This is a genomic window from Pseudomonadota bacterium, assembly GCA_018817425.1.
Taxonomy (GTDB): Bacteria; Desulfobacterota; Desulfobacteria; order Desulfobacterales; family RPRI01; genus RPRI01.
Genome location: JAHITX010000024.1, coordinates 57,672 through 114,840, shown reverse-complemented (window position 1 = coordinate 114,840; position 57,169 = coordinate 57,672). Strand labels below are relative to the sequence as shown.

Below are 57,169 nucleotides of genomic sequence, written 5' to 3'. Positions count from 1 at the left end.
GAGATGCAATATAAACAGAGAATAATAAAAAACATGAAAAACCGAGCTAAACAATTTGGCCTGAAACTGGTGGAAGCAGCTGATGTGGCTGGGACTGATATTGCTGTGCCATCAACAATTTAATTTAAAGTTTATTGGGAGGCTTTAATGCAAGCAAAGAATTTTACACTTGGAATTATTGTATCTGTATTAATTATGTTTATATCCTCCACCGCTGTAATCGGAGAAGAAAAGATCCCGGGAGTAAGAGAAATATCCAGCGCTAATGAGCATTATTCCGTTTATGAAAAAGACGGGAAAGAATTAAAGCATGGCCTTTATAAAAAAATGCACGTAAATGGCCAAAAACTTGCGGAAGGACTATATGATAACGGCAAAAAAGATGGTACATGGACTTATTGGGATAACAAGGGCAATACTATAAAAATAGAAAACTATAAAAAAGGGAATCGGCACGGAAAATGGGCCGAATGGTATTATAACGGGAAAAAACTTTTTGAGGCTGAATACAAAAACAACAAACCTGTCGGTACCAAACTCGAATGGCACATGGACGAAAATAAAAAAGCTGAAACAACTTATACACAAACAAAACAAGGTACACTGGCAGAAGCTACCGCCTGGTACAAAGACGGGCAGCAGCAATCAACAACTACTTATTTAAACGGAAAGCAGGATGGTTTGGAAACTCGTTGGTATTTAAATGGTAAGAAACAAAGCGAAATCAACTATTCAAATGGTCAGCGCAACGGCTTATGCGAAACATGGTATGATAACGGGAAGCCAAAATCTGCGGACACCTATGCAAATGGCCGCAAAACTGGAAAATCAACCGAATGGTATGATAATGGCCAGAAAAAAACAGAGGGTGTTTATGCAAACGGAAAAGACGGTCTCTGGTCTTTCTGGAAAAAAACCGGAGAAATACAAAAGCAGGTGAGTTATAAAAAGGGGCGTATGATAGAATAGAAAGAACGTATAAATCCTTAATATTTTGTAAACATAATAACAGGAGTTTATGATGGCAAATAAATTGATACGCTATATGCTTATTCTATCTGGCCTGACTCTGTGCGTTCTGTCTACTGCTCTGGCCCAGGATGTTGTTCCCTCCAAAATTAGATCCGTCACACTCTTTTCCAACCAGGCGCTTATAACAAGGGAAGCAAAAGTACCCGTTCAGAAGGGCCTAAATGAGATCTTTATTGGGGTAGAAGCTTTTAATGTGGATGCAGATTCAGTCTCTGCAAAAGTTTTTGGGAAAGGAGAACTTTACAGCGTTCAGCTAAAAACCATATATCTTGAAAAAGCACCTCAGGAAAACATTAAGGATCTTGAAAAAAAACTAAAAGATCTCAAAGCAGCCCATACAGCTATGACCGATGACATAAATGTTTTAAAAAACAAGGAACGTTTCTTAGAATCGGTCATGGATTTTTCAAAAACTCAGGTTCCTCAGGATATGAAAACCTCTTTTCCAAAAACCGAAGAACTTACAAAAACATTATCCTTTTTAGGGCAAAGCTTTGAAGCTATCCTTAAGAAAAGGCAGGATATTAATGAAAAAATTATTGATGTTGACGAAAAGATTCAAGTTGTTACGAAAGAACTGAACACTCTTGGGTCACGACGTTCAAAAGAAAAAAAGGTTATCGAGATCCTGTTTAATTCTCAAAACACACAAACAGCCAGCATTTCTGCAAGCTATCTTACATATAACGCTTTGTGGCAACCACTGTATAAGGCGTCTGTGCCAACCGATTTGAAATCCGTAAACCTTACTATGTTTGCAAAACTTAACCAGAAAACAGGTGAGGACTGGCAGGATATAAATCTTTCCATATCAAACGCTATCCCCTTAAGAGGGGCAGCTCTTCCGGATACGCCTTCCTGGGTTTTGGATATTTTAAAGCCGAGGCCTCGTGCTATGCGAAAGAGCATTAGTTTATATAGCGATGCTGCTGCGCCAGCAATGCAGGAAGCAAAAAACAAGGAGTCTGTAGACAAGTTTGATTCTGAATCGGTAGAAGCAGCCCAGGAAGCCGATTTTATAAGTGCTAAAACAAATGTAAGCCCGCTGTCATTCGAATATCAGATGCCGAGAGAGCTTACTGTCGAATCAAAAGATAAAACTACTCTTCTGCCGCTTTTCAGCAAAACAATAAAAGGCGAGTTTATGCATTATGCCGTTCCCAAAACATCTCCTTCCGCTTTTCTCATATGCAAAGCAACCACAGATAAAGAACTTTTAAGCGGTTTCATGAATGTTCATCTTGGTCCTCATTTTATTGGGAAAACCTTTCTTGACGCTAAAAACTCCGGGGAAACTTTTGATTTAAATCTTGGTGCTGACAGGGAAGTAAAAATACAGCATATAAAAATAACCGATAATAAAAAAGAAACTTACTTTGGTTCTTTTGAAAGAAACACTATTGTTCGGGAAATGGCATTTAAAATAAAAATTGAAAACTTGAAGGACAAAACGATCTCCGTAAATGTTTTAGATAGTATTCCTGTTTCAAAGACCGATAAAATAAAAATTGAAGATTTGAAGATTTCACCACAACCAACTGAAAATAACTATAAAGACAGACAAGGCGTATTAAGATGGCTTGTTAAGATAGAGCCTAAAGCAAAAAAAGAAATCAACATTTCTTTTGTAGTAAACTATCCTAAAAATACTCCTGTTTCGGGTTTATAAAAGCTATATGAAGGGTGGGTAGTTTTTATAACCCATCCTTCACAATGTTATTAAATATAGTGCGCAAATTCTCAACTCTTCTTGCATTGACCCTAAAATCCGAATATCCTCTTCTTGCTCCTGAGCGTATGTGAATAGTGCCTTCAGCAGAAACCATTCTGCACTCAAGATCATCTTCAAATTTAAATACCATAGAAGTAAATACAGCTCTAAGATAATCCTTACGTTCTTCCTGTATGTTTCCTCCCATACTTGCTATAGATTCTTGAAGAACTTTCCAGGCATTTTCGGCCGAACCCTGAAAGGTAAGCGGTTTTATACGCGAAAATTCGTCTCCTGTTTCGCTTGATACACAATTAGGGCTCTCTGGGCATGGCCTTAATTTTCCATCTGTCATTTGTATCCTTATCGATTTTGAAGCACATGATAAAAAAATTAAAAGCATACTCAATATACAAATTGTCGATATAATTATATATCTTTTATCATAGTTTTTCATTGGTGGAGACTCCTTAACTCATTGCTGTTTGAAACACAGTTATAATTTATGGGGAGCTTCAAGCCCTTTAGTTCTTTAATTATCATTTGTCAATTAGACAATACCCGGCATCCAGGGTAACTGCATTTAGAAATAATGGTTTTGTGCAAACACCCTAACCCGTCATGCCGGACTTGATAAGCCTGACCCGGCCCCACTAATCTTTCTCCAGGTTTTTACCTATAAGCTTATACCTGTAAAAAGCCATTTTAAAACAGGCGGATATTTTGGAAGAAGATTTTAACGACATCCTTCCAAGTAACTTAACTGTAACTATTTGAATTTATGTACTTGCTATTTTCTCTTGTTGTACGGAAATCTGAACGAGTTCAAACCCCAATTCCTGGGCCTTACGTTTCAAGTTTTGTATGACTCGTTTACGATAGCGTTCTTCATAGTAGTCTTGGCCAATATCAACGTAGTCAGTACCGTGCTTTAGCATTGCGTAAACCAGACGGGCCAGTTTATGCGCAGTTGCAGTTATCGCTTTAGGAGCACCCAGGCGGGATCACTGTCTTCGTAAATAGGCTCCAAGAGCACTTTTTGAGTTGAACAGGGTGAAGGCTGCTATGCGGAGAGTTGTGGCAGCACGATTGGCAACTTGTTTGCTTTTGCTGCTGAGTACCATGCTGCCGCTGACCTTGGTACCGGGACACAAACCCAGCCAAGAGGCAAAATGTTTAGCCGACTTCCAGCGGCTCATGCGCCGATTTCAGCAATGATCTTGAGTGCGCTGGGCATCGATTATGGATTCTGTGAGGATGATATCTTTATGAGATTTTGCCGCCTGCCGGTTGAACATGCCGCGTCTTTCTCCGGGCAGATATAAGTGGTCGGCTCCCTGGCTCATTCCCTCCACTCTGCGGCCGCATATGCCGGAAGGGTTGCCGTCAGAGTCATAAACCGGGAACGTAACGTAGCTGTAAAAGTGCTCCATACCCCGGTTATTCAATATCCCTATTTCTTTTAACTGCTCTTTTACTTCTTCGGGCAGAACATTTAACAGACTCCCGTTTGCAAAGCCGGTTTTGTAATCCGCAAACAAAGCATTATCCGTTATCCCTCTTTTGTTCAGATAATCCCTTGCTCTAAGGTCTATACTCAATTGAGTGTAGCAGATGATAGGCAAGAATCGATATGAATATATGCCCATCTACCTGACCTTCTATTTGATGAAAATTCGGACGTAAACCTAAATGAGATTTTAAATCCCTGAAGGCGTTTTCTACTCTTGTCAACGTCATATACAAATGTCATATTTCATCCTGATCCAAATCTAATCGATTGAGCCACTTTCAAAACGTTTCAGTTTGGTCAAGCTCAAGGCGGGCGAAAATTTCAACTACAGGAATACATTGAGTATTTCGAGGATAGCGCTAATGCTTCACTTCGTGCGAAATTTGAGCCCAACGCAGAGATCGGCCAAAATGGGGCGTTTTGAAACTGGCTCATTTGTTAAAACGGTCATTGATTAGCTCACCGATTAATTTAACAGCTCTTTTCACACTATCTTCTTTTTTAATTTCCTTCCCAATTTCATTTGCTTTTTCTTTCATGTGAGGTGAATTGAGAACGTATTTAACTTTATTTGCAAGTTTTTTAGGAGTTAATTTTTTGAAAGGTATTGCCTCAGGCGCTATCCCTATTCTCTTAAGCTCTGTCCCCCAAAAAGCCTGGTCTACCATAAAAGAAACAACTATAGACGGTACTCCTGAAAGTGTAGCTGACTGAGTTGTCCCTGCACCGCCGTGATGTACTATAGCTGAACAATATGGAAATACTTTTAGATGATTAACAGGAGGTGTATAATAAGTTTTACTATCTGATTTATATAAATCCTGCTCTGACTCGTCTATTTGTAAAATTATTCTGCAATTTGCCAGTTTTGCTGTTTCTTTAAACAGTTCATATATTATTTTCCGGTCTTCGCTTTTTAAAGGCATCATACTGCCAAAATTCATATATACAGGAGGTTCTCCGGTATTTAAAAATTGCTTTAAGCTGTAAGGTAATTTTTCATTATCAGAATTTTGGGGCAAATTTAAAAAACCGCAAACCTGATGATTTTGTCCCCAATCTTTCTGCTTTTTACAAAAAACCGGACTTACTCCTATTAAATTCATAAGCTTGGATGGCCATACATCCAGCATGATATCTTTTGCTTCCGGTAAAGCATTTTCCTTTCTTAAATTATTTACTCTTGGTAAATGTGATTTGTTCATAAAATAACGACCAAGTTTCCACAATAAAGGAGAGGCCCATTTACCAATATCAGGGGCGCAAGCCGGGGGATTATACTTAGAAGGAATAGTATTATGAGTCAGAGTAACAGATATATTCGGAACTTTAAATTTTTCTGCTGCAATATGTACCGGATAATGTCCAAAATGTCCGATTATTAAATCGTACTTTTTACATAGATCAATACCTGCGGAAAACATTTCATTTTGAACAGGGTAAAAAAATATTCCATAAGGATTGCGAATTGTTTTAACGGATCAGATGCTTTTATAGCTGAATTTACAATATTATTTGCTTCTTCCAAATCATTAACAACTGGTGAGGCAACATACTGCAACTCAAAATCGAATTTTTCGGCGATTTCGCTATATTTACTTACTTCAGAAAGTATTGTTGCAACAAGTTTGACTTTATGGCCTGCATTGCTCAATCCTACAGCTAAAGCCATAAATGGTCTGAAATCGCCTTCACTTCCCCATGTTTGTATCCCGATTTGCATTTTTGCCTCGCTATTTTGTAATATCCATTTTTATTGTAACTGCGTTGTCGGACGATTAGGTTGGACATTGGCTTATAGTCATTATGATCCTATGTTTCTTATTCTTTTCTTTTGCCAGATATGGCATTAATCCGATGAACGGCTATAGACAAATACTGGGTTTCAATATGCCTGATTATTTTGGAAAAGCTTTCCCGGATGCAAGTATAGATAGATAGATTATTGTTATTTTCAATCACCCGTTAGTATGATTTTTAGGGTGATTTTAAGCACAGTTAAGTGAGATTTCTGATTTGTAGCAATTATCATGAATCTGTTCCGATTGGTACAAACCACAATAATAATATTGTTCCGGCAATTGTTGTTGCAGACACGCAAAGGGAGAAATTGTATTGGCCTACAACATTATAGGCTGTTCTTGTTGAATTTTTTCGGGCAGTACAAACCGGTCTCTATGCATGACGACATTGGTTTTACTGCTTTCTATGTCGATTTTTAAACATTTCATTTACCGGCAGTTATCAATTCGCCATTTTTATAATTATAAACTTTGATAACCGTGCCGGTTTTACTATAGCGTTTGGTGGGGCCATCAAGAACATCATTTTTATAACTTTCTTCCAGCCAGAGATTGCCATAAACATCATATTGTTTCTTTATGCCGTTTATCATTCCATTTTCATAATATGTTTGAGTTTTCAGCCTTCCGTTTTTATAAAAAAATTTTTCATAGCCGTTTTTATGGCAATTTTTGTAATTGATTTCTTCTCTTAATTTCCCGTTTGGAAAATATAAACGTATCTCACCATCATATTCTCCTTGCCTGTAATTTTCCTGGGCTTTGATTGTGCCGTCTATATAATATGAAACCAATAGCCCTTCCTTTTTACCGTTTTTATAGGCTCCTTTTGCTTTTGTGGCTCCATCGTCAAAATAAGAAAGAAACGGCCCTTCTTCTTTCCCGTTTACATAGGTTATGGTATCTTTTATTCTTCCGTCTTTGAAATAAATTGTTTTTTCACCTTCTCTTTTTCCATTTTTATAAAAAAGTACTTCATCAATTTTTCCAGTGCATTCAAAATATTGCTCGGTCTTACCCTCTAACAATCCCATTATATAATTATACTTGCCTATTATATTGCCGTTTTCACAATAACGTGCTAATATTCCATTCAATATACCGTTTCTGTAATGCTGTTCTCTGGATAGCATACCATTTTCATAATAATCTTTAACAAGGCCATCCACTTTGTTCATATTGAAATTGCCCTCGGTCTTTAACCGGCCGCTTTCGTAGTAATACTTAAAATAACCATGCCGGTACTCTTTTGCTAAATTATAATACCAGCTCATCTCTTCCATGAGTATCTTCTCATCTCGGTCATAATACGTTTTAACGACCGAGGTACATGACAACAAGGACATTAATAGAACTAATGCAATAGCATGCTTTATCATGATGATGGCTCCTCCATACATATTTTGGCTTTTAGCGCCAGATATTTTTTCCTCAATTCATCGCTACCCAGATCGGGATGAAGTACCATTGTAATATTTAATACCTCGCAGGCTTTGGAGTGGTTACCCAGTTTGGCCAGGGCATATGCGGTTTTGTATCTGGACTCGAACCAGTGGTAAGTTCCGGATTTGACACCATCTGACAATTTTCGCCATATTTTAAGAGCTTTTTCCCATTGTTCTCTTTTTTCATATAGAAGCCCCAAATTATAGACAGCATCAGCTGACATTGAATTTCTTATAATGATGTCCTGATACATTGCTTCGGCTTTGTCCAGTTGGTTTTTGTCAGTATATATTCTTGCCATTCCAAGCTGAGCGGTATCACAATATTTTTGATGTTCCAATTTTTTACACGATATTTTATAAAGTGCTCCGTATACTATCAAAGCAAAATCCAAAGAATTAACGGCGCCGGTTTTTATTTCTTCTTGTATTCGGCCTTCATTATAAAAATTTTGTGCAAGATTGCTTAACAATTTATATGCATCAATATCTAAAACCTCTTTTGCGCTAAAATTATTCAGATCCTTTTGCCCGGCCTCAATCATACCAAGGCGTTGATACATATTCATCTTTAGTAAAAGAGCATTTAAAGACAGATTTTTATCTCTGGAAAACCTTTTCTCAAATTCTTTTAGCTTTTTCAAATTATTCTTAATATCTGTTTCAGTCCCATAAAGACTTAAGCCAGTTTGTAAAATAATCATATGGGGTTTTATTTTTTTATAATAATCGGAATGTTTTGCCTTATCTTCGGCTTTTTTGTATTCGGCAAGTAACTCTCTACCTTTTTTATATATCTTTTTTGCTTCATGTGAATTTTGCTGTCCTTTTTTTGCAAGTAAATCCAATTCATCAATATAATATTGTATCGCATAATAGCAGGCTGATGGATAGTTGGGTGAGTCTGGCTTGACCATAGAAAACATATCAGCAGCTTTTTTGTTTTTGCCTGTTTTTTGAAAGTGCTTTCCCATTTTAAATCGCGCTTCGCTCATTTCAGTACAATTGCTGCGACATTTTTTGATATATACTTCTAATGCATCTATATATAAGTTGTATGCCTCCTGGCTTTTTTCTTTACTGTAGTAATTAATTGCCGCAGCATAGTAAAGAGGTACACTTTGAGAAAGAAAAACAGAGCCAGGATATTTTTCATGAAACTGTTTGAGATAGAAAAGGGCATCACCGTATTGTTCTTTCTTGCAGTAAATAGTTGCTGTACGAAACCATACTTCGTCAATACGATGAGACATATATGATGGAGAGTCTTTAAAGATTGGAAGGTAGTATTTTAGTGCCTTGTTATAATCTTTTTTTTCAAACATCATATCTCCAAGAGCCATTGAAGCCACAGGCCCCATCTTTTCATATGATAGGCCTTCGATTTCAGGAGCGTGCATTTTGGCATATCTATAAAGCTCATCTGCGCCGGCAGGGGTATTTGCCACTTGCTTCAGTTTTTCAAAGATTGTGCTATTGGTTTCTTCCGTAATAGATTGTGCTTTTTCTTTTTTCCCCTCAAGAGCAACTAATATCCTGAAGTTAATGGTATCAAGTGCTTTTTTTATCTGTTCTGGGATTTTATCTTTGGCAAAATCTTCTTTAAACTCATCTATGCTTCTTGCCGCTATTTCATAATTTCCGGTTTCATATGCAATCCTGATTTCTTCATAAAGACAGCGAATGTAAAGGGGGTCATCCTTTCCGATCATCTTTTTAACTAATTTCAAGTCCTGTCCGGCTTTGCTATAAATTTTTAGTTTTCCATAGCACAGGGCTCGCCCCAAAAGGCTTCTTGCTATAACATCTTCTTCTTCAAAATCTAAAAAAGCTTTGGAAAAGCCTTTTATTGCATCATTTAATAAAGTGCCAAACATGGGGTCATCATCCTCAAACAAAATACTTATATGATACCCATTCCATCCAATCCAATAACTGGATAAAGAAATCAGAAACTGAGGTTGTTGCCATTTTGACGATTTTATGAATGTGGCCGGATCTTTGAGCGTATCCAAGGTGTTTTCCTGAAAATCCGAAACAATCTTCTCGTTTGAGGTTAGTATCTGCTTTATAATCTTTCTAAGATTTAAAAATACCTCTTTTTCTTGTTGTTTATTATCAACGTTGTTATCAGATGACTTTGTTTGAACGGCTACAAGAGCGCTCATGCATTCACCGGATTTGGTCAGAATATGTTTTTGAAAATCAAAAGACATCTTGTTTTCAGTAAGAGCTTCTTTTTGGTTTTGGGCAATCAACAAAACCGCTTTTTCAATTTCTTCAACGGATTGTAAACCAGACGGATTAATACTATTTAAAGTATCCATTGCATATGCCAAACTGCTATGGATGTAGTAATCACTAAAAAAAATAATAGATAGGAGAAGAAATGATACTTTTTTTAAAGTTGGTATTTTATAATTTTTAAGCATCTTAAGAAGAAACACTAAATACGATATTATTCTTTTTTGATTTAAGACATACATTGTAAACGCCTATTACATGCTTAAAGGGTACATTGTCGCTTGGTTCGAATATAATCAGAATATCTTCGGGAAGCTGATTAAGATAATGCAGCAGGTCGTTATAATTATACACGACCCTTTCCTGGAGATAAATTTTTAATAAATTCTTATCTTTTATCATTTTAACCCGTAATTTGACAGTTTCGTAATCATTAGGTGTTTCAGAGCTTGTTTTGCTGCTGGTCTGAGGAAGTTTGTTTTCCAGAACTCCTTCGGACTTATTAAAATTAATTGTCATTAAAAAAAAGATCATCAGAAGAAATATAACATCAATAAGAGGCGTTATGTTGATAGAATTTGATTTTTGATAATCCTTTTTATTGCCTTTAAGTCTCATGGTTCAATCCTCTTGAAGGGGGTCAGGGCTGTCTTGTAATGTAGTAAATTCTATCTTGTAGATATTGGCAAGAGACAGCTTATGCATGACATGTTTGATCACCTTGTATGGAATATTTTTATCGGCATTAATTACTATGGTAACATCTGGAGGAATATTATTTTTTATCTGATAAATCCGATCCAATTGTTCTATATTGATCTTTGTTCTATCCAGAAAAACTTGATCTTCGGATTTAATTATAAGAGGTATTTTATATCTGTTATCCACCTTACTTACATGGGCTTCATCGGCTTTTGGCAAATCTACATTTCGAATTTGCATTTCCGAAAAATTTATTATTATGATAAAAAAGATGATGATAAGAAATACCACGTCAATCAGTGGGGTTAAATTTACAGCCATTTCGGACCATGGGCGTTTACGATATGCACGCATGTCTTACTCCTTGTCCGGTTGCTTTGTTTTAAATGAAGAAACCATCTGTTCTGCAGCAAGAGCTGCTTCGCCGGTATATTCATCAATACGATTTTTAAAAACTGCATATCCGTAAAGAGACGGTATAGCTACAATCAGACCCATACAGGTAGTAATAAGCGCTTCAAAAATTCCACCCGCAAGTTGTTTGGGTTCAATTGCTCCCGCTACATGGGCTATTTCGTTAAAACAGCGAAGCATGCCGATAACCGTTCCGAGGAGTCCCATCATGGGAGAAATATTTCCGATTACATTCAGATGTTCTATCTTTCGGGCAATAGCACTGGTTAAGGATTCACCCATATCTTCCATTGCCTTTATCATGGATTGATATCCCATATCCGATTCCTTAAGACCTGCAACGGTTATCTTTGCAAAAAACGAAGCGCTTTGCTTATCAAATTTCTTTACTTCATCGAAATTGCGGTCACTGATAATTTTATCAAAAGCTTTAATATCACTGAGTGGCAATATTTTTGATTTTCGGATGGTAAAAAGATAATCTATTATAAGTCCTAAAGACAAGACAGACAGCAATATAATCAAGTAGCCGACGATTCCTCCTTTTTTAATAATATCCAAAAGGCTCATCACGGTAACATGAATATTGTTTCTTGTAGTATTATAATTTTTTGCCGACCTATCAGGTTTTGCCTTGTTCGTTTCTTTTGAGGATTTATTATCAACATTGCCGATTGGTGCCAGAAGGTCACCTATGGCTTCTATGCCTGGGACAGTTTTTTTAGCTTTAGTGTCTTCTGCTCCAGCCGAAAGAGGATTTAAAACAAATGATGTAAGAATAAATGTCATTAGCAAAAAAATGTAAAAGGCATCTTTAAATTTCATGTGAGTTTCTCCCTGTATTTATATTATAAATTACTCATAAATTCATTTAGGTATAATTCCCATCTTGTTCCGAAAATCAAAAGCAGCATATGCCGTATGACTTTTTCTTCATTAGTCAGCCTGGCGCTCTCACCGCCACCGACATGTGCAAAGGTTTCAAAATCATCCATTACTTTTTGTGTGCTGGTAAGATATTCAAAACTTTCTGTTCCAGGATCGGTCATGGACGGCATAATGTAATGTTCCCAATAGTATCTAGTTATTTCTTTCGGTTTCCTTATATCGATAACGGAAACTCTTCCGCCCATATTCTCCTTGAACCTTTTGATCATTTCAACTGCCCGTGACACATCTTCTTCATAAGGAGGCGCATCACCTATCAAAAGAATAAACTTTTTGGATTTTTTGTTCCAATTCATTTCATCTATAGCGACTCTTAGTCCTTCGGCCACAGCTTCTCTTATATCATAACCTCCGGAATTTTGAATTCCGTCCAGAAATTTTTGTTGAGGTTTAATACTGTAAGACAAAGGAAACTTTTCGGTAACATATTCATCTTTTCTGTCCTTGTAGGTTACAAGTCCGATTCTACAGGTGGGAACCAACTTTCTTAATGCTGCTGCAAGATTTCTGATTTTTAGTTTAACTTCATTTAAATAAGCCCACATGCTGTCAGTGGAATCAAAAACAAAGACTACATCAAGGCCTCCTTCACGCATGGACTGAATATGTTTTGCAAAAGATCCTGCCATCATATCATAGCCGGTATCTAAAGGCTTGCCACCTGTTACCGGATTTACCCATTTGTTTTTCATGGCTGCTGCCTGAACGCTGATTATGTCGAGTGCATCATTGGTTTTGGGATCAGGAAGTATTTCAACATTCGGTACGACCGGCTTGTATTCAATTTCAGGTACCGGGTCAAACATATTATCATCGGCATCAAGGTTATCCTCCAAATCCATACCCTGAAACTTAAGCCTGTCGTCTTTTTGGCCTTCACCTATTATTTCAACAGTAATGGGTTCTTCCACAGCAGATCCCTTGCCGAACCATGTCCACTTTACATAATTTGCGTAAATGAGTACTGACATATGAATCAAAAAGGAAATAAGGATTGGTGAAACTGCTATCAGGAAAATATGAAAAGTTGATATTTTTTTAAAAAAGGATTTTATGGATTCTAAAAGTTTCATGATATATCCTTTCTTATAATGTTAGGCTAAATCACACCGTTTTTTGATGTTGGCAGCGATTTGTTGGCATAGCGGGTAATCCCTCCTGGAGAGCAGTACAATTGCCGCCTCCATTTTGTCATAGCCAACCTTAAATGAAAGAAGGAGTCTACTTTCATATATTTGAGAGCTTTTGATATTGTACTACTTTAATATTTATTTCAATCACCCGTTGGTATGATTTTAATGTATTATTTGGAAATTTTTGAGGAAACGTATCTTTTTGAGACTTTTGATACTTAAAAAGCTTTAATATTTTAATTTAACAGCTTTGTATTTTGCGACTGAACAATGGCTTGAAGGCGGCTTTTAACGCCTAGTTTTTTATAAAGGTTCTGGGTATGTGTTTTTACAGTATTGATTGAAATAAAAGACATATCGGCAATCTCCCGGTTTTTATGACCATCCGCCAGCAATTTTAATATCTCAAGCTCTCTTTCAGTCAATCCGTATGTGGTTGTGTCCTTTTCACTAATGTTAGTTAAAGACCGGCTTTTTCCTATTCCTCCACAGGCTGTAAGCAGTGTATTAAAATAAACTGATTGATCGAATTCAGGGCTGTTTTTAGCTATGTCATTTAACACAGGCAGTATCATAATAGAGCAATTTACAAAGGGCCGGATATATCCCTGTGGTTCGGAAAACAAGAGCGCTTTTTTCATTATAGACGTTGCATCTTGTTTCTTACCGTGCATCCATAGCATTCCGGAAAGTATAATATCAATAACAAGGACTAATTCCATCATATCTCTTTTCGCACAACGAATGCGGAGGCTTTTCAGAATATCAATAGCCTGGGGTAGCTTTCCCTTAAATATGTGTGTAATAGCCACAGTCATGGCTTTGAAGAAAAAGTACATGGAAAACTGTTCATCCATATTAAGATTTTCCAGATTTTCCCATTTTAAGGTATAACCTACATCACCCTGAGCAATCGATAAAGATGCGGCCAAAGCGTCCGCAAATTTCGAAAGGTTGGGTTGAGTAATGTTTTTGGAAAAATTTCGCAACTTTTGATTATACTCCATAGCCTCTTTACGATTTTCTTTTGCCATGTAAATCTGTGACAAAAGAAAATATCCATGCATGATAAGTTCAAAGTTTCCCGACATTTCCGCATATCTCAGGCTTATCGAACCATATTCCAAAGCATTATCAAGGTCATTGCGGTTGTAGAAAATTACCGCCATTGGTAAATACAGAAGGTATTTCAAAGGAGTCTCGTATAATTTTTGCCGTTTTAAAAGAATAAAGGAGTCTTTCAGAATTTTTTCCGATTGGTTCAAACATCCCTTAGACCTTAATATAAATGCCGTGATCATTTTCCACATTATTTTGGCCATGTCGAATTCAGAAGGAAAGATATCAGGAAATGCTTTTTCCATCTGCTCTTCAGCAAATTTCAAGTTGCCAAGATAAATTTGATTAAGTGCAATCAGTATTCTGATATAACCGGCAAGGGGTCTGTTTTTTTGAGATATCATTCCAGCTCCCCCAGTCATTTTTTTAATATCGAGATTAAAAGCATCCTGATAATAATGTAAAACGGTTTTCGTATAGACGATCAAATCCTTACACAGAGATTTTTTTGGCTCTTTATAATTTTCTATGGCTTCATTCTGTCTTGTCTCAATATCCGACAAAATATTTTCGATATCTGCCGGCCGCATGTTGCTAATCATATTGGTACATTCAATCAGCCTTAATAAAGGCCTTCTTATAAATACTTCATGGGGCAACTTTGAAAGCCAGCGCATAGCAGGTGCAATTTCATACTTTTCTACAAGTACTTTCAGATAATCTTCCATTAGATCTGCTGTGAATTCAAAATCCCCCGAAGCTACCGCGTAATGAAAAGCATCTTCTATATAATTTTGTTGTGCAAACCACAAAGCAGCTTTTTGTTGTGCCTGTTTAAGTAAGTCGGGTGATGTAAGCCTTACCCATTCGATGATGGCTTCTGAAAATAAATGATGATAGCGATACCATTTTTGATCCTTATCAAGGGGCACAAGAAACATATTCATGCGGTTTAATTCATATAAAATCTTTGCGGCATCCGGCATACTGGTTACAAATTTACATATATCAGCATTAAATCTGTAAAGGACGACAGTATGATATAAAAACATTTTAACTTTTTCTGATTGGACACCTATAACTTCATTCATCATATAATCAATAGCTTCTCTACAAGCTATTTGGAGTGTTTTATCAAAAAATTGCAGGCTCTTTCCTTCTTTAAGCGACAAACCTAGAATATGAAATCCGGCAACCCAACCCCCGGCAAATTGTGTCAAATCCCGGATTTGATTTTCGGACAGATCAAGTGGAATAACCTGTTTGAAAAAATTATTTGCCTCAGTTTCTGAAAATTTCAGGTTATCAGGCGTTATCTCCAGAGTGTCATATTGAAATTTGAACCTGCTGAAAGATTGGGGAAGCTTATGGCGGCTTATTATGACCAGATGCATATTTCGCGGTAAATATTTAATTATATGGCCCAATGCGCGGTGAATCTCGTCATCATTAATCATGTGATAATCATCAAATATCAAATATATTTCATCGGCAAGATTATCAAGGGCATGTAAAATCGGGGGTATAATATCCTTTTCTGAAAACCGGGTCTGGTTATAGAGCAGCGGGCCCATGATCTCTTCAAGCCCGTTATTTGCTCCGATAAGAGTAGTAATGCAGTAACGGAAAAAAACATCAAGATCATTGTCCGTATCGTCTACGGAATACCAGGCGGCAGGTAATTTATCCCGTTTAATCCATTGCCCGGCCAACGAGGTTTTGCCGCATCCGGCAGGACCTGTAATAAGTATTAATTGAGAATTTTTGCCGGCGCAAAGGCGATCTATAAGATGCTTACGATTCAGCAAATTGGATTTAAGCAAGGGCAACTGGGTTTTTGTTGGTATGAGCATTAGACATCCCCTGCAAATTAGAGTGGGCACATCGAACAAACCATTGAACCGGTTACATTTATCAGAGAAAGACAGGCTATCTGGTTTAACCGGTTTATATGCTTAACATAAATCCATGTCAACCTTTTTATGTTTGGCAGGAACCGATAGCCTTAACATGTTATATACAGGCCATTGGCTCATTTGCCAGAAAACAAATGAGCCAGTTTCAAAACGCCCCATTTTGGCCGATCTTAAGCGTTGGGCTCAAATTTCGCACGAAGTGACACGTAGTGAAGCATAAGCGCTAACCTTTAGCGCTATCCTCGAAATACTCCATGTATTCCTGCGGTTGAAATTTTCTCCCGCCTTGAGCTTGACCAAACTGAAACGTTTTGAAAGTGGCTCAACAGTTTTATTATTTAACCAGTGTACCTATAAATTCAATAATATTGTTTGTACCTTTAATATCACCCATTGCCATTATATGGATACCGTCGGCATAATTTATTATCTGCTTGATAAAATCGCAGGTAATTTCAATACCGGATACGCCTTCATTTTCCATGCGGGAAATAACTTCTTCGGGAACATCAATGCCTTCCACATTTTTGTTCATGAACCTTGCCATTTTTACGCTTTTTAAAGGCATCACCCCGATTAATATCGGCTTATTCAGCTTTTTTGCTTTTTCAATAAAACTAATGGCCCGCTTGGCATCATATACGACCTGAGTTTGGAAGAAATCAGCGCCTGATTCAATTTTTTTCGACATTCTTTCTATTTCGCGATCCAAATCTCTGGATGTGGGCATAGCAGTACAAGCGACTTTAAAATCCGTATTGCCTCCGAATTCTTTATCATTAAAATCGACACCGCTGTTCAACTTTTTTATAAGCCCGATGAGCTCAAAAGTATTATAATCATAAACGGCCTTGGAAGGATAAGGCCCGTGTTTTGGCGGATCACCGGTTGTTACCAGAATATTTCGTATACCAAGAGAATGTGCACCAAGCAAATCTGCCTGTGTTCCCAAAAGACTGCGGTCTCTGCATGTAAAATGGGGAATTGCTTCCACACCAAGTTTTGCCTGGATTAAGCTGCCCATGGCAACAGAATTAATACGAAGATTACCCATAGGGCAATCGTGAATATTTATTCCGTCAAGGGCAAGATAATTTTGCGCTTTAGTCAATGAATCTTCTGTCATAACACCGGTGACGGGCCCTAACTCTGTAGTAATAACAAAACTTTTGCCTAATTTTTCAGATAAACTCATAAATACTCCCTTTTAAGATTTTCCTAATCTATAGCAAATTTCTACTGCTAAAGAAAAGATAATGTCTAAGGTTAAATGTTTGGTAATGTTTTTATCATACAATATCTTTACTTCAGAAGAAAATTCTTCATCTCCCTGCCAGTATAAAACAGCCACTGGAATGCGTGGTGTTATATCAAAGCGAAATGCCGCATCCGCCATATTAATCGGGGTGCCGGAAAGCTGCATACAGGTTTTTTTGAATTCTTCTATGTCATTATCGTATAATTCGGAAATTAAATTTGTAGGTATTTCATGAGGGCCGCGAAAAAAAGTAACCCCACCGGGAAGATCTTTTTCCGATATCCATTCATTACTAACTTCAATTTGTTTTGAATTTAAAAGATAGTATATAATAAAAAGATAAAAATATTCATGAGGTTTTTTAATTGTTGTACTTATACATTCAATTTTATATTCATGCGGATATAAGATATATTTATCCCCCCAAACCGATAAAGTATAATGCTTATTTACTTCATCGTATTTACAAAATGCCTTTTGGCAAATATCTTTCGGATTTTTACCGGCAAGCTTAGTAAAATAACTTTTATCGATCCCATTTAACATTTTAAAAAAGCTATCAATAATTAACAGCCTCTTCAATAAAGGAATGAGAATCTGAAGGAGCAAGGTTTACAGGTAAATCAATATGGATAAAAAGTGGGAAATGGTCAGAGGGGTAGCATTTTTCCCATCGCTGTTGAATAATTTTTGCGTCTAAGACCCTTACAGAAGATGGGGCAAAAATATAATCAAACCTGAAACGGAAAAAATGTTTGCGGAACCCATGAAATGTAGCAATATTTCGATTTTTTGGATATCGCACCCGGAAGGTGTCCACTAATGGTACGGGATTTATTGCAGCAACTTTGGTCTTGATTATTAATGGGCTTTTACCTTTTAAATATTGTACAGATGTACTCCTTTCTCTTGAATTAAAATCTCCTGTAAGCATAAACGGATCCGGAAAAGAACGCTCATGAATTCGCTTGACTAATAATATAACACTTTTTTTTCGTGAACGCTGGGAAAGGTGATCTAAATGGGTATTATAAACATAAAAAGCTTTTTGCGATTCTTTTTCAATCAACCGTATCCAAGTGCAGATACGAGGCATTATGTTTCCCCACCCTTTTGACCTCGGGATATCGGGTGTGTCTGACAGCCAAAAGGTACCTTCTTCAGATAGTGCAAATCGAGCATCATCATAAAAAATCGAGTTATGCAATCTTTTGGTGTTGCCTAAATTCCCGATACCGATATTCTCATATCCGGGAAGCATGTCACGGATTTCAGAAATTTGAAAATCTAAGGCTTCCTGTAGGCATAAAACATCAAGGCTATATTGATTCAAGATCTCATGCACAAGATTACGGCGATATTTCCAATGATTTCTGCCATCTCTCGCAGTCCCTCGCCGGATATTAAAGCTCATAACTTTCAAGTTCAAACCGGCATCCTGGGCTGGATCAGAAAAAGAATTTGTTTCCGGTTTGGTATTTTCTATCTGTGGATGCACTACAAAAGGCCAGGCAATTGGCCAGCGAGACTTATCGATTGCTTTTTTGACAAATTTAAATGTCATAATTTTATGTTTTTACCTTGAACAACATGTTTTAGGATTTTTAATCATTCCTGTATAAAACATTGTAGCAAATAATAAGCACTATACATAAAAAAACAAGCCTTATAGCGGTGTTCAAAATAATGTTAAGATTTAATTCGTATCTGGTACGCCCGGCTGGAATCGAACCAGCGATCTTCAGCTCCGGAGGCTGACGCCCTATCCACTGGGCTACGGGCGCATAATACTTAAGTAAAGCTAAATTATATATGCTCGAAAGTCAAGTTTGAAAGCATTGCCTTGGCTTCGCCTACTACATACAAAGATCCGGTTATGCATATTACATCTTCGGGTAAAGCTGTTGTGATAGCATAATCAATTGCATTCTTTACTTCGGAAATTATTTTAATATCTTTAACATAATTTTTGGAAACCGCAAGAAGTGTTTCCGGTTCCAATGCCCTGTCTATCTGAGGTTTGGTAAGAATAACCCTGTTTGCAACAGATAGTATGCTTTTTAATATGGACTTATACGGTTTATCATTCAGCATTCCTGTGATAACAGTTATATTCCTGCCTTTATATTCTTTGGATAAAAACTTTTTTAATGTTTGTGCGGCTCCTATATTATGGGCTCCATCAAGAATTACGCATGGAGAAGATGATATAATTTCAAGCCTTCCCGGCCAAATGGTTTGCTTAAGGCCTGCGCGAATGTGTTTTTCAGAAAGATCGATTTTATCTGCAAGCAGCTCACATGCTGCTAAAACAAGAGCGGCATTTTCGATCTGATGATCTCCATGCAGGCTTGTCTGCATATCCGGCCAGACATTTTTAATCCCAAAATATTCAAACGTCCCGTTTCCATTATTTTTGATTTTGAAATTATTCCCAAAAAGGTAGAAAGGAGCTCTTTTTTTAGAAGATATATTTTTTAGAACATTTATTGCGCTTTTTTGCTTTGCTCCTGTTATTACAGGTTTTCCTCTTTTAATTATGCCGCCTTTTTCGCCTGCAATTTGTTCAATTGTATTTCCAAGGTATGTTTTATGTTCAATAGAAATATTGGTGATAATAGTTATCTCGGGCTTTATAATATTTGTTGCATCAAGCCTTCCGCCCATTCCTGTTTCGATAACAGCCCAATCCACCTTTTCTTTACTGAATTCATATAAAGCCATAGCAGTAGAAAACTCAAAAAACGTTGGTTCGCGCAAACCCTTATGAACCTGATTTACCGCATTGTATGATTCAACAACATTTTTATTGGATATGAGCCGATTGTTTATTTTGATTCGTTCATTGAAACTTACAAGATGTGGCGAGGTAAACAGGCCGACTTTAAACCCGGCTTTTTGTAAAATAGCAGACAATGCAGATGCGACAGAGCCTTTCCCGTTTGTTCCTGCAACATGTATGCATGCATAATTGTTTTGGGGATTTTTCAATGCGCCAAGAATATTTTTTATTGTTCCAAGCCCAAGTTTAATCCCGAATCTTCTTAAACTATACATTTGGTTCAGGCAATCATTATAAGCCTTATTTCCCATAGATCTTTTCCCGGCACATTAGGGTTAATACAAAAAGCCCGGCAAAAACAGCTTTCTTGCCGGGCTTTTATTTTAAGATATCTTAACTTTATTTTCTGTATTTACTTCTGGAAATAGCTATTCTTTCTCTTCTTAAAGCTTCGCGCTGTTTGCGCCGCCTGAATTCGCTCGGTTTTTCATAACTCTTTTTTAATTTCAACCGCTTGAAAAGGCCGTCATTTTGAATCTTTTTTTTCAAAATTCGTATGGCTTTTTCAAGGTCGTTATCAAAAACCTTGACTTGGATTTCCTTCAAATTTTCTCGCCCCCTTCTTTACACCAGATGAATTTAGGCTTGTTAATCCTATTTCCGATGTTTTTTTACATATATATTTTGGCAAATTTTCTTTATATGTTCGTAAAAAATCAAATAACTATTTTCCATTTGGCGAGAAAGGGTTTTTCTCTACCGATGATTGAAACAAAACTTATGGATCTTTACGAGTCTTTCTTATTAACTTAATATTTATATCTAAGCAAGAAAAATTATCAACCCAAATGCAGCTTTTTGCAAATATATTTATAAGTCAAAACCATCATGAAAGTTTTGAAAGAAGATCTGCCTGCACCTCTTTTACGCCGGGGGTTCCGTCAAGTATGATGTATTTTAAAGAAGTTGCATTTTTGGCAAGATCTTTAAAATAATATGACGATGCAAGCGTGCCGTTGTTTGAGTCATAATATATATCATGGCGTTTGTTTATTGCAGCTTCATCCTGATCATCGGCTCTTGTCTTAAGACCGCCTCCGCATACACGGCATTTATCACCATTTGGTTTAATTGCATCTATGTATATGTTATTAGGATGATTGTTATCATTTTCGCAAAGCCTGCGACCCATAATCCTGTTTTTTGCTATTTCCCGATCAAGAGTTATTTCAACTACTATATCAAGATTGATACCAGCCTTTTTCAATTCCTCGTCAAGCTTTATTGCCTGGTTTTTATTTCTGGGGAAACCATCTAACAGCCAGCCATTATTACAATCCGGTTGTTTCATTCTGTCAAGTATCATAGGAATCGTAATTTCATCCGGCACCAAATCCCCTTTGTCTATATATGCCTTTGCTTTTGCACCAAGTTCTGTTCCTTTTGAAATATTGTCGCGGAATATAGCACCTGATTCAATATGAGGGGTATTATATTTATCCTTCAAAATGGCTCCCTGGGTTCCCTTACCGCTACCGTTTGGCCCGAAAAACAAAATGTTCATTTAAATTCTCCTTTTCTTATTTCCTGGTGATATTTACACATTTATTAATATGAATGATTTTTCATAAAATCAGAAGTTAAAACAGTCTAAACAGATATTTTGCTTTAAATATAGAAATGATATAATAATGTCAAGTGCAAGAAACGGCGAAAATCTTAATAAACCTTATATAGCCAATTCTGTTTATGTGTTAACATATAAGACAGGCTTATAATCTGTTGCATATTTTTATATCTGCCTGAAATCCGGAAGCAGTTATTTGTAAAATATTGCCTTGGTTATCAATCTATTATAAAATGTGAGACAAAATTATTATCAAATCAATTGCTCAAATAAAAAAGGAGGAAGCTGATGCCATTTAAACAAAATCTCATAAATAAGATCCGAATAGATAAGATGGCAAATAAAGTGCTTAGCTCCATTGGGCCTCCGGATAGCGGGCATAAACTTGATAAGGAAACAATGCGAAGCATTATTTCCATGGTTAATTATCAGAAAAGAAATGAAAGAGACCTGGAATTATTTGTAGAAAATACTGATAATGATATTAAAAAGATCCTCGTTCTTGACAATGCACTGCCCTTATACAATACGACAGTAGATGATGTTGTTTTGCGCAAAAGCCCGACTATTAAGGAAATGATTAGTTTTCGTAATGCCCGCAAAATATTAAACGACTCAGATGTGCTTTTATGTAAAAAAGAAGACAGTGTAATATTTTTTCAAAATGAATATATTGCATTACTTGATCTGTCATTTATCAAATCGGATATACAGGATATTGAAAATGATGGCCGCATTTCTCTTGAAAGAGCATACAGCGACGGAATTGTTGAAACTCTTGGGTTGTTTTCAGAGCTTCTTGGATTTTCCCCGCTGCCGCATAATTTTTTAATTGCTAATCATATTGTAATCGGAGCATCAACTAAAAAGCAAAACGGAGAAACCCGCTTTGGCCCGATAGTTATTTACAGCATGATTCATAATACAATTAAACTGATTGATGAAAAAATAGGAATTCATGAAAAAGAAAAAATCGAACTTATTCACAAAATAGCATCCGGCAAGGAAAAAGCCTCAGAAGAAGGACCGGAAGTGTTTAAATATCTGACAAATATGGTGCTGATAAATAATCAACAATCGCTTTGATTTATTGCTATTATGAAAAATTGATCGGCTTTTGTTTGCAGAAAGGAATTTTTTCTTTTATATGATTGGCTTTTATATAGAAACAACTTAAAACCTGGTTTAAAATCAATCCTGCTTTATGACATACCTATTAAATTACTTCTACCGGCTGGGCTTTTGCCCTTGTCTTTCTCTTTGGCGCCGCCACCTTTTCAGGCAATGATGCCAGAGGCAACTTTTCTTCCGTCTGGATGCCTTTATCCGCTATTTTTTTTAATTGGTTTGTAATAGATTCTAATGCCTTTGCTTTTTTTTCTTCAGCCTCGGCTCTTCTTTCAGCAGCTTCTGCCATCCTTTTTTGGCTGTCTGCAATGCCTTCCATTATCTTGTTAAATGAAGGCAGATGCTCTGATGAAATAGTTTTAATAAAATTGTTTACATCCAGAGTTTCTTTACTTCTTTGCTTATCCTGGCCTGAATATTTTCCATCGTACGGTTTGCGATTTCTGTCAAATCGCTTATTAGTTCTAAGATTATGTAGAAAATCATCTACCATTATTAACCTCCTGAAAAAAATTATTAAAAAACGGGTCTTTTTGTTTTCAATGCCAAATCTGGAAAAACCGCAGTGTGCTATCGAAAGAAAAAGGATTTGCTTATTATTTACGAAAAGCGGATTATGATATTTACATTATAAATACCAATAAATAAAAGTCAAGAACTGGTTTAAAATAATGCAAAAAAAAGCAATTATTCACAGCAATAAAAATCTCTTTGCCCTGGATAATTGTTTCTGCTATGAAACAAAACTTGAGTTAAATATATAAATACAGGAGGGAATGATTGCTATGACTGAAATTATTGACATTAAGGCAAGAGAGATTTTGGATTCCAGAGGAAATCCAACAGTAGAGGTAGATGTATTCGTTGCCTGTGGAGCTATGGGCCGAGCGGCAGTTCCTTCCGGGGCTTCGACCGGAACACGTGAAGCTCTAGAGCTTCGTGATACAAAAGCAAAAAGATTTGGTGGCAAGGGTGTTACAACTGCTGTTAAAAATGTACTTACCACAATTGCTCCTGCAATCCGAGGCATGGATGCAGCAGATCAGACGGCGCTTGATAAGCACATGATCAAACTTGATGGAACTCCCAATAAGTCAAAATTAGGAGCCAATGCAATCCTGGGCGTCTCTATGGCTGCATGCAGAGCTGCAGCCGCTGCTTTAGGCATGCCCCTCTACCGTTATATCGGAGGCGTTAATGCACGATATCTGCCCCTTCCCATGATGAATATAATAAACGGCGGTGCTCATGCCTCAAACAATCTTGATATACAGGAATTTATGATAATTCCCGTTGGTGCAAAAAACATAGCGGAAGCTATTCGCATGGGAGCTGAAACTTTTCACAGCTTAAAAAAAATACTTAAAGACAAAGGCTTAAATACAGGGGTAGGTGATGAAGGCGGGTTTGCGCCTGATCTTTCTTCAAATGAGGAAGCTATTAAAAACATAATGCTTGCAATAGAAGCTGCCGGATACAAGCCAGGTGATGATATTGGAATAGGGCTTGATGCTGCCGCAAGCGAATTCTATAAAAAAGGAAAGTACAATCTGAGCTCTGAAGGCAAACTTCTTTCAGCAAAGCAAATGATAGATTATTATGAAAATTTGATTCATAAATACCCTATCTTCTCGATTGAAGACGGACTTGCAGAACAGGACTGGAAAGGCTGGAGTGCTATGACAGAACGTCTTGAGGCAAGCGTACAGCTTGTTGGTGATGATATATTTGTCACAAATCCTGCTATATTTGCAAAAGGCATAGAACAAGGAATAGCAAATTCCATACTAATAAAGCTTAATCAAATAGGAACCGTAACGGAAACGCTCGATACTATTGAAATGGCCAAACAGGCAGGGTATACAACCGTAATATCCCACAGATCCGGCGAAACGGAAGATGCATTTATAGCTGATCTGGCTGTCGGAATAAACGGAGGCCAGATCAAAACAGGGTCAATGTCAAGAAGCGACAGGGTCGCAAAATACAACCAGCTTGCACGAATTGAAGAAGAGTTGGGAGAAGGAGCGCTTTTTTCCGAAGAAGTACTATAAACAATGATTGAGGATTCAAGTATCCGTACTTCTTGAACCCTCGAATCATTACCCCCTGGAAGCTTTTTAGTTAACAACAAATCAGATACAAGAGGCGCTGATATGGGAAATGATACAAAGTATATTTTTGTTACCGGTGGTGTTCTTTCTTCTCTCGGAAAAGGGCTTGCTTCTGCATCTATAGGAGCTCTTCTGGAAAGTCGAGGACTTTCTGTTACTATTCAAAAACTTGATCCATACATCAACGTTGACCCCGGTACAATGAATCCTTTTCAGCATGGAGAGGTTTTTGTTACTGACGATGGCTCCGAAACCGATCTTGACCTCGGACATTATGAACGCTTTACAACAATCAAGTTGGGGCAGGACAACAACTTTACTACGGGAAAGATTTATTATTCCGTGATATCAAAGGAAAGACGCGGAGATTATCTGGGTGGGACAGTTCAGGTTATACCGCATATAACAGATGAAATTAAAAATGACATAAAACTGGTATCGGATGGGGTAGATGTTGTTATCGTGGAAATAGGCGGCACTATCGGGGATATAGAAAGCCTCCCCTTTCTTGAAGCCATACGTCAATTTAAAGCTGATGTTGGGAAAGAAAACGTTATTTATATCCATCTTACTCTGGTTCCTTATATAGCAACAGCCGGTGAAGTCAAAACCAAGCCTACACAACACAGCGTAAAAGAATTGCGAAGCATTGGAATTCAGCCTGATATACTTCTTTGCAGAACAGACAGATTCCTGTCTAAAGAAATAAAGGCCAAGATAGCACTTTTTTGCAATGTTGGCGTTGATGCCGTAATTACAGCAAAGGATGTTGAATCTATTTATGAAGTTCCACTTATATTTCATAATGAAGGGCTTGATGATAAAATCATAGAACTTTTAAAGATCTGGACAAGGGCACCTCGGCTTGACGCATGGGAAGATCTTGTCAGAAGGGTCAATTCACTTAAACATTCTGTCAAAATTGCTGTTGTAGGAAAATATACCAATCTTACAGAATCTTATAAGAGTTTGAACGAAGCTCTTTACCACGGCGGTTTCTCCAATGATTCCAAAGTAGATCTTTGCTTTGTTGATTCTGAAAATATAAACGCGGACAATTGCAAAGAAGTACTTTCTGATGCGGACGGCATATTAGTTCCGGGCGGATTCGGCTCGCGCGGAATAGAAGGAAAAATCCTGGCGGCCCAATATGCCAGGGTAAATAAGATTCCTTTTTTCGGAATATGTCTTGGGATGCAGCTTGCGGTAGTAGAATTTGCCCGAAATGTTGCACAAATGACATTGGCCAATAGTTCGGAATTTGACGAAAAAACCCCGTTTCCTGTTATATACCTTATGCTCTCATGGTATGATGAAAAAACCAAAACAACACAAACAAGAGATATAACTTCTGAAAAAGGCGGTACAATGAGACTTGGTGCCTATCCGTGTATTTTAAAGGAAGGAACTCTCGCTCAAAAGGCTTATGGCATAGGCGAAATTTCCGAAAGGCATAGGCACAGATATGAATTCAACAATGAGCTTAAACAAAAGCTCGAAGAAAACGGTCTTATTATAAGCGGAACTTCACCAAGCAAAGACCTTGTAGAAATAGTCGAAATCCCGGAACATCCCTGGTTTCTTGGATGCCAGTTTCATCCTGAATTCAAGTCACGTCCCATGAATACTCACCCTCTATTCAAGTCATTTATTGAAGCAGCATTAAAAAAGAAGCTTGCAGCACAATAGGTGTTAAGTATGGCAATCTGCTGCTTTGCCAGGGACATGAATCACTTGAGTTTTGATACGATAAATTCAGCCGTCTTTTCAGCTGATACGCCAAAGAGATCATCTAATTTGATCCAGTTCAGATAATTGTCATCCCAAGGGACGCTGTTTTCCTGAACAATATTTTTTATATGGTCATATTTTCCGCCAAGGGCTTTAATCTTTACAGGAAGAAGCACATTTTCTTTAAACGAAATATTTAACAAAAGAAGGTGTTCTATAACATTGGATCTTTGAGGAGAAGATGATATAACAGGAATTACAATTATGCTGCGATTATCTTTTCTTCCTTTTCCTATATAAACATTGCCGCTTTGGACAATAGTTTTTTTGGAGCCCTTAAGACGAGTATCCGATTCCACCCTTGAGGGGATTGATTTTAAGACACCCTCTTTTTTTTCCACTTGAATAGATGTATCATCAGTCAGTTCTCCAAGCAGATCCAGCTTCCCTATCCTGTAAAGAATATATCCATTAATATTAGATACTATTTCCTGTAGATTTTTTAATACTAATATATTCTTGTTTATAAGCTGAGACGGGTTCAGGCCGTTGTCAGATAACACATCAAACAAAATACCGTAAAGTTTTTCGCTTATACGGCTTGTTCCTACAGTAACTGTTTTAGCCTGATGCTTTATTGCATCTATAGGCCTTATCATAAGGTTTATAGATTCGCCCAAGACTTTAAAAAGGGTATCAAGCATGTTTTTTGCAGTTCCTTTTATCCCGAAATCAATTTCAAAATCGGAAACCGGAAGCTTGCCCGAAAGATACTTGCATAGTAAAATAAGACTTAAAGCTGCATCAAACCCAAGGATTGAAGGAAGCTGCTTTTCAGCTCTTCTTCTCCTGAATTCAGTGTAAAAATAAGCTATTTTCTCTCTGAAGGATTTTTCAAGAATCAGTTCATAGATATCTGTACCCTTTTCAAGCTGCCCATCTATAGTACTCTGCAATTCTTCTCTGAACCTGTATATAAAACTTGAGCCATCGTTTATCGACAAGGCTGCATAATATCCCCAGATATGTCCTGCAAGTGTGTTTAATATAGGCGACAGGTGCTGGCCAACCGCAGGAACATAAAAAACATCTTCAGCATACTGCTCAAATCTTTCCTCTCCCTCATCCGCAATAACAACCGGAGCAGCTTTATGGGCTTTGAATATAGCAGTATCTTTTACTATATCTCCGATTACATTTCCTCTTGTGCCGGCACTGCATATAATAATTAATGGTTCTGATGAAAGGTCTATATGTTTTTTATCTTCCACATAATCTGATGAAATTGTTTTATAACACAATTCACTTAATTTGATTCTTATTTCATCAGCCGAAGCCTTGTTCGGACCGCTGCCGACTGTTGCCCAATAAGTTTTAGTAACAGCAAGCCTTCTTGCTGATTTTTCAATCACTTCTTTCATCGAAAGCACTTTTCTCATGTGCGAAGATATTTCGAGAAGACTTCTGACCTCATCCGATACAAAATTGCCGTTTCTCCTCCCATTAATTTGAGCTATAAAAAGACCAAGAACTGCGCCGGCAACAATTTGGCAGTAAAAAGCTTTTGTTGATGCCACCGACATTTCAATATCTCTGCCGCTGCTGGTATAGATAACACCATCAACTTTAAAAGCTATATCCGAATCTCTTCTGTTTACAATCGCAAGAGTTTTAGCGCCTCTTTTTTTTACCATTTCTACAGCTCGGTTAGTATCCGTTGTTGTTCCGGACTGGCTTATTGCTACAACAAGGGTATCCGACATGCTGTTTGATATCTCTTCGGAATCGAGCATAAATCCGCTAAGTTCCGAAGCTTTATGTGCCCCAATATGAATCTGTGGATCATTTAGGTAGTAATTAAGAATATCTGAACAAGCCAGTGCTGCAACACCGGCTGTTCCCTGGCCTGCAAAAAGAATTCGTCTTATTTTCTTTTCGCTAAAAGCCTTTTTAACAGATTCCGGAAATTCTTTTTCTGAAAGAAAAGCAGAATACTTCTTTCCGTCAGCACTTGTTTTCCAACGGTTTAAAAGAGTTTTTTCAACCGATAAAGGCGATTCCGATATCTCTTTTAAAAAGTAATGGGGATAATTCTGACGGTCTATATCTCTTGAAGTAATGCCGGTATGCTTTAAATCTTTTTCTTCGATACAAACTTGCATTTTATCATAATACATTGCTTTTATACCGGAAATACCGCCACAAGATTCCTGGGATAATATAAAAATTTGCCCTTGTGTGCTTCCGTTATTGCTTTGTACAACTTTATCGCCTTCCATCTTAATATAATTTTGAGTCTCTTCTACGAATCCGTAAACTTCGGATGCAGGCATGTAGCTATCTTTTCCGATTCCTATAAAAAATGCCTGACCGCTTCCCTTATGTGCAAGATAAATTCTTCCAGGGTCAAGATTAGTATGCATTGTTATGGCATGAGATCCCTCAAAATCGTTTACTGCAAGACGAAATGATTCTTCAATATCAAACCCTTTACTCAAATATTTTTCAATCTGATGCGGTATAATCTTGGTATCTGTGGTTATCTCGCTGCCAAAAGAATTGCCGCAACTTTCATATTCTTTTTTTAGTTCAAGATAATTATCGATATCACCGTTTAAGCACACATGAATTATGCCATGTTTCCATGAACCGAATCCGGCTTTGCTTCCATCAACCGGATGACAATTTGCTTCCGTAATAGCACCCACCGAAGCCCAGCGGGTATGAGATGAAACTGTGTGATATTTATTTTTAAAAGAAACGAGTATTTGCAAAATCCGGTCATCTTTAATCTGATTTCGCAAAAAATTTATATTGTCTCCAAGGCTTCCTATCTCTGCTGCTACTTTATAAACAAGAGCCACACTTACAAGAGATTCCCCTGTTTTTTCTTCTGTTTTGCTTTTTGATATCCCGCCATTTAGCAGGATATCGCAGCTTGAACGTTCTTTTAAGCTTTTTGCCAGCTTCTTTTTGGTGATTTCTTTTTCAAATTTATTATATTCCCCGGTATCTAAAACAAACATCAAGGAAATACCGGCTGAATCACGGCCTCTTACTTCAAGCCGGTCCATACTGTTAAACACCGCATTTATATTTTTATAGATGGTAACTGATGAAAAATTGAAATTATTATCCGCAGCGCCTATCAGATTATAGACCTTTGAAACATTGTGTCCGATTTCGTTTGAAAGAATCCAAGAAACATCTTTAAGGTCTTCAATTCGTTTTGATATTGTTTCAACTGCCGAAGGCTCAAGAACTCCCATTTTTGCTGCAAGGATTTTTGATTCCGAATCAATAAGTTTGTTTATTCGTTTTGAAAGCTCAAAAATCTTGTTCTGAATATTTTTGTTTTCAAATATTGCAAAAAAGGATTCATTACTTTTTAATTCCCGAACGTTTGCAAGCAGGGATTCGACCGTATCTTTGCCGCAGAAATAATTTTCATCTAAAGAAAAATTGTTTTTTGTGCAAAGTTCAAATGAACGGGACTCAATTTTTTCTATGCTATTTTCAAGGGAGGCAATATCAATGTTTGCGGTAGATTTTTCACTTTTATTAAAAGAAATAATACATGCAATTCCGCAACATAAAACATTTTTAGGGCATGGGAAAATAATAATAGAAAAATCAGGGGTCTTTGCCGGGTCTTTGCCAAAATAAACATCGGCTAAAAGCAAAGCCGTAATTATTCCAGATGCTTTTTTCATGAAGCCGGAAAACATATAGTAATATTTAGGTTTTATTATTTTATTCTTAAAATATTTAATAAGGTGCATAAATTTATAACTCCTATACACAAAATGATCTCAGAGCCAGTTTCAAAACGCCCCATTTTGGCCGATCTCTGCGTTGGGCTCAAATTTCAATCCTCGAAATACTCTATGTATTCCTTTGGTTGAAATTTTCTCCCGCCTTGAGCTTGACCAAACTGAAACGTTTTGAAAGTGGCTCCTTAGATTAAAAAAAAGCCATAATTATTCAGATACTTTTTTTATCAATAATTTTTAATATCTTATTTATATCTTCAGGTTTGTCCACACCTATGCTTTCATACCTGGTTAAAACAACATGCACAGGAATGTCATTTTCAAGCAGTCTTAGCTGCTCAAGCTTTTCAGCTGCTTCAAGATTACTTGGCCCCAGAGAAACAAATTTTACCAGAGTATTCATCCTGAATGCATATAATCCAATATGGCCATAAAACTCCCCATCCTTACCGTCACGATAACATGGAATTGCCATACGCGAAAAATACAAGGCGTTTCCTGTTTTTGAAAACACCACTTTTACCTGATTAATATTTCCGGCTTCATTATTTTGGATCTTTCTTGCAAGAGTTGAAACAAGTATTTTGGGGGATGCAAAAGGTTTTACTATTTGTGTAAGCATATCAGGGTTAAGAAGCGGCTCATCTCCTTGAATATTCACAATTATGGAATTATCGGGAAAATTTAATAATTGTGCGGCTTCCAAAACCCTGTCTGTTCCGCTGGGATGATCTTTTCTGGTTTCAACTACCGGAACATCAAGGGCTTTTGCAGCAGAAACTATGCGCTTGTCATCTGTTGCAAGAACAACCTTTGAAAGTTCCGGGCATTTTCTTGCGTTATTAAATACATGCCAGAACATAGGCTTTCCCGCAATATCGGCAAGAGGCTTTCCCGGAAATCGGGTTGATTCATAACGAGCCGGAATAATACCGTAACATTTATACTTTTTGTCCATTGATATTTTATTTATGAAATTTTATGCGAAAATAGGTTCATTGATTTGCTGTACCTTAACTTCCAATACGTTTGAGCTATCAAATTCATATCTTAAATTAATCAAATAAGCAAGAAAGCCGTCAAACTTTAACTATTGACGGCTTTCTTGCTTATTTTTTTGAATTTACCATGGAGGCACTAAATGTATGATAAACATTTCTCAAATTTTTAATAAATTATTTATCTCTGAAATCGATCAGATTATAGGAAGCAAAAAAAGATGCTTTTATAAAGCTTTATATATAATACATTTGACAGAGTTGTAAAAAGAGTTCTATACAAGAAACGAGAAAAAATTATATCAGTGAATTTATTTAAATAGAGAAAAATATATCCGATTTACAATGAAAGTCCTTTTAGTAAGACCACACGCATATCTGCCAACCTCACGGTGGCTTCAGTCCATGTTGTTGCTTGAACCCTACGCTCAGGAACTTATTGCCGGAGCTATACAGCCCCCACATGATGTAAAAATCTGTGATCTGGCAGTTGAAAAACACCCGATAAAAGCGTTTACACAAGTACTGAAAAAATACCATCCCGACTTTATTGGTTTCGGAGGCTTTTCCGGGCAGTATCAAATCAATCGGAAACTGGCGGGTATATCTAAAGAGATTATGCCTGATGCTTTGACTTGCCTTGGCGGTATCCATGCTTCCAGTTATCCTACAGATTGCAAGGCTCCGGAACTATTTGACCTCATTGTTAGGGGAGACGGAGTTTCAGCCATTAAGGTCATCTTAAAAGCAATGGAAAACGGAAAGCCTGTTCCTGAAAGTGAATGGATTATACCCACAAATTCTCCAAATTTTGACCACCTGGCTTCCCAGACACCGCCGCCGATTCATCCTGATGGTATTAACACCCGTCCTAGGCGTGATCTGATAGATATATCGAACTATTACTGCATCTGCTACGGCGAACCCAAGCAGAAGATGAAAACTCTTTTTCCTAAGATCGCATGTGTAAGAACAAGCGTGGGCTGCCCGAACCGTTGCAGTTTTTGTGTTGTTCACTTTCTTGCGAACGGCAAATACCTCCAGCGCAGCATAGAAGATGTAGTTGATGAGATTGCATCACTTCCTCAGGAATATATTTATTTTGTTGATGATGAAACTTTTATAAATGCCAAGCGAATGACACAGCTTGCCGAAATGCTTATAGAGAGAGGAGTAAAGAAAAAATATCTCTCATGGGCAAGAAGTGATACAATTTGCAGGCATCCGGATCTTTTTGCTTTATGGAAAAAAGCCGGCCTCGAACTTGTTTATGTTGGTTTCGAATCGCTGGAAGAAAAGAATTTGACGGGATACAACAAAAAAGCAACCCCCGATCAAAACAGAAAAGCAAGACAGATACTGCGGGATCTTAATTTAAACATTCATGCCGCATTGATGGTAAATCCTGATTTCGATAAAGAAGATTTTGAAATCCTTCATAAGACGATAGAAGAACTTGCACCTGCTGAATATGCTTTCACAGTTTTATCTCCTCCGCCGGGAACGAAAGCTTTCAATGATGCAAAAGATACTTTTATTTGTGAAGACCCTTGTCTTTATTACGATTGCCTTCACACCATTTTGCCCACTAAACTGCCATTAAAAACATTCTATCGCTATTTTTCAATCCTTTACGGAAAAGGCGCAGCCAGAATTCCACCACGCATAAACAAGGTCAAAGTGCCAATCAAAGATTTTGTAAAATTATTCTGGCAAGGAATCAAGTTTGCCCGTCATCTTCACGGAATGTATCGTGATTATGACAGGAAATACTGGTGATGTCATCTTCTTGATCGATCCAACTGCTAAATTCCTTATACTCGCTATCCAAAAATTTATTTAGATAATATTGAGCTTCCCACCGAACCGATTCCTGGCGTATTGTGGCTTTTAGCAATAATATTATTAAAATTATCAGACTTAATTACTAAATTATATGGGTTTGAAATTATCAATTGATTACCAGATGGGTTTTATTGATATTCATGAATCAATAGCTTGCAGCTTGGCGGCCAGCCACCTTATTATAGCTCTTTTTTTTGTGATATTTGTTGCTGATTACAGTCTCATCCAAACTTTTGATAAGAATCTATAGAAAAGCTTTTGGTTTATTGTTTATTATTGAGTAAAACCGAAAAGTAGGGTTTATTTAATTTTTTTACAAGTGTTTCAAACCTGACTTGTTTGTTTTTTTATCTTTCAGGCAGTTAAATGCTTCCATTGTTTTTTGCTTTGTAGCTTCAATGCTTCCGCTGTTATCAATTACTATTGTGGCATGTTGTTTTTTTTCTTCTATCGGCATCTGTGAATGAATCTTATGCATTGTATCAGTTTCGGAAATTGAGTCTCTTTCCATAAGTCTTTTTAACTGGATTTCTTCAGGTGTATAAACAAGGATCACATCTTCAAACCTTGTATATCAAAAAAATCGCAAATATCAGATTAGCCCGCGGATCAAAACCGCTATGATTAACAGAGCAGCGATTACTATGGCAATACGAGCAGGCTTCACCAGAAAAAGTTCGCGAAATTTAGTCTTAAGTGTCGTGCTGCCTTCGTTAAGGTGCGGGAAAGGTGTATCTTTCGGGATATCACAGTTCAGGAAAGCACATAATGGTTCCCATCCTTCCTTTACGCGAAATACAAGGAGACGATCACCTGATACCGTTTCTTGCACCTTAAGAATATGTCGTTCATAGCCTTCAATAAATGCTTTTCTGTCTCTGGCTGGAGATATAAACTTGTCGCAAAGACTATCCACCAATCGGATAAACCGCCCTAAAGTCGGAATTACATATCCTATGGGACGCAACGGTTTCATCGTTTTAAACAAAGTCATTATGCTTTCATACCAGCGATTCGGGTCCCTGACTGTCAGTACCACTTTGGCATCAGGAAACTCACGGAGAAGATCTGCATAATAAAAACATGCAGGCGCATCAACAGTAGCCTGATAGTCCCGAAAGAGCTTCTTCCAATCCATGGGGCCTTTTTCTTTGACCAGGTCAGTCCATGCTTGTGCGTGACCCTTTTCTCGCGATACATTTTGCATATGGTAACATTGATAGCCGAGCCTGGTAAGCGCAGCCTGCATCGACATAGTTCCAGTTCGTGGGAATCCCGCTCCAATAACTTTCATAGCTATATTTCTCCTATTACCTGAATTTTAAAATAATCTTTTTGTCATTGATAAGATGATTTAAGACTATAACCACATGCGTAATAGCGCGCCCTTTAGTTCTTTAGTTCCTTTCAATTCAAGTCTGACCCTTTTGTTTTTTTATCTTTAAGGCAGTTAAATACTTCTATTGCTTTTTGCTTTGTAACCTCAATACTTTTGCTGTTATCAATTACAGTGGTGGCATGATGTTTTTTCTTCTATCGGCATCTGTGAATAAATCTTATACATTGCACCTGCTTTGGAAATCAAGTCTCTTCCCATAAGCCTTTTTAGTTGGATATTCTCAAGGGTATAAACAAGAATCACATCTTCTAATTTATTATGCATTCCAGCGCGCATTTTGGGACTATGCAGTCTCTTGCTTTAGTCAGTGAAGTAATTTACGGAACTCCAAGCAGGTTTGATGATCCGGCCAGATTTGCTTTCGCACACGGCGGAAATGACGGCGCCCCTTTTTCTGTACCTTTGAAAGTTTATGATGAAAGTATTCGCTTTTTATCCGATGCGGTAAAGAAAGCAAAAATTGGCCAACCATCTGAAGAATTAACACAATTATCGCTATTTCATGAATCAGTTTAGTTTTAAATTTATTGCTTGAATTCAGATCAAGTTCTGCCGGGTGTGCCGGTGTTGCTATATTTTATCGCAAAACAAGCTTGTAAGATTTGACTATCATGGCTGGATGGTATGATTTTTTTACTTTTGCAAGGCCGGGAATGTTCATATCACTTTCTTTGTTAATAAACTTATAACCGTCAAAAAGAGTTTTTGCGCACAGATTATCAAAATACTGATAAAGCCCTTTTATGTTTGTGAAAGCCTTTTCAAAGTGAAGCACGCCCATCTCATTTGTCAGATATGTAGCAATCCCAAAAGCGCTTATTTCCCCGTCAACTTTAAGATATATGCCTTTTAGATCAAGAATATCAATGTGGTTAAGAGTATTTATTATAGCATTCTTTTCACAGGCCAGATCTTCATTGGGATCAGCATCGCAGTCTCTTTCTATGCACCATTTTTCCAGAAAATCAATGCATTCGGCAGATACCTCTGATTTTATTTCTCCTGTTTCAATGCGGTTGTTTGCGACATATTCTCTTTCAAACTGATGGATGAGGTTTCTTTTCTGAGAATAACGATTGCCTTTAAGCTCCGAAAGATCGGATTTAAGATATACGTAATCAGAATATTCTTTTTGCAAACTTATTTTAAAATAAGCCTCAACTTCTTTTTTACCATATGTATCAATGTAGTTGCCGGGCACAAACCAGTAATTATCAAAACCGCTTTCATTGGCTACCTTGTAGAGTTCTTTTGGAGAATATTCCTTTGAAGGTGATATGGGAAGTATAAGGTGGCGGTGTTCTTTCTCTTCCGTAAATTCAGCTCCTATTATCAAAGCGTCATTTTCGATAATTCCGTACGGCCTGTAATATTCATTACTCCATGCTATAAGCGAAGGAAGAGTATAAACGCAAAGCGTGTACCTTTGATTGATAAAATATTTATTTAATGACGCATAGTCCGTATATGTAATTTCTTTCATATTCATGTCAATATCATCAACATAGGTTGTGAATCAGGCATTTTATTAAATCCAAAGTTAGTATAAAAATTGTGTGAATTCCTTTCAGCAATAAGTGCTATCCATTTAATACCGTCATCTTTTAAACGGTCAACCAATTTTTTTAAAATCTCAGCGCCCACACCTTTCTTCCTGTAAGAATCGACAACAGTAAGATCCTGTATATATGCATCGCTTGCCTTATCGCTTATAGCTCTTCCCATACCAATGATTTCATCTTCTTTGCTTGCAATAACAAAGCAATGACTGCCTGCTATAACCTGCCGTACATGCGACGGATTATCCGGGATATCATCATCCCACCAATCTGTCAGGCGGTATATGACTGTTATTTGTCGTATCTGATCTGAAGACGGATCAACCAGGAAAGTATATTTATACATTTTTTTTATTTTAATCTTATGATATGAAAAGTATATTTATACATTTATATTACTAATTTAAAAGGATTGTCAATGATTGAATTAAATCAATCACTTCTTGTAGGAAAAGGATTGCATAGGGAATGCTATGTTCATCCCCACCAAAATGATCTGTGTGTTAAAATCCTTTTTACCAATGACGGACTTAAAGAGGTTGCCCGTGAACAGGCATATTACAAACTTCTTCAAAAACGCAATATTGCCTGGGATATATTGCCCAGATTTTACGGTAATATAGAAACAAATCTTGGGCCAGGTGCGGTTTTTGATTTGATTAAAGATTCTGATGGAAAAGCTTCAAAATCTCTTGAATATTACTTAACTTCTATTGAAGAGACTAAACTGAACTACTCCGGTTTGTCAGAAGCATTTCTTAATCTGAAAAACAGTTTGTTCCATAATAAAATCATTACAATGACGATAAAGGCAAAAAATATTGTTTACAAACGAGTTAACAGCGCAGACGGTGCTCTGATAATCATTGACAATATAGGAAATTCTGATTTTATTCCAATCTCAAATTACATTAATTTTCTTGCAGAAAAAAAGATTTTAAGAAAATGGAACCATTTCGAATCATCGTTGCTGGCACACTATCCTGATAATGATTTGCTAAAAAAGATTATAAACAGTCAAAATAGCTAAACAGATTTATCCTTTCGATTTTTTTTGTGCCGTTTAAGAATTTTTGAAATATGCGGGTTAACCTTTTTTTGAACCAGCTCTTTGCTTAAAACCCTTGCATTACAGTATACCATCAAAAAATTATCTATAAGCTTATCTGAAAGCCCGATTTCTATCATATCAACAATAAACCTTCCAAGGTCCTTTAGCATGGATCTGGCTAATTTTGATTTGGCGAAAGAGGCTCCGTCCAGGTCGATAAGCCAAAATTTTCCGCTGTTCTCATTTACAAGAATGTTCACCCATTTTGTGTCGCCATGACAAAATCCATTGCTATGAAGCTTAGACAATACTAGCGCGAAACGGGGTATAGTATTGTTATTTTCTATCCAGTTCGAAAAGTATTTCATATTTTGTGAAAGATCCATAAGACTTTTTGCTTCTGCAATATATTGGCTGTAAAAATAAGTTGTTCTATTCAACAAATCTTTTTTTTCAACTATATAACCAAGCGGCAAAGCAACCGGAATACCAAGCTCTTTAAAAAAGTGGGTCATATTCCACAAATTTAATGCCCGTTCTTTTTTCATCCACGTTTTTACATAAAATAAAAACCCGTTTGATACAAAACGCTTGGCAACAACATCTCCATCCGGTTCCGAAAGCAAATTAATTGTAATATTTTTATCTTGTTTTAGCGTTATACTGCTTGTCTTAAACCACTTATCCGGGTCGGCATCCTGCATAAACTGTTTTGCAACCGGGCTGTCTTTCAAATATTTGCCATAAAACATTTTATTTTTAAATGATTTGCAGTTAGGTGCAATATAAAATTTGATATTACTCCTTAATATACGAAGGGTTTTTCTTGCATAAACTGTTTGCAGTAATTTCTTCTCGTTATTAATAGAAAATTTCGGATAATTTGATTTATAGGCAGTGAAAAGCCGCATTAAATCTGTTCTGCTTAAAAGATTATGTGAGGCAATTGAAAACTGTGTAAGATTTTTTGCAATCTGAGAGTGCGGAATATATCGCCATTTGCGGTTTCTTTCATTGTCAATAAGGCTGAATCTAAAATTATTATTTTCTTTTTTGACCAACAGATTATTCTGCCTTAAATCGCCATGAACTATTCCAGCCTGATGAAGTTTTCCTATCAGTGATCCAGCGGCCTTGAGCAATAAACGTTTTTCCTTAACCTTTTCAGGAGAAAGAGGTGGAGAGAAATAATTTAATAGATACAGATAAAAACCTATACCATCAAAACCTTGGGTAATGATAAAAACACTTCTATTATTTTTTCCCCAGCAAAGGATTTTCGGGGTGGGCAAGCCGGCAGAAACCAGAATATCCGACTGTTTACGGGCACGTTTGCTTCGGCTTCCATTTAAAAATGCTTTGATTTCTTCAAAATTATTTCTTTGCAGAAACTCTTTGTAAAAAACTTTCTCATCACCTGTTTTTTCAGCAACCACAGAGTTTTTAGAGCTTGTAACCCATTGCCATCCGGCAGGTAAGCTCCTGTTAGCCAGTATCATCGCCTCATCCTGATAATGGTTCGCATATTCTCCGTGAATGAAAAAGTTTTTGGCTTTCATAACATCCGATCTTATACCATGATCTTTAATATTTATTTTTTTAGTCTTGTTTCAATATTAACAGGCACCGCAATAAGCTTTTGTTCAAGCATAATTTTCTCGGTCTCTTTCCATGCATCTACATCTATTTCGCCGAATACTGTTTTCTCGTTAGGTTTCATTAATTGTCTTGTTATATCAAGCTGCTGACGCATAATATCAGAAGATGTATCCCTGTCAAATTTATGAATAGTATCTATAGTTTTGTCTGAATTTGCAGGATCTAAAGCTTCATTCCAGGCTTTTGTTAAAGCCGAAAGAAATGCCTTAACCGTTTCAGGGCGCTGTTTTAGCATATTTTCCGTTGTTATTACAGAATTTGCGACAAAATGAATTCCGTAATCATCAGGATTAAAAAATGAAACCGGTTCTTTTGCTTTTAAAAGTTTATCCGCAACAATAATTCCTTCCGCATTTCTGTAAACAGGCCAAAGCGCAACCCTTCGTTCATAAAAAGGTGTGTAGTCATACCTTACACTGAATAAATTTACTTCTTCTTCTCTTATGTCATGTTTTGACAAAAGAGCTTTCATAATTGTTTCATCATTTCCGCCAAAAGTAATTCCTATTGTTTTGCCCTTTATATCTTCTATTTTGTCAATCCTATTTTCACCCGACCGGTATATCCATTGAAGCGGATTTAGCTGAAATAGCTGCGCAAGCACAACGATTGGAGATCCTTTTGAAACAGCTCTTATAACCTGATCCGCAGAAGCAACACCAAACTGGGCATGGCCTATTTCAAGTTCTTTTATTGCATCCCGTTCCGGCCCGCCTTCTTTTACTTCAACTTCAAGACCTTCTTTAGCAAAAAAACCGTGAGCATCGGCATAAATATCTCCGGCAACACTTGTGTTAAAGAGCCATTTAAGCCTGTAAGCGACTTTTGTCATATCCTTGTTTTTTTCGGTGCAACCCGAAGGCATGAAAATTGTAATAAGCGTCACCAATAAAACAATAATTCGTAAATTATTCTTCATATTTTGTAACGACTCAGGTTGTTAGGTTCACGGTTCACAGTTGATTGCCTTGAGATCATCATATTTTTTGAGATAGTTAATCCACGAACTACAGCATCTTGTATCTGCTTCTTCAGCCCATAGTCCGTAGCAAATCCAGGTTTCTTTGTCAGTCGATACACTTTACGAGTCAATTCACGTGCCAGTTGCCAAGCTTCAATGTCTTCAAAATGATCAATTTTCATCGCTCTCCAACCTTGAACTGTGAACCTGAGTGGTTACCATATGCCCCCCAGCTTCTTACCAGTATGTTGCCAAGCCATTCTAAAAAAGCCAGATAAAGCGAGGTGAATATTCCTATCAGAAAAAGCGCAATCAGAATTTTGGAAAGATCACTCTGGTATAAAGCTATACGAATACTGTAGCCTATTCCTGAACTTGCTCCGATAAACTCGGCAACTATGGTTCCGACCATTGCAAGGGTTGCACTTCCGGAAATTACTGTTATAAGCTTGTTCATGTTTTCAAAAGCTCTTATCTTTGTCTCAAGCTGCCATCTCATTTTGCCGGAATGCACATAAAAGTGTTCTATGTCTGTAACCGGTTCGGCAAGTACTCCTATAAATGATAGAAGCAAAGGGAAATAGCATATCATGGCTGCAATCAAAAGCCTTGAAGAAAGTCCGTCACCCAGCAGAATAAAAATTATCGGGGCAACAGCAACAATTGGATATGCCTGAATATTAAAAGCTGCGGTTTTAATAAATGACCCTGTCCAGTTAGATAATCTGCTTATTATTCCAACTATGGTTGCCATAATAATAGAAAGCACATGCCCGATTATAGCTACAGATAAAGTATTTAATACATCCGGAATATATCTTAAAAAAACTTTGTGTGCTGTCTCATAAATCTCTACAGGGCTGGGAATAACATAATCGGAAAGATTCAAAACTACTTTTATAAGAAATAAAAAAGCGAGCCCTAAAATATAAACAAGTATAAACTGATATAAGCGTTTATGAAGCACTTACAATCTCCAGCATTGTTTTTTCAAGTTCTTTTCTGTCAATAGATTTTCCCTTAGTATTATCCTGACCTGAAATGGTAGCTGCCTGGGGGCTTTTCTTAAAACTTCTTAACACTATAATGTTTTTGCAAAACATGGAAACTTCGGCAACGCTGTGAGAAATGTAAATAAAGGTTTTTGTAGGATACATATCCTTTATTTTAAAAATGATCTGCTCGCGTGTTGCTTCATCCACATTGGCAAGACTTTCATCCATTATTAAACAGTCAAAATCCTGCAATAGATATCTTGCAAGGTTTATTCTATTGCGCTGGCCGAGAGAAAGGCGTGAAAACCCGGATTCCATAAAAGCCGAAAGACCGAAGGACTCAATAATTTCATCGATTTTGCCTTTATTTTTTTCCGGCGTTATTTTTAAAATATGCTCACCAATGCTTGACCATCCGGGAAGTCTTTCAAGATTATAGGAATAAAATATTTTTTTTGCCCCATTATATTTAATTTTACCTTCAAATCCGCTTAACTGGCCTGCAATCATCCGCGCAAGAGTTGATTTGCCGACTCCGGACAGTCCGAATAATGAATGAAATCCCGATTCTTCGATTTTGCAATTCAAATCAATAAAAACCGGATATTGCGTACCGGGATATTTATAATTTATGTTTTTACATTCAAGCATGTTAAATATTCTTAATTACTTCAGCAAGATAATGTTCAACAGGTGCAAATTCGTCTTTTAATACAGGAATATCACAAGCTATTTTATCTTTCCAATAATGGGCAAGATATCTATTTAGCTCCGGGGCACTGCTTGTTAATGTACCGGCTTTGTCGGATTTAACTGCAATTATTATCAAATTTTGCAATTCTTCCGGCTGCATAGGATGCTGGACAGGAAAAACATAAACATGGGGAAAAACCGATTTAATTGTTACATACGCTGCACGGAAAAATTTGCCCTTATCACCGTTTATGGCTGAATATAGATTTGTGACCATTACGCCATTTTCATTAAGCAAAGCCGATGCTTCCTGCATTGCTTCTTTCGTTGTTAAATGAAAAGGCGGTGAAGCACTTGATTTAAATACATCTATAAAAATCACATCATATTTTGTTGTGGCACGCCTTAAATAAGTTCTTCCATCCTCATGGATGCTTCTTATCCTTGGATCATCTTTAAAATAAAAATATTTTTTTGCAAGTAAAGTAAAGTTCGGGTCTATTTCAATTACATCAATTATATTATCAGGATTTCGCCTTATATAATCTCTTGCAACCGTATATGCGCCACCTCCTATTAGAAGAGCTTTTTGATTTTGAGGGCAAAAGTGTTCTGCCAGGCGGTAAAATTTAAGATAGTCGAAAAAAAGTTCATCAGGTTCTCCAATCACAACGGCCGATTGCCCCCAACTTTTGTCAACACGCAAAAAACGTATTGTTTTGCCTGAATTGGAGTCCTTTATTTCCTCAATTATAACCCGGTTATATTTTGTATCAATATCGGCAACAATGTTTTCCGAACCTTTTGCCTGAAAAAAATATGCTGAAATTAATATGGCTGCAAAAATAATTGCAGGAATTTTTGCAGCCTTAAGCCTATATCCGGACAAAGCCAGCAGATAAACGGCAAAAAGTACTAAGGAAAGAAAAAACAAAATATCGCGGCTTCCGAGAAATGAAATTAAAAAAAATCCTGTAGCAAATGTCCCGATTATACTTCCCACAGTGGATATTGCATAGAGCTTTCCAACTGTTGCGCCCGAATGCTCAATATCTTCCAACCTGAGTCTTATGGCGTAAGGAGAAACTGTACCAAGCAGAATGCTTGCAGGTGCAAAAAGTATAGTCGAAGCTATAACAGCTCCAAGCCTGATATCCTGTACTGATCTGCCGATAATATCAAGAACCGGCGTTTTTATAATGGCTATGATTCCGACAAGTACTGCACACAAAAAAAGAAGAAGTGAAAAAGTCTTGTAGCCAAGCTTTTTATCGGCAAGTCGTCCGCCCCAGTAATAACCTATGCTCAAGCTTGCCAGTATAACTCCTATAAGACTTGTCCAGACATATATGGAAGTTCCGAGATAGGGGGCAACAATTCTCGATCCGACAAGCTCAAGCGCCATCACAACAGCGCCTGTAAGAAAAACAATTATTTCAAGCCGGTATTTATTCATTTGTTATTGCTTCTTCCTCCGGTTAGTTGGGAGAAAGGTGCCCGGGATTCAAGGGTTCAGTTGTTTAAAGCTCTTCTTACAGGATCAGTTTAAATTTACTTAATGTCCTGTTTAACATGGCATTCGCTGCACATTACCGGACCGGCTTTTTCCTGTTCATGGCATCCTTTGCAGCGTTGATGATATTTGTTCACAAGAGGTACGGGATCTTTATCAATAATATGACATTCGGAACACTTCATATCTTCCGATGTTTCATCTTCAACTTTTACTTTGTCTTTATAAAAATGATGGCATGTGCTGCAATCTTCAATATCAGCATTTTCGTTATGTTCATCATGGTTAAAAACCGGATCAGGCCTCATTTTTTTTGTAAATGCAGGGTCCTGAACATATTTTATATCTTCCTGTGAATAGGCAGCTGTATATATAAAGATAATTGACAAAATAATTATCGAAAACAGTCCCCAAAACTTCCTTCTCATAAGTAATACCTCATTATATATTGCGTATTATTCCGGCTTTTCCATAGTTTCATATATAATATCGCCAAGAAATTTCAAATCCATATCAAGCTTGTAGTGATGAATAATGTCTTCAAGTCCTCCGTGACAGTTATGGCATGGAGCGATAATCGTTTGAGCGCCTTTTGCCTTTGCTGCAGCCAATTGCTCTGCTTTAATTTTGTCTCCGTCTATTCGCGCCTTTTTATAAGGAGGGCCGCAGTTTATAACACCGCCGCCTGCACAGCAGCAGTAATTGTGCTCACGGTTCGGATGCATTTCAATCAGTGTTTCACAGGTTGCATTTGTAACAAAACGCCCCATCTCATGAAGGCCTCTTCCGCGAACTGTATTGCAAGGGTCATGGAATGTAACCGGTTTCTCATATTTTTTGATTATGTTAATCTTTTTGTCCCTTATAAGCTGGTAGTAGAATTCAATTGCATGAACTACTTCTATGGGTGACATTTTCCATGCAAGCGCCCTGTTGCCGACGTCATGGACCGAGCGGAAAGCATGGCCGCATTCACCCATTACAATTTTTTTAACTTTCAGTCTTGCAGCAGATTCAAAATGCACTTTTTTTAATCTTGCCATCATTTCAAAATCGCCGGTAAACATACACATGTCGCTGTTATCCCATCCAGGAGTAGCAGGCATCGTCCAGTTAACACCGGCAGCATGCATTATAACTGCCGCCTGATATATAAGCTGTGCGCGAAACTTGGGTTCCGGGCCGATAACGGAATAGAAGATATCGGCGCCCTCTTTATCAATCGGTATCCGCAAATCGGGTATTTCGGCGCGAGCTTCATCTTCCTGCCACATAAGACTGTCTATCCATTCATCGTCTTTAACCCACATCTGGTTTGCCGTAGCTGAATGGCTGTGTGCGGTATCCTGTATATACTGAGGAGTAATTCCCAGTTTGTGGCATATTCTTCTGACAGTTAAAAGCAAGTAGGCAATATCAATTCCAAAAGGGCAATACATTACACAACGTCGGCAGAGATTGCATTCGGTTGAAGCAATTTCAGATGCGCGTTTCATGAACTCGACATCAACCTTACCCTTTTTCTTTAATATTTCCCATACGGTCTGCTTTACCTTGCCAGCCGGGGAATATTTCGGATCTTTATCATGTGAAAGATAATAATGGCATGCCTCACTGCAAAGCCCGCAGTGAGCACAGATATCAACATATGTTTTAAGCCGGGCGCCTCCCTCGGCTTTTAATACACTGTTTATAACCTTTTCTATTTTTTCAGGAGTTAGTTTCGCCGCCCCCCCGACAATTCCTTCATCGGTTATTTCTTTGGCGGCATTAATTACGGTTTCAGACATTATATTGTCTCCTTGGGAAAGAGTCTTGTATAGTTTTACCAGTCTTTTGCATTACGTATTGCTCCAAATTCCGAACCCATATACCCTCTTGAAATCGGGAAAAAAAGCATATGGCTTAAACGGGTAAAAGGTATGGAAACCAGCATGATTTCTCCGGACAGGATGTGTAAGATTCCCATAATATTGTATCCTGCAAACTGGTGATAAGTCCAGAAGCCTGTAATAAAAGGTGCTGCAACCAAAGCAAGTATAATAAAATCGGAAGCAGACGTAAGGTATTTCACCTCCGGCCGGACAATTCTTCTTATGAGAAAATAAACACATGAAGCAATGACAATGACTGTCATAATATCAGCAGTAGTATCTGATATAAACCACCAGCTTATATTCCACGATTGTTTAATAAGAATTATATGAGCAAAAAGAAAAAGAGGAGCAAGAATTATGCAGATATGGAACGCAAACGCAACAGTAGTAAATACAGGTTGTTTTTTCATGCTCTCGCTTCCAAAAGGGGTTAACCAGTGAAAGACAGAACGAAGTGCATGATACGGGCTCATATAATTGTATATAAAAGGATCTTTTTTTCTGGCAAGTAAAGCCATGGAGATAAATCTATAAATACATCCTGCCGCAAATAAAATGAAAGAAGCCCAGACCATAGGGCCGCTGACAAAATTATAAATGTCATGCATAACTTACTTTCCTTTCAACCCTTAATATCGCTAACGGGGATAACACGTCTAAAATATTTATTTTCATTGCTCCCGGATTCTATTGCTCTGATTAAAATCTTTTTTGAGTCAGGACTAAATACCGGATTCCATACTGCTGCAAAATCTTCTTTTAAAGGTTTGCCGTTAACGACTATTGTATAACTGCCGTTTTTTTCAACCTTCGCAGCAACATTATTACTGTCAGGACTGAAAACAGGTTTCCAGGCCATGTCATATTCATCCCAAGTATTTCCATCAACAGCAACCGTCCATTTATTATTGTCTTTCCCAAGACATGCAACTTTTCTTCCATCAGGGCTGAAAACGGCATCCGTAACCATATCGGCAAAGGTTATATCCCAAGTATTTCCATCAACAGAAATAGTCCACCTGCCGAACTGAGGAGCAACAATCGCCGCAATTTTATTTCCATCTTTGCTGTAGATATGGTGCCAGAGTTGTTCGAATTGTTTATTCCATAAAATTTGCCCGTCTTTTGCCAGAAACCATTTTCCGGAAGAACGAACAGGAGCAGAAACGGAAGCATCTTTCGGGCTAAACACCGGTTCCCAAACAGAGGCAAAGCTTTTATCCCAGGCAATTCCATCTATGGCAATTGTGTAATCATAAAGGCTCGTCCTTATTCCTGCAGCAACCTTTTTGCCATCAGGACTAAAAACAACATCCCATACATTTACGAAATTTTTATTCCATACTACTCCGTCAACTACCGCCGCGTAACAACCTTCCTGGAATTTGAATATTTCAGCTTCTTTAAAGGCAACAGTCTGTGCCACAGCACCAACCCTTTTGCCATCATTGCTAACCGCAAGGCCGGTCAAATTTAAAAAAATATTTTCCCAGGGCACATCGTTTACTACGGCAAAATATTTTCCCTCTTTCTGCGCCATATAGATTATGTTTTTTCCATCATCGCCAAAACGGGTATCCCATGCGAAATCGTATTTATCTTCTACGGTTTCCCCGTTTACGGCAAGAGCCCATTCCATGGAATCCGAAACAAAAGCCGTTAGTCTGCCATCCGGCGAATATCTTGGATACCAGATTCTGTCGAAAGCATTTTCCCATGCAACGCCATTTTCGCACATGGTAAAAACCTCATCATCGGGAACCTGAATTACAGCTGCTATTTTTTCACCATCTGAACTTACATAAGGTTCTTCCACCCATTGATATGTATTTTTCCAGTCTGAGATATCAGCAATTAATTTCTTACCGATATCCCAGTCCCAACCGGAAATGTTGTCCATTATTATTTCTCCTTCTGCTACACCATTATAATTTTACATGATGGCTGATCTTTTATTGTATTCTATCAAATGATACAAATCTTTTTTCTAGCTCAAAACCATCCTTATGTAAAGCCCTTTCTAATAAACTGTATATTTTTAACATACACTAATATCAATAGAATCATATATATGTTGCCAATAGAATCTCAATTATGGTATTGATAACTCTACAATATTAGATGATAAAAGAAATTCGTTTAATCTATTGTCAGGTGTTGGTTTCAGGAATCACGTTAAAACATAAAATGGAATTAAACGCTTGAAATTAAATAGTTGCCTGCCTAAAAAAACAAAATGAATAATTAACAAGTTGGATAATATCAAAGAGAACTTTCAGTATAACTTAAATATGGATTTCATAGATTTCTCTCTTTCAAAATCAGGAGTTATGACAACTCGCTTCTGGGGTGCTTATTTTAAGTTGAAAAACGACATCAGAAGCATATTCCCCTATATAAACGCATCCCTGACCGATGCCAGGTTTCATGATCGTCCGGAATACATACAGTTTAATTTTAATGATATTAAATGTAGTCTTTATCCCAAAGAGCTGATAGCTGCATCTTTTTTAAACAAACAGGCAGCCCTTGATTTTTTTAAGCAGTTGATGGATTACATTGATGATCTATATCGCAAACGATATTTTATACAACCCGATTATCGAAGATACCGTCCACCTTCTGTTATCGACATTTTAAAGCTTCTGCCAAAAACTAATTGTAAAAAATGCGGATATGCCACATGTATGGCGTTTGCATCAGCCCTGCGTAATGGAGAAACCAAGCCCGATTATTGTATGGAGTTTGCTGCGCCCATCAACATAAGCAAGGTATATCCGGTTTTTGACGACAAAGGCGATCTTGCTTCTACTATTACAATCGATTTTGATGTGCCGGAAGAATCTTCTCCGGCTTTTCCTGCACACCACATTGAACAAACCGACTATGAAACAAATGGCATACCTGACACGGGAGATGCAATAATAGACGAGAATGGTATCAAAAACGATACCGGTAACAATAGTACCATTGCTGATTTTTTTGATACGGATGAAAAAACGGGCATCCCGCCGTTAAGCCTGCGTGAAATCCAGGTGCTTAAATATATAACCAATGGTTACACAAACCCTGAAATAGCAAAGATTCTGGGCATCAGCCCCCACACCGTAAAAAGTCATGTGGTCCACATTTTTAATAAGATTGGAGTAAATGACCGGACCCAGGCTGCCGTCTGGGCGACACGGTATAACATTATGGATGAAAATTGATAACTCCTCCTTATTCCCTACATTAAGCAAAAATCCCGGCAATTATTCATCCTGCTGTAGTGTCCCATGCCTTTTTTTAAAAAAAATTACACCAAATCCCCCATTTGGGTGATGTAAACAAAGCTTAATTGTGCTTTCATACATCAATGTTTAAATTCCCTTTTTGACCTCAGGCAAATAAATAAGCAGGTTTTGCACAGAATCACACGGCCAACCTGAATTTTTAAATAAAAGGAGATATCAAAAAATGAAACACCCTGAAAATACTATTGAAATATTAAAATTACTTGACAAATCCAACTGCCGGGCATGCGGTTTTGCTACCTGTCTGGTTTTTGCCATTGCAGTGTTTAAAGGTGAAAAAAACCTTGGAGACTGTCCAAAGGTCGATCCGGAAATTGCCAAAGAGTATTGCAGTACCACACCCCCAAAATCCGGTACCTCCACGGAAACTCAGGAAGACGGGATACTCCTGCTTCAAAAGCAAATCAGCGAAATTGATCTGGCTTCGGCTGCAGACCGCACCGGAGGCAGATATATCAAAGGCCAATTGATAATCAAGGTTTTGGGGAAAGACTTTTATGTGAATTCGCAGGGGCAGTTATCTTCAGATATCCATATCAACCAATGGGTTGCAGGTCCTGTGCTTAATTACGTACTAAAAGCACAGGGAGTCTCTCCGGGTGATACATGGGTTCCTTTGCGGGAACTTGAAAGAGGAAAAGAGTGGGATAGTTTTTTTGTAAAACGCTGCGAAGAGCCATTAAAAAAAATTGCAGACAATTATACTGAGTTTTTTAAAGATCTGGTCTATGTTTTCAACGGAAAGCAGGTTCAAAATCATTATCAATCTGATGTTTCGATAGTTTTGCATCCATTGCCCAAAGTCCCTCTTCTGATTTGCTACTGGAAAGCGGAAGAGGGTCTGCCGTCTACCCTGAACCTTTTTTTTGATGTTAACGTAGAAAAAAATCTTCCAATTGAATCAGTATATACTATCGGCACGGGTCTTGCCGTGATGTTCGGAAAGCTTGCTCAAAGGCATGGATAATGATTATTCAGGATGCAAGTATTGAAGACATACAAATTCTGGCAATCCATCACAGAAAAATGTTTGAAGAAATTTGGGAACAAAAAGGTCTCAAAATTGAAATTGCTAAAACCAAGGAACTTGAATCTGCATATGCTGATAAAATCATCAAACAAATTCCGGAAGGAGTTTGTAAGGCCTGGGTTATAAAAAACGATGATGAGATTATTGCCAGTGGAGCCATTACAGTCTTAAGTTTTGTTCCTGTTCCATCCGATTTAAGTCATAACATTGCATACTTGCATAGCATGTACACAGAAAAGAGCCATCGGCAGAATAAATGTGCGCAGATGATAGTTGATAGAGCAATTCAATATTGTAAAAAAAATGGAATCCGTCGGGTTATTCTCAATGCGAGTGATGCTGGTAAGCCAATTTATGAAAAAGCAGGTTTTATATCTTCACCGGAGACAATGAGGCTGTTTATTAAATAAAAAAGCCTCTACTTCTTTATTTGCCAATAGATATCAAGAAATCAAAGAACATAACATCATATAGAGATTGCCAATGTAATCTTAATTAATGTGACAAGGAAACAAGATTATCGTTGCCATCAAATTTAAACGGCTCCCAATCTGAAACCCTTTTTAAATCGGGGTTTGATTCAATTTCTTCTTCAAGAGCTTTTGAAACCTGTATCAGATCAAGGTGTTTGGTATCTCTTATTCTTACAATGCGGCAATCTTGCAATGATTCAAGGCCGAGTGTTTTTGCACAAACCTCAAGGCATTTGCGGTCTGTGCCGAAATGAATCGGGATAGCAGCTTTTTCCGGGGAAATGGCCGCTATGGCATTGGTGTATGTTTTATTCATATCAAGGCTGTTTACAAGGCGGGTAGTAGTTATATCGGCAAGTCCTATTCCATTACCGTTTCCATCAGAACCGGGAGAGAAATCTCTTACAAAAATTCGCTTTGCATGAGGAGAAGTATAAAAATCTCCGACAATATCTCTGTGCCTTCCTGTGATATTGGAATCCATGCCTATGCCGCTTATATCCTTTCCGAAAAAATCAATGATCAGAAGATCAAGAAAATCAAAGGCAATACTTCCCATCATATTTCTTGCCTGTATTAAAAGCTCTTTTTCGCGACTAATAATATTGTGGGGTTGTATCACCTCAATCTTTGAAAGGTTACCATAACCGTCTTCTATAAGAGCGATTCCAAACAAGATATTTAGTTTGTTAATAATATAATCGGCAGTTTCTTCAATAATACCAAAGCCGTGTTGTACAGCAAAATTGTGAAAAGCCGACGCACCTTTTTCTTTTCCAAGCCCTATGGCAAGCATTTTACAAAGCCCGCTTTCAATATCAGCCGTAAATTTTGTATGAGGTTTAATTCTGTTGATTATAACAATATGATTGGCTGAAAGTGCTTTTTTTGAAAAATTGATATCTAAACCACAAGATAGTTTGCCGATGCTATCTGTTTCCATGTCCGGACAAACCGGAATTCCAATTGCGCCTTCACTTATTTTTAGTTTTTCAAGTATATTTTTCTGGCCTTCGGCATTTGCCCCGCCATGACTTCCCATAGCCGGAATTATAAAAGGCTTTAATCCAAGATTTTCAAGAAATCTTGCACAGCTATAAACAACTGAATCTATTTTATCTATTCCCCTGCTGCCCACAGCAACAGCAACAGTTTCTCCCGGTTTGATTTTACCGGAAAAAGATATAGTGGAAAAGGCGGATTCAAGCTCGCTTTTAATATCATTTACAGGTGATTTATACAGCTTCTGTGATACGAGAGCTGTCTCCGGATATATAACAGTGTCTAAAGATAACATTATTTATAGGTGATTATTAATCTGAATGGAAAGTAAGATAACGCTATATTGGAAAAGACAAAAACCCCCTTTTGAATCTGATTAGCAAAAATCAGATCACAAATTGAGCAGATGTAAATTGAAGACACCAATACAAATCAAGACATGCTGCTCAAAAAAAAAGTGTTTGTTTCTCTACAGCTTCTTAAAAAGTCAAGAAGCACAATAACTGCCATGTTGAATATATAAAATTTATTGCAATATTAATACGTATATTTCAGCAAACTCTTCGACAGCCCGATCTTTTTACAAAATTATTACGATTGGAGTATAAAGAATAAAATCAAAGTCCCCCGGCTTTTAAAACGGTATATAAACCGGGGGCTTTAATAATTATGTTTCTTCAATTGTAATTGCGCCTGGTTCACAAACTTCTACACAGCTTTCGCAACCGAGACATTCTTCCGCATTAACCGCTACGGATTTCTCATCTTGGATTTCAAAAACTTCAACCGGGCATACATCAACACATTCAGCACAACCCTGACATTTGTCTTCATCTACGATAGGATTAAAAGCCATTTTATTTTCTCCTTTCTATATTGAACAATAAATAGTTTGCTCAGCTATTTTTTATAGTATTGGGCAAAGTCCATATACCAATTGATAATATGAGTCAAGCCTTCTTCTTCTTTTTTTTGAATAAAAAAAAATAAACGGGGGATAGAATTTATTTGATGTTATATCATAAAGATAAACGGGATTATTCAACAATGCCAATTAATATGCATTTATTAATTTTATCGTCATTTTGTATAACATCAATATCTTTGGCAAGGATATTTTGGAAAAATTCGTACCGGGATTTATTGCTTATCCTGAAAATCTTCAAAGATACGTTTCTTTCGGTCTTATTAACAGCAGGGATATTATTAATATCTTTGCTCACTTTGAAGTTTTTATCCGATAACAAACCTTCTACCTGTTTGGCAAGCATAATTTGCCAGTTATCCATAATATCCGGGACAAAGCATACAGGAATTTTCTGCAAATCAATAACTTTTTCAAAATCAGGATTTGTTTCTATAATAAAATCAATTGTATCTTTGCTTTCTGTAATAAAAAAACACGGTTTTTCCTTATCATTTATTAAAAGATATATCCATGCCTCAAGTCTTTCTTTTATCTTGTATATTTGCGGTTCATGGCCTGTTTTAAAAAAAGCTCCGACACTATTACTGAATATATTTTCATCTTCATCGGTTAAATCTGCTAGAAGCTTTTTCTCCATTTCGCTTACAGAAGCCAGGTTGTTTATTATTGCCTCCTGCTGCTGGTCATATTCCTGAGCTATGCCAAGAAACAATCTTGAATTAAAGAGGAAATCGGTTTTTAATTTCTCTTGGTTCCCACCCATATTTTTTTTAATCTGCGAAGCAAGCTGTGATGGAAATGTTTCATCAAAAAAAGGATGTTTTTCTTCCGTTGCGTTTAAAAAAGCCATATCGCTTTTTTGATGAAGTTCTGCCCATGCTTTGTATTCATTTAAAAGAGCTTTAAGCTTTGCCTCATCCCCTTTGCCGGGAACCCGGATATCAAGAAGACCTTCATCGGAAAGTTTTTGCATGTTTTCAGAAAGGTTCAAAAAACCTGGTTGATAAACGGTTATCTGTTTAAAACAGGCGCGCATATTTGCTGCTTTAGCATCATTGATATATGTAAATGGAAAATAAAGAGGTTTCATTGTAGTCCTTGTTAAAAACTTTTATCTGGTTTTCCGGTCTCTTATTGCAACTCCCATTGATTCCAGTTTTTTGCGGATATCGTCTGCAACATCCCATTTTTTTTCTTTTCTTGCCTTATCACGATCCTCTATAAGACGTTTTACTTCCGGATCAAGAAAGCAGTATCCAAAATCAAAAATATTAAGCACAGAATCAATATCTTTAAATGTGTCCAGAATTTTTTTTGCGCCGGTTTCGTCTATGTTTTTATCTTTAGTAAGAACATTTATCTTTCTTATAACCTTGAATATGGAAGATAGCGCGGCAGATATATTAAGATCATCGTCCATTGCACCCGCAAACCCGCTTTTAATATCATAAAGAAGCTGATCAATTTCAGGATATAGCTCTCCTGTTTTGATATCAAGCAAAGCACGAACACATGTGTCCAGTCTTTTCAGTGATTTCCTTGCATCTTCAAGCCGTTCGCTTGAAAAAACAATGGGCTTTCTGTAGTGAGTTGAAATCAGCCAGAATCTTATTTCTCTGCCCGTATAGCCCATATCTGCAAGATCTGAAACACAAAGCCGCTCTTTTGATTCATCAACCTTTTTCCCGTCAACAAGCACCCTGTCGCAGTGCATCCAGAATTTCGCAAGAGGTTTTCCTGTCAAGGCCTTTGAAATGGCAATTTCATTCTCATGATGCGGAAATATGAGTTCCCTGCTGCTTGTATGAATATCAAAACTTTCGCCAAGGTATTTCATTGCAATTGCAGCGCACTGGATATGCCAGGATGGTCTGACATTCCCCCAGTCTGTTGCAGTATAAATGCCCCGTCTAAGCTCAGAAAGTTTTGCTCTTTTCATAAGGGTAAAATCTCTCGGATTATCCTTTTCATATTCATCAAGATCAACGGTTGCGCCTATTCTTATTTTATTTAAATCAATTCCCGATAATTTCCCATAATCCGAAAATCTGGAGATATCAAAATACAAAGAGCGCAGCTTTTCATATGCATAGCCTTTTTTAACAAGTTTTTCCGCAAGCATAACCATATCATTAATATGTTCACTAGCCCTTGGATAGTTTTCCGCAGGCTTGATTCCAAGAAGTTTGAGATCTTCCTGAAACAGATTAATATACTTTTCGGTGAATTCCGATAGTTCAAGACCCGCTTTTTCAGATCCGTTTATGGTTTTGTCGTCAAGATCCGTTATGTTCATTATATGTTTTACTAAATAGCCTCTGTATTCAAGATAACGGCACAACAGGTCCGAAAACACAAAACGGCGGCACTCTCCCGGATGCATCCTTGCATGTGCGGTCGGCCCGCAGGAATAAACGGATACTTTTCCAGGGTTAATAGGCTCAAAAGGTTCCTTGCTTCTTGTAATGGTATTAAAAAGCAAAAGGTTTATTTTTTCTTTTACTGTAAAAAGTGAAGTGCTTAAATATCTTTCTCCGCTGTCCGGGAATATTACAACTATTGTCCCCTCATCCATTTCAGATGCTTTGTTTTGTGCGATCACCATAGCAGCTCCGCTGCTCATTCCCACAAACAACCCTTCTTCTTTTGCAAGGCGTCTTGCCATTTCAAAAGCTTCTTCATCATCAATATTGACAATATTATCTATTCGCTTTTTGTCATAAATCTCAGGCCGGTATGCTTCCTTCATATTTTTAAGGCCCTGGATTTTATGGCCCAGATATGGTTCTACCGCAATTATTTGTATATCCGGATTATATTCCTTAAGCCTTTGCGAAATTCCCATTACAGTGCCGGTTGTGCCAAGAGTTGCAACAACTGCCGTAACTTTGCCTTCCGTCTGTTTCCAGATTTCTTCCGCTGTAGTGTGATAATGAGCTTTCCAGTTTGCCTCATTATTGAATTGATCGGTCATGAAATAAGCAGCCGGATTTTCCCTGCAAAGACGGTATACTTCTTCAATAGCTCCGTCAGTACCAAGATGTCCTGGAGTAAGAAGGATATCGGCTCCGCGGGCTTTTAATATCTTCTGGCGTTCAATGCTTGCCGATTCCGACATGGTAAGAAGAAGTTTGTAACCCCTAATTGAGCAGACCAACGCAAGGCCGATGCCTGTATTTCCGCTCGTTGCCTCTATTACGGTTTTATCAGGGGTAAGCTCTCCCGTCTTTTCTCCTTCTTCGATCATAAAAAGAGCTGCTCTGTCTTTTATTGAACCACCGGGATTAAAGTATTCAAGCTTGGCAAGAATTTTGACCTTGGGATTCGGGTTTAATTTTTTTATTTCAACAAGAGGGGTGTTGCCTATTGTATCTAAGATAGAATAGCTCATCAAGAAAGTGCCTTTATTATATCTTTTTTAACCTGGTTTTCATCTTTTGTGGCATCTACAATTATAAAACGTTTAGGCTCAATGCGCGCAAGCTCAAGATAGCCTTTTCTGACTTTATCATGAAAATCAAGAGTTTCTTTTTCAAATCTTGTTTCAAATTCAGTCCTTTCCCCTTCATTTATCTGCTTCCATGCCCGTGAAAGCCCGGTTTTGGGGTCAAGATCGAGCAGAATTGTTATATCCGGCTTTAAATCATGTATTATCAGTTTATGCAATTTATCCAGCAAATCCATATCCAATCCGCGTGCATAACCCTGATAGGCCTTAGTTGCATCATAATATCTGTCGCATAAAACTGTTTTACCTGCCGATAAAGCAGGATTTATAATTTTATTCGCGTGTTCAGCCCTATCAGCCAGATATAACAGGAGCTCAGTCGAATGATCCATCCCGTTATTTTCAGGGTCAAGCAAAATAGAACGGATTTTTTGCCCTGTAATTGTACCCCCCGGTTCGCGGGTCATTACGCAAGCCTTTCCTGATTTTTCTAAAAATTCCATGACATGCCGTATCTGAGTTGTTTTCCCTGAGCCTTCGATACCTTCAAACGTAATAAACATTATTTATACCTTGTTAAATTAAGCTGGTTCATTCGCTAATTTCATCTTCTTTGTTTTGCATGTTGTTATTTGCCGTATAAAAATGGCGCCCAAGCAGCCTGTGATAGGATGTCCAGTTTCCTCCGGCATCATCTGAAGAAATATAGTCACGTATACCGCTTATCTTTGAATCAATTTCATCGATATAATTAAGCAAAACCGCATCAATTGTTTTTGGCGGTTCAGGAGAACCGAATTCTCTTGTGCCATGATGACTTACTATCATGTGTCTTAACAGTACTGCAAGAGTCTCAGGAAACTCTTTAATGGTTTTGATTTTCTCATCAAGCATACCAATTCCTATTACTATATGGCTTAAAAGCCTGCCTTCATCCGAATAATCAATACTGTATTTATAAACAAATTCCCTGATTTTTCCGATATCATGAAGAATTGTGCCCACAATAAGAAGATCTCTGTCTATTCCAATATAATGACCTGCGATTTTGTCTGCTAAAAGAGCCATTGAAAGCGTATGTTCTAACAGGCCGCCTGAATATGCATGATGCATTTTTTTTGCAGCAGGAGCTATTTTAAAGTTTTCGACAAACTTGTTGTCAGCCCAGAATGCGTCCAAAAGCGCTTTTAAGTTTTTCTCTTCTATTGAGCCGGAAAGCTTTAGCAAACGTTCAAACATTAAATCGATATTTTGCTTTGTTGAAGGAAGAAAATCGGAGGGCTCAATTGAATCCGAAGATATATTTTCCATATCTTTTATTACAATCTGCAAAGCCCCTTTGTATTCCGATATGCTTCCCTTAACATGAACAAAATCACCCGGATTTTTGTCTGCTGATATTTTATCCACATTATCCCATGCAACGCCCTTAAGCTTTCCTGTTTTGTCTGAAAGAAGCACATTAATATAATCGCTCCCATCTTTTTTTTGTGAAATATTTTTTTCAGACAAAACAAAAATATCATTTACTAATTCTCCTGCCCTTACAGATCCGGCATATTGTTTTTTCATATTTTCCACCATTTATAAGATAGTATTTCGAACAGCAAAATTTGCAATTTACTTATTAATCCATGTCCCATTTCTTGATATCTTCTATCATATTATAATCCGTCATATCACATTTTATCGGAGTTATTGATATATAATTACCGGAAAGTGCCTCTCCATCACTATCGGGGTTATATCCCGAATGATTTGAGCTGACTCCCTGCCAAAAATATGTGCGGTTTCTGGGATCAATTCTTTTTTCGAAAAACTCTGAAAAAACCGATAGGTCCTGCGTGCTGATTTTTATTCCGGCTGTTTTTGCAAAAGGCATATCCGGCAAATTAACATTGAGAAAGGTTCCTTGAGGCAGTTGTTTTTCGACAACTTTTCTTGCAAGTTTTTCAGCAAAAATGGCGGCATTATCCAGATGCGTTGAAGAATATCCCTGTATAGATACTGCAATAGCGCTAATACCACATAAAGCAGCCTCTTTAGCCGCCGAAACAGTTCCCGAATAATTCAGGTTAATGCCTATATTTGCACCCGGATTTATACCGGATAT

The 57,169-nt window shown here is 37.3% G+C and carries 54 protein-coding genes and 1 tRNA gene (1 of these 55 running past the window's edge); 11 read left to right on the top strand and 44 right to left on the bottom strand.

The window, feature by feature from the left end; translation table 11 throughout:
- Positions 1 to 147: 147 nt before the first annotated feature.
- Both KKC46_05920 and KKC46_05915 read left to right on the top strand, forming a co-directional pair.
- Complete coding sequence (locus tag KKC46_05920; protein ID MBU1053352.1) at positions 148 to 969, top strand: toxin-antitoxin system YwqK family antitoxin; 822 nt, start codon at positions 148 to 150, stop codon at positions 967 to 969.
- A gap of 49 nt (positions 970 to 1,018) precedes the next feature.
- A complete protein-coding gene (locus KKC46_05915; protein ID MBU1053351.1) occupies positions 1,019 to 2,701 on the top strand; it encodes a mucoidy inhibitor MuiA family protein in 1,683 nt (560 codons plus the stop codon).
- 25 nt (positions 2,702 to 2,726) lie between these two features.
- Here the strand turns inward: KKC46_05915 and KKC46_05910 are convergent, their stop codons facing one another.
- The 19 genes from KKC46_05910 to KKC46_05820 all read right to left on the bottom strand — a co-directional run bounded on the left by KKC46_05910 (position 2,727) and on the right by KKC46_05820 (position 21,523).
- Positions 2,727 to 3,098 (bottom strand): DUF1499 domain-containing protein, encoded by a 372-nt coding sequence (locus KKC46_05910; GenBank protein MBU1053350.1) that lies wholly within the window; start codon positions 3,096 to 3,098, stop codon positions 2,727 to 2,729.
- A gap of 649 nt (positions 3,099 to 3,747) precedes the next feature.
- Positions 3,748 to 3,942, bottom strand: a complete 195-nt coding sequence (locus tag KKC46_05905; protein ID MBU1053349.1) for a transposase — start codon at positions 3,940 to 3,942, stop codon at positions 3,748 to 3,750.
- A gap of 9 nt (positions 3,943 to 3,951) precedes the next feature.
- The gene (locus KKC46_05900; GenBank protein ID MBU1053348.1) at positions 3,952 to 4,392 is read right to left on the bottom strand and encodes a hypothetical protein; all 441 of its coding nucleotides are present in this window, start codon (positions 4,390 to 4,392) and stop codon (positions 3,952 to 3,954) included.
- Positions 4,393 to 4,687: 295 nt separating this feature from the next.
- Positions 4,688 to 5,461: a glycosyltransferase gene (locus KKC46_05895; protein MBU1053347.1), complete on the bottom strand. Its 774-nt coding sequence runs from the start codon at positions 5,459 to 5,461 to the stop codon at positions 4,688 to 4,690.
- A gap of 176 nt (positions 5,462 to 5,637) precedes the next feature.
- Entirely contained in the window at positions 5,638 to 5,979 is a 342-nt protein-coding gene (locus KKC46_05890; GenBank protein ID MBU1053346.1) for a hypothetical protein, read from the bottom strand.
- A 504-nt stretch (positions 5,980 to 6,483) separates the two neighbouring features.
- Entirely contained in the window at positions 6,484 to 7,437 is a 954-nt protein-coding gene (locus tag KKC46_05885) for a toxin-antitoxin system YwqK family antitoxin (GenBank protein ID MBU1053345.1), read from the bottom strand.
- Positions 7,434 to 9,830: a tetratricopeptide repeat protein gene (locus tag KKC46_05880; GenBank protein MBU1053344.1), complete on the bottom strand. Its 2,397-nt coding sequence runs from the start codon at positions 9,828 to 9,830 to the stop codon at positions 7,434 to 7,436. Before KKC46_05880 ends, KKC46_05885 begins: the two co-directional genes overlap by 4 nt.
- Positions 9,831 to 9,936: 106 nt before the next feature.
- A complete protein-coding gene (locus KKC46_05875) occupies positions 9,937 to 10,365 on the bottom strand; it encodes a biopolymer transporter ExbD (GenBank protein ID MBU1053343.1) in 429 nt (142 codons plus the stop codon).
- 3 nt (positions 10,366 to 10,368) lie between these two features.
- Complete coding sequence (locus KKC46_05870) at positions 10,369 to 10,803, bottom strand: biopolymer transporter ExbD (GenBank protein MBU1053342.1); 435 nt, start codon at positions 10,801 to 10,803, stop codon at positions 10,369 to 10,371.
- Between the two features lie 3 nt (positions 10,804 to 10,806).
- Positions 10,807 to 11,688: a MotA/TolQ/ExbB proton channel family protein gene (locus tag KKC46_05865; protein ID MBU1053341.1), complete on the bottom strand. Its 882-nt coding sequence runs from the start codon at positions 11,686 to 11,688 to the stop codon at positions 10,807 to 10,809.
- Positions 11,689 to 11,711: 23 nt separating this feature from the next.
- On the bottom strand, positions 11,712 to 12,884 hold the full coding sequence (locus KKC46_05860) for a VWA domain-containing protein (protein MBU1053340.1): 1,173 nt from the start codon (positions 12,882 to 12,884) through the stop codon (positions 11,712 to 11,714).
- 296 nt (positions 12,885 to 13,180) lie between these two features.
- The gene (locus tag KKC46_05855) at positions 13,181 to 15,856 is read right to left on the bottom strand and encodes a LuxR C-terminal-related transcriptional regulator (protein MBU1053339.1); all 2,676 of its coding nucleotides are present in this window, start codon (positions 15,854 to 15,856) and stop codon (positions 13,181 to 13,183) included.
- A 397-nt stretch (positions 15,857 to 16,253) separates the two neighbouring features.
- Complete coding sequence (locus KKC46_05850; GenBank protein ID MBU1053338.1) at positions 16,254 to 17,114, bottom strand: methylenetetrahydrofolate reductase; 861 nt, start codon at positions 17,112 to 17,114, stop codon at positions 16,254 to 16,256.
- A gap of 12 nt (positions 17,115 to 17,126) precedes the next feature.
- On the bottom strand, positions 17,127 to 17,723 hold the full coding sequence (locus KKC46_05845) for a DUF3786 domain-containing protein (GenBank protein MBU1053337.1): 597 nt from the start codon (positions 17,721 to 17,723) through the stop codon (positions 17,127 to 17,129).
- A gap of 13 nt (positions 17,724 to 17,736) precedes the next feature.
- Positions 17,737 to 18,741, bottom strand: coding sequence for an endonuclease/exonuclease/phosphatase family protein (locus KKC46_05840; protein ID MBU1053336.1), 1,005 nt, complete (start codon positions 18,739 to 18,741; stop codon positions 17,737 to 17,739).
- A 144-nt stretch (positions 18,742 to 18,885) separates the two neighbouring features.
- Positions 18,886 to 18,961: transfer RNA gene (locus tag KKC46_05835), tRNA-Arg, on the bottom strand.
- Positions 18,962 to 18,983: 22 nt separating this feature from the next.
- Positions 18,984 to 20,270 carry a bifunctional folylpolyglutamate synthase/dihydrofolate synthase gene (locus tag KKC46_05830; protein ID MBU1053335.1) on the bottom strand — a complete coding sequence of 429 codons (1,287 nt, stop codon included), beginning with the start codon at positions 20,268 to 20,270 and terminating at the stop codon, positions 18,984 to 18,986.
- 88 nt (positions 20,271 to 20,358) lie between these two features.
- Positions 20,359 to 20,565: a 30S ribosomal protein S21 gene (gene rpsU / locus KKC46_05825; protein ID MBU1053334.1), complete on the bottom strand. Its 207-nt coding sequence runs from the start codon at positions 20,563 to 20,565 to the stop codon at positions 20,359 to 20,361.
- A gap of 280 nt (positions 20,566 to 20,845) precedes the next feature.
- Positions 20,846 to 21,523, bottom strand: coding sequence for an adenylate kinase (locus KKC46_05820; GenBank protein MBU1053333.1), 678 nt, complete (start codon positions 21,521 to 21,523; stop codon positions 20,846 to 20,848).
- Between the two features lie 351 nt (positions 21,524 to 21,874).
- On the opposite strand from KKC46_05820, the gene KKC46_05815 reads away from it, so the two are divergent.
- Positions 21,875 to 22,672: a hypothetical protein gene (locus KKC46_05815; GenBank protein ID MBU1053332.1), complete on the top strand. Its 798-nt coding sequence runs from the start codon at positions 21,875 to 21,877 to the stop codon at positions 22,670 to 22,672.
- Positions 22,673 to 22,802: 130 nt separating this feature from the next.
- Here the strand turns inward: KKC46_05815 and KKC46_05810 are convergent, their stop codons facing one another.
- Entirely contained in the window at positions 22,803 to 23,207 is a 405-nt protein-coding gene (locus KKC46_05810) for a hypothetical protein (protein MBU1053331.1), read from the bottom strand.
- Between the two features lie 292 nt (positions 23,208 to 23,499).
- On the opposite strand from KKC46_05810, the gene eno reads away from it, so the two are divergent.
- The gene (eno, locus tag KKC46_05805; protein ID MBU1053330.1) at positions 23,500 to 24,768 is read left to right on the top strand and encodes a phosphopyruvate hydratase; all 1,269 of its coding nucleotides are present in this window, start codon (positions 23,500 to 23,502) and stop codon (positions 24,766 to 24,768) included.
- A gap of 102 nt (positions 24,769 to 24,870) precedes the next feature.
- Entirely contained in the window at positions 24,871 to 26,517 is a 1,647-nt protein-coding gene (locus KKC46_05800; protein ID MBU1053329.1) for a CTP synthase, read from the top strand.
- Between the two features lie 41 nt (positions 26,518 to 26,558).
- Here KKC46_05800 and KKC46_05795 read toward each other — a convergent pair whose 3' ends face one another.
- Positions 26,559 to 30,272, bottom strand: a complete 3,714-nt coding sequence (locus KKC46_05795) for an SIS domain-containing protein (GenBank protein ID MBU1053328.1) — start codon at positions 30,270 to 30,272, stop codon at positions 26,559 to 26,561.
- A 271-nt stretch (positions 30,273 to 30,543) separates the two neighbouring features.
- The gene (kdsB, locus tag KKC46_05790) at positions 30,544 to 31,290 is read right to left on the bottom strand and encodes a 3-deoxy-manno-octulosonate cytidylyltransferase (GenBank protein ID MBU1053327.1); all 747 of its coding nucleotides are present in this window, start codon (positions 31,288 to 31,290) and stop codon (positions 30,544 to 30,546) included.
- 445 nt (positions 31,291 to 31,735) lie between these two features.
- Between kdsB and KKC46_05785 the strand changes: the two genes are divergently transcribed.
- Positions 31,736 to 33,109, top strand: a complete 1,374-nt coding sequence (locus tag KKC46_05785) for a B12-binding domain-containing radical SAM protein (GenBank protein ID MBU1053326.1) — start codon at positions 31,736 to 31,738, stop codon at positions 33,107 to 33,109.
- Positions 33,110 to 33,488: 379 nt separating this feature from the next.
- Here the strand turns inward: KKC46_05785 and KKC46_05780 are convergent, their stop codons facing one another.
- The 3 genes from KKC46_05780 to KKC46_05770 all read right to left on the bottom strand — a co-directional run bounded on the left by KKC46_05780 (position 33,489) and on the right by KKC46_05770 (position 34,838).
- Complete coding sequence (locus KKC46_05780) at positions 33,489 to 33,731, bottom strand: dephospho-CoA kinase (GenBank protein MBU1053325.1); 243 nt, start codon at positions 33,729 to 33,731, stop codon at positions 33,489 to 33,491.
- A gap of 36 nt (positions 33,732 to 33,767) precedes the next feature.
- Entirely contained in the window at positions 33,768 to 34,469 is a 702-nt protein-coding gene (locus KKC46_05775) for a sulfotransferase (GenBank protein MBU1053324.1), read from the bottom strand.
- A gap of 207 nt (positions 34,470 to 34,676) precedes the next feature.
- A complete protein-coding gene (locus KKC46_05770) occupies positions 34,677 to 34,838 on the bottom strand; it encodes a dephospho-CoA kinase (GenBank protein ID MBU1053323.1) in 162 nt (53 codons plus the stop codon).
- Here KKC46_05770 and KKC46_05765 point away from each other — a divergent pair.
- Positions 34,833 to 35,090: a DUF763 domain-containing protein gene (locus KKC46_05765; GenBank protein MBU1053322.1), complete on the top strand. Its 258-nt coding sequence runs from the start codon at positions 34,833 to 34,835 to the stop codon at positions 35,088 to 35,090. The two genes, KKC46_05770 and KKC46_05765, sit on opposite strands and share 6 nt — an antisense overlap.
- A gap of 61 nt (positions 35,091 to 35,151) precedes the next feature.
- On the opposite strand, the gene KKC46_05760 is transcribed toward KKC46_05765, so the two are convergent.
- Together KKC46_05760 and KKC46_05755 are read right to left on the bottom strand one after the other, a co-directional pair.
- Positions 35,152 to 36,063 carry a DUF2156 domain-containing protein gene (locus KKC46_05760; GenBank protein MBU1053321.1) on the bottom strand — a complete coding sequence of 304 codons (912 nt, stop codon included), beginning with the start codon at positions 36,061 to 36,063 and terminating at the stop codon, positions 35,152 to 35,154.
- Positions 36,060 to 36,479 (bottom strand): GNAT family N-acetyltransferase, encoded by a 420-nt coding sequence (locus tag KKC46_05755; GenBank protein ID MBU1053320.1) that lies wholly within the window; start codon positions 36,477 to 36,479, stop codon positions 36,060 to 36,062. The genes KKC46_05760 and KKC46_05755 overlap by 4 nt, the downstream gene beginning before the upstream one ends.
- A 72-nt stretch (positions 36,480 to 36,551) precedes the next feature.
- Here KKC46_05755 and KKC46_05750 point away from each other — a divergent pair, with 72 nt between their 5' ends.
- Complete coding sequence (locus tag KKC46_05750) at positions 36,552 to 37,163, top strand: hypothetical protein (GenBank protein ID MBU1053319.1); 612 nt, start codon at positions 36,552 to 36,554, stop codon at positions 37,161 to 37,163.
- On the opposite strand, the gene KKC46_05745 is transcribed toward KKC46_05750, so the two are convergent.
- The 10 genes from KKC46_05745 to KKC46_05700 all read right to left on the bottom strand — a co-directional run bounded on the left by KKC46_05745 (position 37,160) and on the right by KKC46_05700 (position 46,782).
- Positions 37,160 to 38,743 (bottom strand): lipopolysaccharide kinase InaA family protein, encoded by a 1,584-nt coding sequence (locus tag KKC46_05745; protein MBU1053318.1) that lies wholly within the window; start codon positions 38,741 to 38,743, stop codon positions 37,160 to 37,162. The genes KKC46_05750 and KKC46_05745 overlap by 4 nt on opposite strands.
- A 32-nt stretch (positions 38,744 to 38,775) precedes the next feature.
- Positions 38,776 to 39,762: an ABC transporter substrate-binding protein gene (locus tag KKC46_05740; protein MBU1053317.1), complete on the bottom strand. Its 987-nt coding sequence runs from the start codon at positions 39,760 to 39,762 to the stop codon at positions 38,776 to 38,778.
- Entirely contained in the window at positions 39,759 to 39,986 is a 228-nt protein-coding gene (locus tag KKC46_05735) for a four helix bundle protein (protein ID MBU1053316.1), read from the bottom strand. Before KKC46_05735 ends, KKC46_05740 begins: the two co-directional genes overlap by 4 nt.
- The gene (locus KKC46_05730; GenBank protein MBU1053315.1) at positions 39,983 to 40,771 is read right to left on the bottom strand and encodes an ABC transporter permease subunit; all 789 of its coding nucleotides are present in this window, start codon (positions 40,769 to 40,771) and stop codon (positions 39,983 to 39,985) included. Before KKC46_05730 ends, KKC46_05735 begins: the two co-directional genes overlap by 4 nt.
- The gene (locus KKC46_05725) at positions 40,761 to 41,450 is read right to left on the bottom strand and encodes an ATP-binding cassette domain-containing protein (protein MBU1053314.1); all 690 of its coding nucleotides are present in this window, start codon (positions 41,448 to 41,450) and stop codon (positions 40,761 to 40,763) included. Before KKC46_05725 ends, KKC46_05730 begins: the two co-directional genes overlap by 11 nt.
- Before the next feature lies 1 nt (position 41,451).
- Complete coding sequence (locus KKC46_05720) at positions 41,452 to 42,948, bottom strand: fused MFS/spermidine synthase (protein ID MBU1053313.1); 1,497 nt, start codon at positions 42,946 to 42,948, stop codon at positions 41,452 to 41,454.
- 95 nt (positions 42,949 to 43,043) lie between these two features.
- Positions 43,044 to 43,433 carry a cytochrome c family protein gene (locus KKC46_05715; protein MBU1053312.1) on the bottom strand — a complete coding sequence of 130 codons (390 nt, stop codon included), beginning with the start codon at positions 43,431 to 43,433 and terminating at the stop codon, positions 43,044 to 43,046.
- Between the two features lie 27 nt (positions 43,434 to 43,460).
- Positions 43,461 to 44,795 carry a (Fe-S)-binding protein gene (locus KKC46_05710; GenBank protein ID MBU1053311.1) on the bottom strand — a complete coding sequence of 445 codons (1,335 nt, stop codon included), beginning with the start codon at positions 44,793 to 44,795 and terminating at the stop codon, positions 43,461 to 43,463.
- Between the two features lie 35 nt (positions 44,796 to 44,830).
- The gene (locus KKC46_05705) at positions 44,831 to 45,490 is read right to left on the bottom strand and encodes a respiratory nitrate reductase subunit gamma (protein MBU1053310.1); all 660 of its coding nucleotides are present in this window, start codon (positions 45,488 to 45,490) and stop codon (positions 44,831 to 44,833) included.
- A gap of 14 nt (positions 45,491 to 45,504) precedes the next feature.
- Entirely contained in the window at positions 45,505 to 46,782 is a 1,278-nt protein-coding gene (locus KKC46_05700) for a WD40 repeat domain-containing protein (GenBank protein MBU1053309.1), read from the bottom strand.
- A 787-nt stretch (positions 46,783 to 47,569) separates the two neighbouring features.
- Between KKC46_05700 and KKC46_05695 the strand changes: the two genes are divergently transcribed.
- The 3 genes from KKC46_05695 (at position 47,570) to KKC46_05685 (ending at position 49,615) form a co-directional block, all read left to right on the top strand.
- A complete protein-coding gene (locus KKC46_05695) occupies positions 47,570 to 48,091 on the top strand; it encodes a helix-turn-helix transcriptional regulator (GenBank protein ID MBU1053308.1) in 522 nt (173 codons plus the stop codon).
- Positions 48,092 to 48,338: 247 nt separating this feature from the next.
- Positions 48,339 to 49,142 (top strand): DUF3786 domain-containing protein, encoded by an 804-nt coding sequence (locus KKC46_05690; protein ID MBU1053307.1) that lies wholly within the window; start codon positions 48,339 to 48,341, stop codon positions 49,140 to 49,142.
- 59 nt (positions 49,143 to 49,201) lie between these two features.
- Positions 49,202 to 49,615 carry a GNAT family N-acetyltransferase gene (locus KKC46_05685; GenBank protein MBU1053306.1) on the top strand — a complete coding sequence of 138 codons (414 nt, stop codon included), beginning with the start codon at positions 49,202 to 49,204 and terminating at the stop codon, positions 49,613 to 49,615.
- 85 nt (positions 49,616 to 49,700) lie between these two features.
- Here the strand turns inward: KKC46_05685 and KKC46_05680 are convergent, their stop codons facing one another.
- The 7 genes from KKC46_05680 to surE all read right to left on the bottom strand — a co-directional run.
- Positions 49,701 to 50,975, bottom strand: coding sequence for a DUF2088 domain-containing protein (locus tag KKC46_05680; protein MBU1053305.1), 1,275 nt, complete (start codon positions 50,973 to 50,975; stop codon positions 49,701 to 49,703).
- A 372-nt stretch (positions 50,976 to 51,347) separates the two neighbouring features.
- Positions 51,348 to 51,536: a 4Fe-4S binding protein gene (locus tag KKC46_05675; GenBank protein MBU1053304.1), complete on the bottom strand. Its 189-nt coding sequence runs from the start codon at positions 51,534 to 51,536 to the stop codon at positions 51,348 to 51,350.
- A gap of 181 nt (positions 51,537 to 51,717) precedes the next feature.
- Complete coding sequence (locus KKC46_05670; protein ID MBU1053303.1) at positions 51,718 to 52,698, bottom strand: hypothetical protein; 981 nt, start codon at positions 52,696 to 52,698, stop codon at positions 51,718 to 51,720.
- A 21-nt stretch (positions 52,699 to 52,719) separates the two neighbouring features.
- A complete protein-coding gene (gene cysS, locus KKC46_05665) occupies positions 52,720 to 54,999 on the bottom strand; it encodes a cysteine--tRNA ligase (protein MBU1053302.1) in 2,280 nt (759 codons plus the stop codon).
- Complete coding sequence (tmk, locus tag KKC46_05660) at positions 54,999 to 55,619, bottom strand: dTMP kinase (protein MBU1053301.1); 621 nt, start codon at positions 55,617 to 55,619, stop codon at positions 54,999 to 55,001. The genes cysS and tmk overlap by 1 nt, the downstream gene beginning before the upstream one ends.
- 28 nt (positions 55,620 to 55,647) lie before the next feature.
- Positions 55,648 to 56,628, bottom strand: coding sequence for an HD domain-containing protein (locus tag KKC46_05655; GenBank protein ID MBU1053300.1), 981 nt, complete (start codon positions 56,626 to 56,628; stop codon positions 55,648 to 55,650).
- A gap of 55 nt (positions 56,629 to 56,683) precedes the next feature.
- A protein-coding gene (gene surE / locus KKC46_05650) for a 5'/3'-nucleotidase SurE (GenBank protein MBU1053299.1) crosses the window boundary here: on the bottom strand, positions 56,684 to 57,169 show its 3' portion. 270 nt of this gene lie beyond the right edge of the window; 486 of the gene's 756 nt are visible here — the last part of the coding sequence; its start codon lies off the right edge, out of view — the gene reads right to left on this strand; the stop codon is at positions 56,684 to 56,686.

Excerpts from the sequence above, each read along its gene's own strand:
- KKC46_05885 (MBU1053345.1), bottom strand. The coding sequence starts at position 7,437 with ATGATAAAGCATGCTATTGCATTAGTTCTATTAATGTCCTTGTTGTCA.
- KKC46_05895 (MBU1053347.1), bottom strand. The coding sequence starts at position 5,461 with ATGAACAAATCACATTTACCAAGAGTAAATAATTTAAGAAAGGAAAAT.
- KKC46_05910 (MBU1053350.1), bottom strand. The coding sequence starts at position 3,098 with ATGACAGATGGAAAATTAAGGCCATGCCCAGAGAGCCCTAATTGTGTA.
- KKC46_05760 (MBU1053321.1), bottom strand. The coding sequence starts at position 36,063 with ATGAATATGAAAGAAATTACATATACGGACTATGCGTCATTAAATAAA.
- KKC46_05865 (MBU1053341.1), bottom strand. The coding sequence starts at position 11,688 with ATGAAATTTAAAGATGCCTTTTACATTTTTTTGCTAATGACATTTATT.
- KKC46_05905 (MBU1053349.1), bottom strand. The coding sequence starts at position 3,942 with ATGAGCCGCTGGAAGTCGGCTAAACATTTTGCCTCTTGGCTGGGTTTG.
- KKC46_05775 (MBU1053324.1), bottom strand. The coding sequence starts at position 34,469 with ATGAAAGTTATTGGAGCGGGATTCCCACGAACTGGAACTATGTCGATG.
- KKC46_05795 (MBU1053328.1), bottom strand. The coding sequence starts at position 30,272 with ATGAAAAAAGCATCTGGAATAATTACGGCTTTGCTTTTAGCCGATGTT.
- KKC46_05870 (MBU1053342.1), bottom strand. The coding sequence starts at position 10,803 with ATGCGTGCATATCGTAAACGCCCATGGTCCGAAATGGCTGTAAATTTA.
- KKC46_05880 (MBU1053344.1), bottom strand. The coding sequence starts at position 9,830 with ATGGATACTTTAAATAGTATTAATCCGTCTGGTTTACAATCCGTTGAA.
- KKC46_05800 (MBU1053329.1), top strand. The coding sequence starts at position 24,871 with ATGGGAAATGATACAAAGTATATTTTTGTTACCGGTGGTGTTCTTTCT.
- KKC46_05700 (MBU1053309.1), bottom strand. The coding sequence starts at position 46,782 with ATGGACAACATTTCCGGTTGGGACTGGGATATCGGTAAGAAATTAATT.
- KKC46_05670 (MBU1053303.1), bottom strand. The coding sequence starts at position 52,698 with ATGAAACCTCTTTATTTTCCATTTACATATATCAATGATGCTAAAGCA.
- tmk (MBU1053301.1), bottom strand. The coding sequence starts at position 55,619 with ATGTTTATTACGTTTGAAGGTATCGAAGGCTCAGGGAAAACAACTCAG.
- KKC46_05725 (MBU1053314.1), bottom strand. The coding sequence starts at position 41,450 with ATGCTTGAATGTAAAAACATAAATTATAAATATCCCGGTACGCAATAT.
- KKC46_05875 (MBU1053343.1), bottom strand. The coding sequence starts at position 10,365 with ATGAGACTTAAAGGCAATAAAAAGGATTATCAAAAATCAAATTCTATC.
- KKC46_05765 (MBU1053322.1), top strand. The coding sequence starts at position 34,833 with ATGCATTCCAGCGCGCATTTTGGGACTATGCAGTCTCTTGCTTTAGTC.
- KKC46_05830 (MBU1053335.1), bottom strand. The coding sequence starts at position 20,270 with ATGGGAAATAAGGCTTATAATGATTGCCTGAACCAAATGTATAGTTTA.
- KKC46_05770 (MBU1053323.1), bottom strand. The coding sequence starts at position 34,838 with ATGCATAATAAATTAGAAGATGTGATTCTTGTTTATACCCTTGAGAAT.
- KKC46_05720 (MBU1053313.1), bottom strand. The coding sequence starts at position 42,948 with ATGAATAAATACCGGCTTGAAATAATTGTTTTTCTTACAGGCGCTGTT.
- KKC46_05695 (MBU1053308.1), top strand. The coding sequence starts at position 47,570 with ATGGCGTTTGCATCAGCCCTGCGTAATGGAGAAACCAAGCCCGATTAT.
- KKC46_05680 (MBU1053305.1), bottom strand. The coding sequence starts at position 50,975 with ATGTTATCTTTAGACACTGTTATATATCCGGAGACAGCTCTCGTATCA.
- KKC46_05860 (MBU1053340.1), bottom strand. The coding sequence starts at position 12,884 with ATGAAACTTTTAGAATCCATAAAATCCTTTTTTAAAAAAATATCAACT.
- KKC46_05840 (MBU1053336.1), bottom strand. The coding sequence starts at position 18,741 with ATGACATTTAAATTTGTCAAAAAAGCAATCGATAAGTCTCGCTGGCCA.
- KKC46_05675 (MBU1053304.1), bottom strand. The coding sequence starts at position 51,536 with ATGGCTTTTAATCCTATCGTAGATGAAGACAAATGTCAGGGTTGTGCT.
- KKC46_05655 (MBU1053300.1), bottom strand. The coding sequence starts at position 56,628 with ATGAAAAAACAATATGCCGGATCTGTAAGGGCAGGAGAATTAGTAAAT.
- eno (MBU1053330.1), top strand. The coding sequence starts at position 23,500 with ATGACTGAAATTATTGACATTAAGGCAAGAGAGATTTTGGATTCCAGA.
- kdsB (MBU1053327.1), bottom strand. The coding sequence starts at position 31,290 with ATGGACAAAAAGTATAAATGTTACGGTATTATTCCGGCTCGTTATGAA.
- KKC46_05845 (MBU1053337.1), bottom strand. The coding sequence starts at position 17,723 with ATGTTAAATGGGATCGATAAAAGTTATTTTACTAAGCTTGCCGGTAAA.
- KKC46_05900 (MBU1053348.1), bottom strand. The coding sequence starts at position 4,392 with ATGGGCATATATTCATATCGATTCTTGCCTATCATCTGCTACACTCAA.
- KKC46_05735 (MBU1053316.1), bottom strand. The coding sequence starts at position 39,986 with ATGAAAATTGATCATTTTGAAGACATTGAAGCTTGGCAACTGGCACGT.
- KKC46_05820 (MBU1053333.1), bottom strand. The coding sequence starts at position 21,523 with ATGAACATTTTGTTTTTCGGGCCAAACGGTAGCGGTAAGGGAACCCAG.
- KKC46_05785 (MBU1053326.1), top strand. The coding sequence starts at position 31,736 with ATGTTGTTGCTTGAACCCTACGCTCAGGAACTTATTGCCGGAGCTATA.
- KKC46_05915 (MBU1053351.1), top strand. The coding sequence starts at position 1,019 with ATGATGGCAAATAAATTGATACGCTATATGCTTATTCTATCTGGCCTG.
- KKC46_05685 (MBU1053306.1), top strand. The coding sequence starts at position 49,202 with ATGTTTGAAGAAATTTGGGAACAAAAAGGTCTCAAAATTGAAATTGCT.
- KKC46_05710 (MBU1053311.1), bottom strand. The coding sequence starts at position 44,795 with ATGTCTGAAACCGTAATTAATGCCGCCAAAGAAATAACCGATGAAGGA.
- KKC46_05810 (MBU1053331.1), bottom strand. The coding sequence starts at position 23,207 with ATGGTAGATGATTTTCTACATAATCTTAGAACTAATAAGCGATTTGAC.
- KKC46_05740 (MBU1053317.1), bottom strand. The coding sequence starts at position 39,762 with ATGAAGAATAATTTACGAATTATTGTTTTATTGGTGACGCTTATTACA.
- KKC46_05920 (MBU1053352.1), top strand. The coding sequence starts at position 148 with ATGCAAGCAAAGAATTTTACACTTGGAATTATTGTATCTGTATTAATT.
- KKC46_05745 (MBU1053318.1), bottom strand. The coding sequence starts at position 38,743 with ATGAAAGCCAAAAACTTTTTCATTCACGGAGAATATGCGAACCATTAT.
- KKC46_05855 (MBU1053339.1), bottom strand. The coding sequence starts at position 15,856 with ATGCTCATACCAACAAAAACCCAGTTGCCCTTGCTTAAATCCAATTTG.
- cysS (MBU1053302.1), bottom strand. The coding sequence starts at position 54,999 with ATGAGCTATTCTATCTTAGATACAATAGGCAACACCCCTCTTGTTGAA.
- KKC46_05690 (MBU1053307.1), top strand. The coding sequence starts at position 48,339 with ATGAAACACCCTGAAAATACTATTGAAATATTAAAATTACTTGACAAA.
- KKC46_05755 (MBU1053320.1), bottom strand. The coding sequence starts at position 36,479 with ATGTATAAATATACTTTCCTGGTTGATCCGTCTTCAGATCAGATACGA.
- KKC46_05815 (MBU1053332.1), top strand. The coding sequence starts at position 21,875 with ATGCCATTTAAACAAAATCTCATAAATAAGATCCGAATAGATAAGATG.
- KKC46_05850 (MBU1053338.1), bottom strand. The coding sequence starts at position 17,114 with ATGAGTTTATCTGAAAAATTAGGCAAAAGTTTTGTTATTACTACAGAG.
- KKC46_05715 (MBU1053312.1), bottom strand. The coding sequence starts at position 43,433 with ATGAGAAGGAAGTTTTGGGGACTGTTTTCGATAATTATTTTGTCAATT.
- KKC46_05705 (MBU1053310.1), bottom strand. The coding sequence starts at position 45,490 with ATGCATGACATTTATAATTTTGTCAGCGGCCCTATGGTCTGGGCTTCT.
- KKC46_05750 (MBU1053319.1), top strand. The coding sequence starts at position 36,552 with ATGATTGAATTAAATCAATCACTTCTTGTAGGAAAAGGATTGCATAGG.
- KKC46_05890 (MBU1053346.1), bottom strand. The coding sequence starts at position 5,979 with ATGCAAATCGGGATACAAACATGGGGAAGTGAAGGCGATTTCAGACCA.